62 protein-coding genes, 1 pseudogene and 1 riboswitch (2 of these 64 only partly in view) are annotated in these 53,415 nt (G+C 65.3%); of the genes and pseudogenes, 37 read left to right on the top strand and 26 right to left on the bottom strand.

Translation table 11 applies throughout. The features are described from left to right. Positions 1–314, bottom strand: the 5' portion of a protein-coding gene (locus J5251_RS00875) for an aldo/keto reductase (protein ID WP_139004384.1). 673 nt of this gene lie to the left of the window's left edge; the window shows 314 of its 987 coding nt (coding positions 1–314); it begins with the start codon at positions 312–314; the stop codon falls past the left edge of the window. A gap of 221 nt (positions 315–535) precedes the next feature. Here J5251_RS00875 and J5251_RS00870 point away from each other — a divergent pair, with 221 nt between their 5' ends. Then, positions 536–1,099, top strand: coding sequence for a dihydrofolate reductase family protein (locus J5251_RS00870; RefSeq protein ID WP_139004385.1), 564 nt, complete (start codon positions 536–538; stop codon positions 1,097–1,099). 9 nt (positions 1,100–1,108) lie between these two features. Beyond that, positions 1,109–2,185 carry an ATP-dependent DNA ligase gene (locus tag J5251_RS00865; protein WP_139004386.1) on the top strand — a complete coding sequence of 359 codons (1,077 nt, stop codon included), beginning with the start codon at positions 1,109–1,111 and terminating at the stop codon, positions 2,183–2,185. A gap of 39 nt (positions 2,186–2,224) precedes the next feature. Here the strand turns inward: J5251_RS00865 and J5251_RS00860 are convergent, their stop codons facing one another. Beyond that, positions 2,225–3,073, bottom strand: coding sequence for a prephenate dehydratase (locus J5251_RS00860; RefSeq protein ID WP_139004387.1), 849 nt, complete (start codon positions 3,071–3,073; stop codon positions 2,225–2,227). 263 nt (positions 3,074–3,336) lie between these two features. On the opposite strand from J5251_RS00860, the gene J5251_RS00855 reads away from it, so the two are divergent. After that, the gene (locus tag J5251_RS00855) at positions 3,337–3,951 is read left to right on the top strand and encodes a flavodoxin family protein (protein WP_139004388.1); all 615 of its coding nucleotides are present in this window, start codon (positions 3,337–3,339) and stop codon (positions 3,949–3,951) included. Positions 3,952–4,172: 221 nt separating this feature from the next. Here the strand turns inward: J5251_RS00855 and J5251_RS00850 are convergent, their stop codons facing one another. Further along, positions 4,173–4,694, bottom strand: coding sequence for an SRPBCC family protein (locus tag J5251_RS00850; protein ID WP_139004389.1), 522 nt, complete (start codon positions 4,692–4,694; stop codon positions 4,173–4,175). A 153-nt stretch (positions 4,695–4,847) separates the two neighbouring features. Between J5251_RS00850 and J5251_RS00845 the strand changes: the two genes are divergently transcribed. Further along, a complete protein-coding gene (locus J5251_RS00845) occupies positions 4,848–6,101 on the top strand; it encodes a benzoate/H(+) symporter BenE family transporter (RefSeq protein WP_244250746.1) in 1,254 nt (417 codons plus the stop codon). Here J5251_RS00845 and J5251_RS00840 read toward each other — a convergent pair. Next, positions 6,043–6,249: a hypothetical protein gene (locus tag J5251_RS00840; protein WP_139004390.1), complete on the bottom strand. Its 207-nt coding sequence runs from the start codon at positions 6,247–6,249 to the stop codon at positions 6,043–6,045. The genes J5251_RS00845 and J5251_RS00840 overlap by 59 nt on opposite strands. A gap of 383 nt (positions 6,250–6,632) precedes the next feature. On the opposite strand from J5251_RS00840, the gene J5251_RS00835 reads away from it, so the two are divergent. Next, positions 6,633–7,325, top strand: a complete 693-nt coding sequence (locus tag J5251_RS00835) for a hypothetical protein (protein ID WP_139004391.1) — start codon at positions 6,633–6,635, stop codon at positions 7,323–7,325. 48 nt (positions 7,326–7,373) lie between these two features. Here the strand turns inward: J5251_RS00835 and J5251_RS00830 are convergent, their stop codons facing one another. From J5251_RS00830 to J5251_RS00815, 4 genes are all read right to left on the bottom strand, one after another. Continuing rightward, entirely contained in the window at positions 7,374–8,174 is an 801-nt protein-coding gene (locus J5251_RS00830) for an amino acid ABC transporter ATP-binding protein (protein ID WP_139004392.1), read from the bottom strand. Continuing rightward, a complete protein-coding gene (locus J5251_RS00825) occupies positions 8,161–8,820 on the bottom strand; it encodes an amino acid ABC transporter permease (protein ID WP_139004630.1) in 660 nt (219 codons plus the stop codon). Before J5251_RS00825 ends, J5251_RS00830 begins: the two co-directional genes overlap by 14 nt. A 42-nt stretch (positions 8,821–8,862) precedes the next feature. After that, positions 8,863–9,684, bottom strand: coding sequence for an amino acid ABC transporter substrate-binding protein (locus J5251_RS00820; protein ID WP_139004393.1), 822 nt, complete (start codon positions 9,682–9,684; stop codon positions 8,863–8,865). Between the two features lie 226 nt (positions 9,685–9,910). Continuing rightward, positions 9,911–10,447 (bottom strand): AMIN-like domain-containing (lipo)protein, encoded by a 537-nt coding sequence (locus tag J5251_RS00815; protein WP_139004394.1) that lies wholly within the window; start codon positions 10,445–10,447, stop codon positions 9,911–9,913. A gap of 355 nt (positions 10,448–10,802) precedes the next feature. Here J5251_RS00815 and J5251_RS20440 point away from each other — a divergent pair, with 355 nt between their 5' ends. Together J5251_RS20440 and J5251_RS00810 are read left to right on the top strand one after the other, a co-directional pair. After that, complete coding sequence (locus J5251_RS20440) at positions 10,803–10,937, top strand: hypothetical protein (protein ID WP_276608379.1); 135 nt, start codon at positions 10,803–10,805, stop codon at positions 10,935–10,937. Continuing rightward, positions 10,934–12,079, top strand: a complete 1,146-nt coding sequence (locus tag J5251_RS00810) for a N(5)-(carboxyethyl)ornithine synthase (protein WP_139004395.1) — start codon at positions 10,934–10,936, stop codon at positions 12,077–12,079. The genes J5251_RS20440 and J5251_RS00810 overlap by 4 nt, the downstream gene beginning before the upstream one ends. 11 nt (positions 12,080–12,090) lie before the next feature. Here J5251_RS00810 and J5251_RS00805 read toward each other — a convergent pair whose 3' ends face one another. Together J5251_RS00805 and J5251_RS00800 are read right to left on the bottom strand one after the other, a co-directional pair. Further along, positions 12,091–12,726, bottom strand: coding sequence for a cyclodeaminase/cyclohydrolase family protein (locus tag J5251_RS00805; protein WP_139004396.1), 636 nt, complete (start codon positions 12,724–12,726; stop codon positions 12,091–12,093). 22 nt (positions 12,727–12,748) lie between these two features. Beyond that, the gene (locus J5251_RS00800) at positions 12,749–12,982 is read right to left on the bottom strand and encodes a hypothetical protein (protein ID WP_139004397.1); all 234 of its coding nucleotides are present in this window, start codon (positions 12,980–12,982) and stop codon (positions 12,749–12,751) included. A gap of 220 nt (positions 12,983–13,202) precedes the next feature. On the opposite strand from J5251_RS00800, the gene J5251_RS00795 reads away from it, so the two are divergent. The 3 genes from J5251_RS00795 (at position 13,203) to J5251_RS00785 (ending at position 16,855) form a co-directional block, all read left to right on the top strand. Continuing rightward, positions 13,203–15,107 (top strand): penicillin-binding transpeptidase domain-containing protein, encoded by a 1,905-nt coding sequence (locus tag J5251_RS00795; RefSeq protein WP_171059292.1) that lies wholly within the window; start codon positions 13,203–13,205, stop codon positions 15,105–15,107. 86 nt (positions 15,108–15,193) lie between these two features. Continuing rightward, on the top strand, positions 15,194–15,892 hold the full coding sequence (locus J5251_RS00790) for a dienelactone hydrolase family protein (protein ID WP_240792980.1): 699 nt from the start codon (positions 15,194–15,196) through the stop codon (positions 15,890–15,892). A gap of 39 nt (positions 15,893–15,931) precedes the next feature. Beyond that, entirely contained in the window at positions 15,932–16,855 is a 924-nt protein-coding gene (locus J5251_RS00785) for a hypothetical protein (protein WP_139004400.1), read from the top strand. Here J5251_RS00785 and J5251_RS00780 read toward each other — a convergent pair. The 3 genes from J5251_RS00780 to J5251_RS00770 are packed head-to-tail and all read right to left on the bottom strand — an operon-like array spanning position 16,742 to position 19,295. Continuing rightward, on the bottom strand, positions 16,742–17,035 hold the full coding sequence (locus J5251_RS00780) for a hypothetical protein (protein ID WP_074700949.1): 294 nt from the start codon (positions 17,033–17,035) through the stop codon (positions 16,742–16,744). The two genes, J5251_RS00785 and J5251_RS00780, sit on opposite strands and share 114 nt — an antisense overlap. A gap of 17 nt (positions 17,036–17,052) precedes the next feature. Continuing rightward, entirely contained in the window at positions 17,053–17,721 is a 669-nt protein-coding gene (locus J5251_RS00775) for a response regulator (RefSeq protein WP_208574966.1), read from the bottom strand. Next, positions 17,718–19,295 (bottom strand): sensor histidine kinase, encoded by a 1,578-nt coding sequence (locus J5251_RS00770; RefSeq protein WP_139004631.1) that lies wholly within the window; start codon positions 19,293–19,295, stop codon positions 17,718–17,720. Before J5251_RS00770 ends, J5251_RS00775 begins: the two co-directional genes overlap by 4 nt. 236 nt (positions 19,296–19,531) lie before the next feature. On the opposite strand from J5251_RS00770, the gene J5251_RS00765 reads away from it, so the two are divergent. From J5251_RS00765 to J5251_RS00750, 4 genes are read left to right on the top strand one after another with little or no spacing between them, the layout of a single operon-like run. Continuing rightward, the gene (locus J5251_RS00765; protein ID WP_139004402.1) at positions 19,532–20,548 is read left to right on the top strand and encodes a Bug family tripartite tricarboxylate transporter substrate binding protein; all 1,017 of its coding nucleotides are present in this window, start codon (positions 19,532–19,534) and stop codon (positions 20,546–20,548) included. Further along, positions 20,545–21,048, top strand: a complete 504-nt coding sequence (locus J5251_RS00760) for a tripartite tricarboxylate transporter TctB family protein (protein WP_139004403.1) — start codon at positions 20,545–20,547, stop codon at positions 21,046–21,048. Before J5251_RS00765 ends, J5251_RS00760 begins: the two co-directional genes overlap by 4 nt. Then, a complete protein-coding gene (locus J5251_RS00755; RefSeq protein WP_139004404.1) occupies positions 21,049–22,770 on the top strand; it encodes a tripartite tricarboxylate transporter permease in 1,722 nt (573 codons plus the stop codon). After that, positions 22,767–23,156 (top strand): universal stress protein, encoded by a 390-nt coding sequence (locus J5251_RS00750; RefSeq protein ID WP_139004405.1) that lies wholly within the window; start codon positions 22,767–22,769, stop codon positions 23,154–23,156. Before J5251_RS00755 ends, J5251_RS00750 begins: the two co-directional genes overlap by 4 nt. Before the next feature lie 89 nt (positions 23,157–23,245). On the opposite strand, the gene J5251_RS00745 is transcribed toward J5251_RS00750, so the two are convergent. Continuing rightward, positions 23,246–23,494, bottom strand: a complete 249-nt coding sequence (locus J5251_RS00745) for an SCO4226 family nickel-binding protein (RefSeq protein ID WP_074700955.1) — start codon at positions 23,492–23,494, stop codon at positions 23,246–23,248. 334 nt (positions 23,495–23,828) lie between these two features. On the opposite strand from J5251_RS00745, the gene J5251_RS00740 reads away from it, so the two are divergent. Next, positions 23,829–24,467, top strand: a complete 639-nt coding sequence (locus tag J5251_RS00740) for a TetR/AcrR family transcriptional regulator (RefSeq protein WP_208574965.1) — start codon at positions 23,829–23,831, stop codon at positions 24,465–24,467. On the opposite strand, the gene J5251_RS00735 is transcribed toward J5251_RS00740, so the two are convergent. Further along, complete coding sequence (locus J5251_RS00735; RefSeq protein ID WP_208574964.1) at positions 24,464–25,423, bottom strand: diacylglycerol/lipid kinase family protein; 960 nt, start codon at positions 25,421–25,423, stop codon at positions 24,464–24,466. The two genes, J5251_RS00740 and J5251_RS00735, sit on opposite strands and share 4 nt — an antisense overlap. A gap of 199 nt (positions 25,424–25,622) precedes the next feature. On the opposite strand from J5251_RS00735, the gene J5251_RS00730 reads away from it, so the two are divergent. Next, the gene (locus J5251_RS00730) at positions 25,623–26,735 is read left to right on the top strand and encodes an HNH endonuclease family protein (RefSeq protein WP_244250745.1); all 1,113 of its coding nucleotides are present in this window, start codon (positions 25,623–25,625) and stop codon (positions 26,733–26,735) included. Positions 26,736–26,789: 54 nt separating this feature from the next. Here the strand turns inward: J5251_RS00730 and J5251_RS00725 are convergent, their stop codons facing one another. Beyond that, entirely contained in the window at positions 26,790–27,227 is a 438-nt protein-coding gene (locus J5251_RS00725; RefSeq protein WP_244250744.1) for an acylphosphatase, read from the bottom strand. Here J5251_RS00725 and J5251_RS00720 point away from each other — a divergent pair. Both J5251_RS00720 and J5251_RS00715 read left to right on the top strand, forming a co-directional pair. Beyond that, positions 27,226–28,143, top strand: a complete 918-nt coding sequence (locus tag J5251_RS00720) for an NAD(P)/FAD-dependent oxidoreductase (protein ID WP_208574963.1) — start codon at positions 27,226–27,228, stop codon at positions 28,141–28,143. The genes J5251_RS00725 and J5251_RS00720 overlap by 2 nt on opposite strands. A 13-nt stretch (positions 28,144–28,156) precedes the next feature. Beyond that, positions 28,157–29,185 carry an NAD(P)H-dependent flavin oxidoreductase gene (locus J5251_RS00715; protein ID WP_208574962.1) on the top strand — a complete coding sequence of 343 codons (1,029 nt, stop codon included), beginning with the start codon at positions 28,157–28,159 and terminating at the stop codon, positions 29,183–29,185. A 16-nt stretch (positions 29,186–29,201) separates the two neighbouring features. Here J5251_RS00715 and J5251_RS00710 read toward each other — a convergent pair whose 3' ends face one another. Continuing rightward, entirely contained in the window at positions 29,202–29,747 is a 546-nt protein-coding gene (locus J5251_RS00710) for a hypothetical protein (protein WP_208574961.1), read from the bottom strand. Positions 29,748–29,926: 179 nt separating this feature from the next. Here J5251_RS00710 and J5251_RS00705 point away from each other — a divergent pair. Together J5251_RS00705 and J5251_RS00700 are read left to right on the top strand one after the other, a co-directional pair. Further along, positions 29,927–30,434 (top strand): annotated as a pseudogene (locus J5251_RS00705) (M20 metallopeptidase family protein); the annotation flags it as partial. A gap of 55 nt (positions 30,435–30,489) precedes the next feature. Beyond that, positions 30,490–31,836 carry an MFS transporter gene (locus J5251_RS00700; protein WP_208574960.1) on the top strand — a complete coding sequence of 449 codons (1,347 nt, stop codon included), beginning with the start codon at positions 30,490–30,492 and terminating at the stop codon, positions 31,834–31,836. A gap of 129 nt (positions 31,837–31,965) precedes the next feature. On the opposite strand, the gene J5251_RS00695 is transcribed toward J5251_RS00700, so the two are convergent. Then, complete coding sequence (locus J5251_RS00695; RefSeq protein WP_139004413.1) at positions 31,966–32,196, bottom strand: hypothetical protein; 231 nt, start codon at positions 32,194–32,196, stop codon at positions 31,966–31,968. Between the two features lie 386 nt (positions 32,197–32,582). On the opposite strand from J5251_RS00695, the gene J5251_RS00690 reads away from it, so the two are divergent. Further along, positions 32,583–32,933: a DUF1801 domain-containing protein gene (locus tag J5251_RS00690; RefSeq protein WP_208574959.1), complete on the top strand. Its 351-nt coding sequence runs from the start codon at positions 32,583–32,585 to the stop codon at positions 32,931–32,933. A gap of 22 nt (positions 32,934–32,955) precedes the next feature. Here J5251_RS00690 and J5251_RS00685 read toward each other — a convergent pair whose 3' ends face one another. Continuing rightward, positions 32,956–33,333 (bottom strand): glyoxalase superfamily protein, encoded by a 378-nt coding sequence (locus J5251_RS00685; RefSeq protein ID WP_139004414.1) that lies wholly within the window; start codon positions 33,331–33,333, stop codon positions 32,956–32,958. A gap of 9 nt (positions 33,334–33,342) precedes the next feature. After that, positions 33,343–33,588: a hypothetical protein gene (locus J5251_RS00680; protein ID WP_208574958.1), complete on the bottom strand. Its 246-nt coding sequence runs from the start codon at positions 33,586–33,588 to the stop codon at positions 33,343–33,345. A 194-nt stretch (positions 33,589–33,782) separates the two neighbouring features. On the opposite strand from J5251_RS00680, the gene J5251_RS00675 reads away from it, so the two are divergent. After that, complete coding sequence (locus J5251_RS00675; RefSeq protein ID WP_208574957.1) at positions 33,783–34,799, top strand: magnesium and cobalt transport protein CorA; 1,017 nt, start codon at positions 33,783–33,785, stop codon at positions 34,797–34,799. Positions 34,800–34,810: 11 nt separating this feature from the next. Here J5251_RS00675 and J5251_RS00670 read toward each other — a convergent pair whose 3' ends face one another. Both J5251_RS00670 and J5251_RS00665 read right to left on the bottom strand, forming a co-directional pair. Further along, positions 34,811–35,149: a GNAT family N-acetyltransferase gene (locus J5251_RS00670; RefSeq protein WP_171059294.1), complete on the bottom strand. Its 339-nt coding sequence runs from the start codon at positions 35,147–35,149 to the stop codon at positions 34,811–34,813. Between the two features lie 142 nt (positions 35,150–35,291). Continuing rightward, complete coding sequence (locus J5251_RS00665) at positions 35,292–36,632, bottom strand: pyridoxal phosphate-dependent aminotransferase (protein WP_208574956.1); 1,341 nt, start codon at positions 36,630–36,632, stop codon at positions 35,292–35,294. 104 nt (positions 36,633–36,736) lie between these two features. Between J5251_RS00665 and J5251_RS00660 the strand changes: the two genes are divergently transcribed. Together J5251_RS00660 and J5251_RS00655 are read left to right on the top strand one after the other, a co-directional pair. Then, the gene (locus J5251_RS00660) at positions 36,737–37,537 is read left to right on the top strand and encodes an SDR family oxidoreductase (protein ID WP_208574955.1); all 801 of its coding nucleotides are present in this window, start codon (positions 36,737–36,739) and stop codon (positions 37,535–37,537) included. Positions 37,538–38,043: 506 nt separating this feature from the next. Continuing rightward, positions 38,044–38,280, top strand: coding sequence for a hypothetical protein (locus J5251_RS00655; RefSeq protein ID WP_139004419.1), 237 nt, complete (start codon positions 38,044–38,046; stop codon positions 38,278–38,280). Here the strand turns inward: J5251_RS00655 and J5251_RS00650 are convergent. Both J5251_RS00650 and J5251_RS00645 read right to left on the bottom strand, forming a co-directional pair. Next, complete coding sequence (locus J5251_RS00650) at positions 38,265–39,344, bottom strand: YihY/virulence factor BrkB family protein (RefSeq protein WP_208574954.1); 1,080 nt, start codon at positions 39,342–39,344, stop codon at positions 38,265–38,267. The genes J5251_RS00655 and J5251_RS00650 overlap by 16 nt on opposite strands. A 20-nt stretch (positions 39,345–39,364) precedes the next feature. Beyond that, positions 39,365–39,916, bottom strand: coding sequence for a flavin reductase family protein (locus J5251_RS00645; protein ID WP_208574953.1), 552 nt, complete (start codon positions 39,914–39,916; stop codon positions 39,365–39,367). A gap of 107 nt (positions 39,917–40,023) precedes the next feature. Further along, positions 40,024–40,092: riboswitch (guanidine-III (ykkC-III) riboswitch) on the top strand. A gap of 9 nt (positions 40,093–40,101) precedes the next feature. Here J5251_RS00645 and J5251_RS00640 point away from each other — a divergent pair. From J5251_RS00640 to J5251_RS00625, 4 genes are all read left to right on the top strand, one after another. After that, positions 40,102–40,416 carry a DMT family transporter gene (locus J5251_RS00640; RefSeq protein ID WP_208574952.1) on the top strand — a complete coding sequence of 105 codons (315 nt, stop codon included), beginning with the start codon at positions 40,102–40,104 and terminating at the stop codon, positions 40,414–40,416. A 3-nt stretch (positions 40,417–40,419) separates the two neighbouring features. Continuing rightward, positions 40,420–40,794, top strand: coding sequence for a DMT family transporter (locus tag J5251_RS00635; protein ID WP_208574951.1), 375 nt, complete (start codon positions 40,420–40,422; stop codon positions 40,792–40,794). A gap of 172 nt (positions 40,795–40,966) precedes the next feature. Next, the gene (locus tag J5251_RS00630; RefSeq protein WP_208574950.1) at positions 40,967–41,257 is read left to right on the top strand and encodes a hypothetical protein; all 291 of its coding nucleotides are present in this window, start codon (positions 40,967–40,969) and stop codon (positions 41,255–41,257) included. A 158-nt stretch (positions 41,258–41,415) separates the two neighbouring features. After that, entirely contained in the window at positions 41,416–42,189 is a 774-nt protein-coding gene (locus J5251_RS00625; RefSeq protein WP_139004425.1) for a sigma-70 family RNA polymerase sigma factor, read from the top strand. Between the two features lie 24 nt (positions 42,190–42,213). Here J5251_RS00625 and J5251_RS00620 read toward each other — a convergent pair whose 3' ends face one another. After that, on the bottom strand, positions 42,214–43,170 hold the full coding sequence (locus J5251_RS00620; protein WP_208574949.1) for a glycosyltransferase family 9 protein: 957 nt from the start codon (positions 43,168–43,170) through the stop codon (positions 42,214–42,216). Positions 43,171–43,317: 147 nt separating this feature from the next. Here J5251_RS00620 and J5251_RS00615 point away from each other — a divergent pair, with 147 nt between their 5' ends. From J5251_RS00615 to J5251_RS00585, 7 genes are all read left to right on the top strand, one after another. Further along, positions 43,318–43,908: a D-glycero-alpha-D-manno-heptose-1,7-bisphosphate 7-phosphatase gene (locus J5251_RS00615; protein WP_208574948.1), complete on the top strand. Its 591-nt coding sequence runs from the start codon at positions 43,318–43,320 to the stop codon at positions 43,906–43,908. Beyond that, positions 43,905–44,972: a glycosyltransferase family 9 protein gene (locus tag J5251_RS00610; protein WP_208574947.1), complete on the top strand. Its 1,068-nt coding sequence runs from the start codon at positions 43,905–43,907 to the stop codon at positions 44,970–44,972. Before J5251_RS00615 ends, J5251_RS00610 begins: the two co-directional genes overlap by 4 nt. Continuing rightward, entirely contained in the window at positions 44,969–45,973 is a 1,005-nt protein-coding gene (locus J5251_RS00605) for a glycosyltransferase (RefSeq protein WP_208574946.1), read from the top strand. Before J5251_RS00610 ends, J5251_RS00605 begins: the two co-directional genes overlap by 4 nt. Further along, positions 45,970–47,232 carry a glycosyltransferase gene (locus J5251_RS00600; RefSeq protein WP_208574945.1) on the top strand — a complete coding sequence of 421 codons (1,263 nt, stop codon included), beginning with the start codon at positions 45,970–45,972 and terminating at the stop codon, positions 47,230–47,232. Before J5251_RS00605 ends, J5251_RS00600 begins: the two co-directional genes overlap by 4 nt. A 161-nt stretch (positions 47,233–47,393) precedes the next feature. Then, on the top strand, positions 47,394–48,056 hold the full coding sequence (locus J5251_RS00595) for a D-sedoheptulose-7-phosphate isomerase (RefSeq protein ID WP_244250902.1): 663 nt from the start codon (positions 47,394–47,396) through the stop codon (positions 48,054–48,056). Next, positions 48,053–49,432, top strand: a complete 1,380-nt coding sequence (locus J5251_RS00590; protein ID WP_208574944.1) for a PfkB family carbohydrate kinase — start codon at positions 48,053–48,055, stop codon at positions 49,430–49,432. Before J5251_RS00595 ends, J5251_RS00590 begins: the two co-directional genes overlap by 4 nt. A gap of 112 nt (positions 49,433–49,544) precedes the next feature. Next, positions 49,545–50,270, top strand: a complete 726-nt coding sequence (locus J5251_RS00585; RefSeq protein WP_208574943.1) for an SDR family oxidoreductase — start codon at positions 49,545–49,547, stop codon at positions 50,268–50,270. Here J5251_RS00585 and J5251_RS00580 read toward each other — a convergent pair. Beyond that, positions 50,236–51,435, bottom strand: coding sequence for a glycosyltransferase family 9 protein (locus J5251_RS00580; RefSeq protein WP_208574942.1), 1,200 nt, complete (start codon positions 51,433–51,435; stop codon positions 50,236–50,238). The two genes, J5251_RS00585 and J5251_RS00580, sit on opposite strands and share 35 nt — an antisense overlap. A 202-nt stretch (positions 51,436–51,637) precedes the next feature. On the opposite strand from J5251_RS00580, the gene J5251_RS00575 reads away from it, so the two are divergent. Both J5251_RS00575 and rfaE2 read left to right on the top strand, forming a co-directional pair. Next, complete coding sequence (locus J5251_RS00575) at positions 51,638–53,053, top strand: aldehyde dehydrogenase family protein (RefSeq protein ID WP_208574941.1); 1,416 nt, start codon at positions 51,638–51,640, stop codon at positions 53,051–53,053. Then, a protein-coding gene (rfaE2, locus tag J5251_RS00570; RefSeq protein WP_244250743.1) for a D-glycero-beta-D-manno-heptose 1-phosphate adenylyltransferase crosses the window boundary here: on the top strand, positions 53,050–53,415 show its 5' end (the start). The gene runs 1,251 nt beyond the window's last position; the window shows 366 of its 1,617 coding nt (coding positions 1–366); its start codon is at positions 53,050–53,052; the stop codon falls past the right edge of the window. Before J5251_RS00575 ends, rfaE2 begins: the two co-directional genes overlap by 4 nt.

Below are 53,415 nucleotides of genomic sequence, written 5' to 3'. Positions count from 1 at the left end.
TCCTCGCAGGTGGCTTTGAGTGTTTCCGGACGGCCGCCGATCACGCGTTTGCCATCCACGCTGGTCATACCGCATTTGCTGGCCAGGAAGAATTCATCGCGCCGGGAACCGAGTACCTCGCCGACCAGGGTCTCATTGGCCGTGGCCCCGTACAGCGCCGCCGTATCAAAGTGGACCACTCCGCTGTCCAAGGCATGCCGGAGCAATTCTGCGGCAGCTTCCCGCGACGGCGGAGTCCCGTAGGCGTGGCTGAGATTCATGCAGCCCAGGCCGATGCTGCCGACCTCCTGGGTGCCGATGCGGCGAGATTGCAATGTTAGTCCTGTCCTTGGGGGCTGTCCCGTCCGGAACTGTCCTTACTTTCTTAGCACGCGCCGCCGGCAGCGCGTGCTTTCCCGTCGGCGCCAAGTTCCGGGCGGGAAAAGGGCCTTGCGGCATGGCCCTGTCCAAATCGGACCGCGGACACTAACGTGATGGAGGGACGCTCAATTCGGCCAGCGGACGCCGGTGGCCTGGCTGCGCAGGAAGGACCATCATGGGCAGGCTCATCATCCAGCAGTTCACCACGATGGATGGCTACGCGGCCGAACCCGACGGCGGCCTGCGGTTCATGGATCAGATCCGCGGCTGGACGTCCATTATGGATGCCAACACCCGCTTGCTCGACGGTTGCTCTGCCATCCTGCTCGGCCGGGTGACCTACTCGATGTTCGCCGCTTACTGGCCGCGAGCTGATCCGCGGGAGGAACCCATCGCGGAGCTAATCAACCGGCTGCCCAAGCACGTGGTGTCCAGAACTTTGGACCGGGCTCCCTGGGGCGATGGCGAGGCACAGGTCATCGGCGACAACATTCCCGCCCGGATCCACGAACTCAAGGAGACCGAGAGCGGCGACGTTATTGTCTGGGGCTCGCTGACGCTGACACGGCTGCTGTTCCGTAAAGAACTGGTGGACGAGCTGTACCTGCACATGCTGCCCACCGTGCTCGGCGAAGGGCTGTCGGCGTATCCGCCGTCGGCCGCAGGGGAAAAGTTTGTCCCGCACAGCGCCGAGGTCCTGGAACCCGGCGGTGTCGCTGTCCGCTATACAGTCCGGTAGGAGAGACGCATGAAACTTCCGGTAATGCCCCCGGTCGCCCCGATGTTGGCGAAGCCCCTCAGCGAGATTCCCGACGGCGACATGAGCTTCGAACCCAAGTGGGACGGGTTCAGATCGATCATCTTCCGCGACGGGGACGACGTCGAAATCGGCAGCCGCAACGAAAAACCGATGAACCGCTACTTTCCCGAAATCATCGAAGCGGTCAAGGAGCTCCTGCCAGAACGGTGCGTGGTCGACGGCGAAATCGTCCTGGTGGGAGCTTCGGGGGACCGGCTGGACTTCGAGGCCCTGCAGCAGCGGATCCATCCCGCGGCAAGCCGGGTGAAGCTTCTCGCCGAACAGACGCCTGCCAAGTTCGTTGCCTTTGACCTGCTGGCCCTGGGCGACGACGACCTGACCGGCGAGCCCTTTGCCGAGCGCCGTGCCCGCTTGGAAAAGGCGCTCGCTAACGCGAAGCCGCCGATCCATCTGACGAATGCCACGGCGGACCGCGGCGTGGCGGCGCGCTGGTTCCATGAGTTTGAAGGCGCCGGACTCGACGGCGTGATCGCCAAACCGCTGGACGGGCTCTACCAGCCGAACAAGCGGGCAATGTTCAAGATCAAACACGAGCGCACCGTGGACTGCGTGCTCGCCGGATACCGGGTACACAAAAGCGGTCCGGACCGGATCGGCTCCCTGCTGCTCGGCCTCTATAACGACGACGGCGAGCTGGCCAACGTGGGTGTGGCCGGTTCGTTTTCGATGCAGCGGCGCCAAGAGCTGTTCGACGAACTGCAGCCGCTGGTCACAACCTTCGATGACCACCCGTGGGCGTGGGCGAAGCAGGAAGAGGGCACCCGGACCCCGCGCAATTCCGAGGGCAGCCGGTGGAGCGGGGGCAAGGACCTGTCCTTCACACCGCTGCGTCCCGAGCGCGTGCTCGAAGTGAAGTATGACCATATGGAGGGCGAACGGTTCCGACACACCACGCAGTTTGCCCGCTGGCGGCCGGACCGGGAGCCGCGGTCCTGCACGTACGAACAGTTGGAAGAACCAGTGAAGTTCAACCTGGACGAAGTGCTGAATCCCGGCAGCGGGTGACCTGTTTCGCGGCCGCCGCTCCCGGTCGGAACGGTTTTCCTAAGCGGTCTTGAGCCGGAAGGGATGCGCCGGATAGACGCCGAGGATCCGGATTTCGGTGGTGAAGAAATCCAGTTCCTCAAACGCGTGGATCATCGCCGTGTCTTCGGGATGGCCTTCCACGTCCACCATGAACATTGTGGCCGCGAACTCGCCGCCGACCATGTAGCTTTCCAGCCTGGTCATGTTGATTCCGTTGGTGGCGAAGCCGCCCAGCGCCTTGTAAAGGGCTGACGGAACGTTCCGGACGCGGAAGACGAAGCTGGTCACTGCCGGTCCCGCGAGTTCTTCGCGGCTGGGGATGGGCTGTTTGTCCGCCAGCACCACGAAGCGGGTGGTGTTCGTGGGATCGTCCTCGGCATCATGGGCGAGCACATCGAGTCCGTAGAGCTCGGCTGCCATCGGCGGCGCCAGGGAAACCTTGGACGGATCCTTCCATTCGCTGACTTCCCGGGCGGACCCGGCGGTGTCGCCGGCGATGACGGGTTTGAGACCGAGCTCGCGGATCAGCTTTCGGCATTGCCCCAATGCATGAATGTGGCTGTGGACTTCCTTGGCCTGGTCAATGCTGGTGCCGGGGATTCCCAACAGGCTGAACCTGATGCGCAGGAAATGCTCTTCAATAATCTGCAGCGTGGTGTTGGGAAGCATTGCATGGATGTCGGCGACGCGCCCGGCGATTGAGTTGTCGATGGGAATCATGGCCAGCTTTGCCTGGCCGCTGGTGACTTGAGCAAAGGCATCCTCGAAGCTGGCGCACGGCACAGCCTCCCAGTCCGGGCGCACTTCGGTGCACGCTATATGGGAGTTGGAGCCGGGTTCACCCTGGTAGGCGATTGCATCAGTCATGGCTGAATTATCGCATCGCCGCCAACGGTGGATGGTTCCCGATTGCGCCGGCGCTTAACACACGTGACAAAAGAGAAGGCACCGGCGGATCGGGAGGTTGGGGGAAACTCCGACCGCCGGTGCCGTAATCACTCGCACCTATGAGGTGTTTTCAACACTAAAGCCTTTACATGAATGCAAACCCGGAACCGCCTGTGAATAACCTGAAAGCGAAAATGGCGTTCAGGGTAGCAGCCCACTGGCATCGTCGGCAGAATGGCCCCATGGATGATGTGAAGCTCAAAGCCCTTGCCCTGGTCTGCACCTTGACGCCGTCGCCCAAGCCCTCGAGCAGCGAGTTGCTCGCCAGTCAAGTCATCCAGCAACTAAGTTCCCAAGGTGTCGAGTGCGATCTGATCCGGGTGGTGGACCACGACATCAAGCCAGGCGTCCAGACAGACATGAGCGACGGCGACGAGTGGCCCCGGATCCGGGAGCAGATTCTCGCCTCGGACATTCTGGTGCTCGCCACGCCGATCTGGCTGGGGCATCCGGCAAGTCTTGCGCAAAAGGTTCTGGAGCGGCTGGATGCGGAGCTGTCCGAGACGGATGGCCAAGGCCGGCCCAGCATGTATGGCAAGGTGGCCATGGTTGCCGTCGTCGGGAATGAAGATGGCGCCCACCATGTCACCGCCGAGCTCTACCAGGGGTTGGACGACGTCGGCTTCAGCATTCCGGCACAGGGATCCACATACTGGGTCGGGGAGGCCATGCACAGCACCGACTTCCAGGACCTGCCGGAAACGCCGCAGGTAACAGCAACGACGACGGCGACGTCCGCCCGCAACGCCGTACATTTGGCATCCAGCCTGAAGAAAATGCCGTACCCCGCGAGCTGAAGAAGCTGAGGCGCTCTGCTCCTAGGGCACGTCCGCGGTGGCCTTAACGAACGACACCGGCTGGTCCAGGAGGTTGGGGGAGGCTCTAGGACCAGCCGGTGTCTTGTTCACTCGCACCTTTGATGAGGTGCTTAAAACGCTACGACCCCATTTTGTAAATTAGCCTTGAAGAAGCTGGCAACTGCCTGAGTGCGCTCACTTATTGAGCGCATTTCACGAGGCTAGACCGGGCGTCCCGGCGGCAGGTCCTCGTCCATGTTTGCGGCAGCCTGGCCGGCACTGCCCGCGGCGATGTCATCAACGGTGCCGCGCCAGGCGCCGGTTTCGGCTCCTCTGTTTTCGACGAACTCCTTGTACTTCTTCAGGTCCGACTTCACCTGGAGAGTGTCGATCCCCAGCTTGGCACCGGCCTTTTCAGTGAAGGTCTCCGGGTCCCATTCGAAGCGGACCGCGACCTTGGTGCTGTCAGGACCGAGCCGCTCGAAGGTCACGGCACCGGCATGGGACTTGCCGTCCAGGCTGCGCCAGGCAATGCGCTGGTCGGGGTGCTGCTCCACAATTTCTGTGTCGAACTCGCGTTCCACGCCGCCGATTTTGGTGATCCAGTGGTTCGTCGTGTCGGTCAGCTGGGTCACGGACTCAACCCCGGACATGAAGTTCGGAAAGGACTCGAACTGTGTCCATTGGTTGTACGCCGTGCTCACTGGGACGCCTACATCAATGGTCGCTTCTACCGTTTCCATGATTGTGCTCCTTTGGCTTGAGTACAGTAAGTCCGCCGTCGCGGACTAGCCAGTGCCACCAATCTTCACGCTACACAAGCACGTTGTGCGCCACAATGGGAAGGAACGGTTGCTGAGTGATTTCGTTCCCGGCATAAGTGTTAGCCTCTGGCTGTGGCCAGCAAACAAGATGAACCTGAGGTTGCAGGACAACCAGCGCCGGTGCTCGCGCATAATGGAACACTGTCCGCCGGCATCGTTACCGCCGTCGTCGGTTTTACCAGTTCCTTTGCCGTGGTGCTGACCGGGCTGCGCGGGGTCGGGGCTACACCGGCCCAAGCTGCTTCCGGCCTGTTGGCGCTATGCGTCTTACAAGGGATCGGGATGCTGATCCTGGCCCAGCGTTACCGGATACCGCTGACCCTGGCCTGGTCAACACCGGGAGCTGCGCTGCTGGCTTCGACCGGGGTCCTTCCCGGCGGATGGCCGACGGCGGTCGCGGCCTTTGCAATGGTGGGCGTCCTGGTGGTCCTCGCCGGAGTCATCCGTCCCCTGGGAAAGTTGATCGAACTGATTCCACCGGGCGTGGCCTCGGGCATGCTGGCGGGCATCATCCTGTCCATCTGCCTCGATGCGGTAGGGCTCGCCGGTGCGAACCCGGGGCTGCTCCTGCCTCTCGTGCTGGTCTGGGTGCTAGGCATGCGCTGGTGGAGCAAGTGGGCCACCCCCGCCGTCGTGCTGGTGGGTTTCGCGGTAATCGCGGCCAGCCCCGGCATGCGAAATCTGCGCTGGGAGGACCTGCTGCCCCAGGTCAGCCTGGCGGCTCCGTCGCTGGAACTGCTGCCCGCCGCCGCACTCGCCGTACCGCTGTTCATTGTCACAATGGCATCGCAGAACGTGCCCGGTGTGGTGGTTATGCGTAGTTTCGGCTACCGGGTCCCGTGGCGGTTCTCGATGGTGCTGACCGGTGCGCTGACCTTGCTCGCGGCACCATTCGGCGGGCACTCCGTAAATCTGGCCGCGATCTCCGGCGCCCTGGCCGCGAATGACGAAGTGCATTCCGACCCGTCCCGGCGCTGGCGGGCAGCCCGGATGGCAGGCGTCACCTATCTGGTGTTCGGCCTGCTGAGTACGGGGGTGGCGGCGCTGGTGGTGCTCGGTCCGGACGGGATCATGGAAACGATAGCCGCCCTGGCTTTACTTGGCGTGCTCGGCTCCTCGGTTTCCGCGATGATTTCCGACGCTGGTGGACGGGAGGCAGCGCTGGTCACTTTCGTGATTGCAGCCTCGGGCGTTGGCTTCGCCGGTATCGGTGCCGCGTTCTGGGCGCTGCTGGTAGGGCTGGCGGTCCATCTCCTGTTGGAGCGGACTAGGCGATCGCTTCCTCGGTCACGCCGAACGGCACCTCTTCGCTCAACTCAACCGTGAACTGGCCGGGACCGGTTTTGGTAACCAGAATGCCGTGAACGCCATCTTGGCCGGCCAGTTGCTGGAGTTCGTCCACAACCGCGTCGAGCAGGTTGTCTGCTTCGTCCACAGAGGTGGCGGTGATCTTCTTATGTGTCAATGAGGTCATAGTGCTGAGTCAATCTTTCGTCCCCCCGCTGCTGCGGGGCGTTTTTGAGTCCCGGTTCCTCGGTTGGGGGCCGAGGGTGCCGGAACTCTCCGGGAACCTGGTTCCGGGCTGCGGGGAACTGCCGAAGCCAGGTGTGCCCACTCTGCCAGTGAGACGAAGCATGACAGAATGTGGCTCAGATATTACTTAGTTGGAATCGACAACGATTCTAGCTGTTTTTTCCACGATAGCTAGCCAGCCGCACGGTCTAGGGGTTTTCACCGCTCTTGCGCGGTGGTATAGGCGGTGATTCACTTAACCAATAAGACTACTTACTATCCGAGTCGTCATGCGGTGCATTTTCGGGCACCCCGGTGTAGCAGCGGGTGGAAGGAATCGTCATCATGAATGCAAGACACGAAGCGACGGGTCCCGGCTATGACCGGGCGGACAGCGGTGCTCCGTCCCGCGAAGCGGCGGACAGCGGACGCCGTGCCAATGGGCGGGAACCCGACTTCACCGACAGGCCCGTGGACAGGAGCACGGTCGTCGGCCGTGAAAGGGAGAAGTACGGCGGTGTCAAGATCGGCTCGGCATTCTTCGGGTGGTTGACGGCCACCGGGGCAGCGGTACTGTTGATCGCCTTGGTCAGCGCTGTCGGTGCCGCGATCGGGGCGAATATTGGTCTGAGCCCGGATGAGGCAGGGGATGCAGCGGCGCAGGATGCGGCGACAGCAGGAATCGTGGGAGCCATAGTCTTGGCTGTGATTCTTTTCATTGCCTACTACTGCGGAGGTTACGTCGCCGGACGGATGGCACGGTTCAACGGCATGAAGCAGGGCATCGCAGTCTGGATCTGGGCCTTGGTCATCGCAATTATCATCGCTGTGGCGGGGGCTGTGGCGGGCAGTCAGTTTAACGTCATGGGGAACATGAACGCCTTTCCGCGCATCCCGATGGAATCGGACCAGATGACTATCAGCGCACTCATCACGTTGCTGGCGGTCGCGGTCGTGACGCTGGCAGGGGCTATTCTGGGCGGCCTCGCCGGCATGCGTTTCCACCGCAAGGTGGACAAAGAGGGCCTCGGCAAATAACCCTGCCGTCCGGCCTCAAGCAGCCTGCCCTGAGGAGCAGCAGGCGACTTAGAACGGGTTGAGCAGCCGGTGCACGAACTGTTGGGTGCGCTCTTCCTGCGGGTTCCGCAGCACCTGGTCCGGGTGGCCGCGTTCCACCACCACACCCCCGTCCATGAAGACCACTTCACTGGCTACCTCGCGCGCAAAAGCGAGTTCGTGAGTGACCAGAGCCATGGTCCAGCCTTCCTCGGCCAGTTCCTTGATCACGTGGAGTACATCGCCGACCAGTTCTGGATCCAGCGCCGAGGTTGGCTCGTCGAAGAGCAGGAGCGAGGGTTTCAGCGCCAGCGCGCGGACAATGCCGACCCGCTGCTGCTGGCCGCCGGAAAGCTCGTGCGGGTACTGGTCCTTCTTGTCCGCCAGCCCCACCCTTTCCAGCAGGCTTGACGCCTCGCTGGCGGCCTCGGACTTGCGCCGCTTCTGCACCTGGACGGGACCTTCGATCACATTTTCCAGCACCGTTTTATGCGGAAAGAGGTTGTAATGCTGGAAGACCATCGCGCTTTGGTCCCGCAGGGAGGCGAGCTGTTTCTTGGACACCGGCGAGGCGAAATCCACCGGGCGGATACCGCGGAAGGCGACCACTCCGCCGTCGGGCGCTTCCAGGCCGTTCAGGCAGCGCAGGACCGTGGTCTTGCCGGAACCGGACGGTCCGATGAGCGCCAGCACCTCGCCCTGCCGGACAGACAGATCGATGGACTTGAGCACGTGGTTTGCGCCGAAGGACTTGCGCAGGCCGGATACGGTCAGTACCGGCTCGTGCGTAGGTACTGTCCCGCCCGGGGCCAGGGGGTCAGTGGGCGACATAGCGGTCCAGCCTCTTTTCCAGTTGTGACTGCCCGCTGGAGAGGATCAGGCAGAAAACCCAATAGATCACGGCGGCTTCGACATAGAGCACCATGAATTCCTGGCTGAAGGCTGCGATCTCCTGCGCCTGGCGGAACAGCTCGGTCACCAGGATCAGCGAGGCCAGAGAGGTGTCCTTCACGAGCGAGATGAACGTGTTGGACAGCGGCGGGACGGACACGCGCGCGGCCTGCGGAAGGATGATCCGGTGCAATGTGGTCACCGGCGACATGCCGATGGTGTGCCCGGCCTCCCACTGGCCTTTCGGCACGGACAGAATGGCGGCCCGGATGATCTCCGCTGCGTAGCCTCCGACGTTGAGCGAGAACGCGATGATGGCGCTGGGCCACGGATCAATGACCACACCGATGGAGGGCAGACCGTAGAAGATCACGAACAGCTGCACCAGCAAGGGCGTGCCGCGGATAAGGGACACGTACCCGCGGGCGATCGCTGAAATGATCTTGTTGCCGCTAAGCCGCATCAGGGCGACGATCAGCGCGAGGACCAGGCCCAGGAAGAAGGAAGCCAAGGAGAGCGGAATGGTTCCCCGGATGCCGCCTTGAACCATCGGCCAGAACGAACTGGCAACGAGGTCCCAATCAATGTCCATACGGTTAGGCTAACGCCTGGACCGGCGCCGCCGTCGTTATTGCGTAACGTCCTCGCCGAAGTACTTCTCGGAGATTTCCGCCAGCTTGCCCTCGGCTCGCAGTTCCTCGAGGGCGGTGTTCACCGCGTCGACCAGCTCGGTGCTGCCCTTCTTGAACGCCAACGCGCTCAGGGACTCTTCCTCGGTTTCGGCAGCGATCTTGATGTTCTCGTTGTTGCTGGTCTTCTGGTAGTCCAGGTAGGTCAGCTTGTCATTAATGGTCCCATCCACCCGGCCCTGCTCGAGCAGCGTCACGGACTGGGCCCAGCCTTCAACCGCTTCCACATTCGCGCCGGATTCCTGTGCCAGCGTGTACCAGTTGCTGGTGAGGGACTGCGCCGTCGTCTTGCCCTTGAGGTCTTCGAAGGAGGTGATCTCGGAGTTGTCCGCCGTCGTCACGAGCACGCCCGTGCTCACCGTGTAGGGGTCGGAAAAGTCGTACTTGGCCTGGCGTTCCTCGTTGATGGACACCTGGTTGGCGATCACGTCGAACCGGCCGGCTTCCAGGCCCGCGAAAATCGCGTCCCACTGGGTCTCTTCGAACTGGGCTTCCACGCCGAGCTTGCCGGCCACGGCGGTGATGATTTCGACGTCGAAACCGGTGAGCTCCCCGGCGCCGTTCTCGTGGAAGGAGAAGGGCTTGTAGGTTCCCTCGGTGCCGACCGTGATGACGCCGGCATCCTGGATTTCCTGCAGTGTGGTGGGCCCGGCGTCCGCAGACGTTGCACCGGGTTCGGCCGGCGTGGAAGAACCGCAACCGACAACGGCGAGGGCGATCGCGGCGGAGGCGCCAAGCAAGGAGAGTCGGCGACGAATCATGGTGGGACCCCTTTGAGAAGATGTCGGTTGCGCTGCCGGCGAATGGCCGGGAACGCTGAACGGTAGCACGTACAACGCCGGCGGGCAGAGCCAATATTCCGAAATGTGTCACGGCTGCCTGGCAGCAGGAACGACGGTGTCCCCGTCAGGTGAACCATGCGCCTTGCATAGCCACCTGCGGGGACACCGCCGCCGTGTTGCCGGGATTGAACAGTTTCTCTAGTGCCTACCAACGGTGGGCGACGTCGATCACCAGCCTTGTCTGAGAGCCCGGGCCATTGAGCGTGAAGGCCCGGAACGGCAACCGTGACCGGACGCCCAGCCCGATGGTCGTCTGGCCCTCGAAACTGCCGGCCCACGCTACCTGGCGGAAGGTCCGGAAGTCCTGGACATTGACGATGTTGGCCTTGTTGCGCGGATTGTAGGTTGCCTTGCCGTTGCTATATGCAGGGGCTTTGACAATGATGCGCAGATCGGTGCCGCGCAGCGGAACCCGGTCCCCCTTGCCTTCGGTGTAGACCGAGGCGTAGCGGACGTCGTATCCGGCGCGCTTGCCCTTGATGTCGAACACCAGGCGGTCGAAGCAGGCGTGCTTGCCTGCCCGGACGTTGGTCAGGTGCCCATAGGTCGTGGCCGAAGACGTTTTAGCGAGTGATCCCCAAGAGATGCCGCAGTAAGGTGCTGCAGTGGCCGCGCTGGGTGCGACAAGTCCCAGTCCAACGATCAACATAATGACCGCGAGCCACGCATGCAGTTTTTTCATGGCTGAGAGCCTTTCAAATTGCACGAATGATGCTCTCAGAATATGACCGGATCCACCCTTTTGATCCCGGTCTGTGCAGACTGATTCCGAACCGTCATTGCATATTTCAGAAGTACTTCAAATCGGGGCTGGAAGTCCGGTTTCAGCCTCCCCTGAGGGCCTTGCCGTAGCCGATTCGCAATGGCCGGTCACGGCGGATTACGGGGCAGTTCAAGCGCCACCCCGGTTCCCGGGACCGCCATCGGCCCTTCGGGAACCTCCGCTCCCCGAGTGAATCGATCAATGTTTAAGGCTGAAAAGCGTGGTGTAGTCTCAGAGCCTCGGAGCCATTGCGGCTCCAATTAAGGAAACCCCAATGGCAGACAAGTCCCCGCGACAGTCCATGTCCAAAAAGCCCGCCACATCGATCAAGCAGAAGCGCACTGACAAGAAAGCCGGCGCCGCCGCTGCATCCGAACTGGAAAAGCTCACCAAGGCCAAGAAAAACTGAGCGCTGTGAGCCAGCTAAGCCTGGGAATCCCGTCCACCACCCGCAAGCCCGATGAGCGTCGACTGCCGATCCATCCGCTTCACTTTGAGCAGATTGACCCTGCCCTCAGAAGCAGAATTACCTTGGAGCACGGCTACGGCGAGCAGTTCGGCATCGCCGATGCGCAGCTGAAGCTGCTGGTAGGCCGAATCACCTCGCGCTCTGAGCTCATAGAGTCATCCGACGTGGTCATGTTGCCGAAACCCCAACCCGAGGATCTCGCCGAACTGCGTGATGGCCAGATCTTGTGGGGCTGGCCGCACTGCGTTCAGGACCGCGCCGTCACCCAGCTCGCCATCGACAAACGCCTGACGCTCATCGCCTATGAAGCGATGAACCACTGGACCAGCGATGGTGGGTTCGGCCTGCACGTTTTCCATAAGAACAACGAACTGGCCGGTTACAGCTCGGTCCTTCATGCGCTTCAGCTGACCGGGGCTACCGGCGACTACGGACGCCGGCTGCGCGCCGTCGTAATTGGATTCGGCGCCACGGCCCGCGGCGCTGTCACCGCCCTCAATGCCCACGGCGTGCACGGCGTGCAGGTGCTCACCAGCCGCAGTGTCGCCGCTGTCGGCTCGCCGATCCACTCGGTTGATATCGTCCAGTTCGATCAGGATCAGAGTGCGCCGTTCCTGAGCCACGCGATCACGCCGCGGGGCCGGATGCCGCTGGCACCGTTCCTGGCCGAGAACGACATCGTCGTCAACTGCACTCTGCAGGATCCCAACGCGCCGGTGACGTATCTGCGGACCGAGGACCTGGACGCCTTCCGGCCGGGGAGCCTGATTGTGGACGTCTCCTGCGACGAGGGCATGGGATTCAGCTGGGCGCGTCCGACGACGTTCACCTCGCCGATGTTCGAAGTCGGGGACCACATCAACTACTACGGTGTCGACCATAGCCCGTCCTATCTGTGGAACTCGGCCACGTGGGAGATCAGCCAGGCGGTCCTGCCGTTCCTCGGCACCGTCATGGCTGGTCCCTCGAACTGGGATGAGGACGCGGTCATCAATCGCGCCATTGAGATTCGCGACGGCGTGATCCGCAATCCTGCCATTCTTGCCTTCCAGGGCCGGTCAGCGGAGTACCCGCACGGTTAGACCGGCAGCGATCAGTGGTCGCCGCGACCGTTGATCATATGCCGGATGCGGGCTGAGAGCTCCTCGCAGCCGTTGATTATCCGCCCCGCTTCGGCCACGGCGGGCTGCAACGCCGCCAGGGTTTGCTGGTCTTTAATGTCGGCGATGTTGATCTCCAGCGTCACGCGGCCGGAGGAAGCGGCGGCGCGGGCAGCCTCAGCGGCGGCTCCGATGTCGCTGAGCACGTTGGGATTGGAAAAGGCGGCCAGTTCCTGCCCCAGCCGAAGGATCTCTCCGGCGAGTTCGACCAGTTTGCGTGGTGGCTCGGCGGCCTGTGCCAGCGATTCCTGCACAGTGCGGGTCCGGGTCTCTGATTCCTCATCCGTCCCGTCCGGGAGTCCGTAGGCATCCGCCACCGTGTGGAAGGACTCTTCGTCCGCGTCCGCCAGTTCCAATGCAGCCGGAATCAGATCCCGGGCAGCAGCAAGGATCCGCGCGGTGGGCTCAGCATGCTCGGTGTACTCGGGGCCGGTGGTGAAGTTCGCCGCCATGGACAGCAATGCCGCCCCTTGAGCAGCCTGCAGCGCCCCGGCCGCACCGCCTCCCGGCGTGGGTTCGCCGGAGGCAAGACGGTCGAGGAATCCGCCGATCTTTTCGTCACGAATCATTGGCTGGGCCTTCCTGTGCCGGCTACTGCTCGGAATTTCCGGGATCGAATTCGCTCAAGGGCGCGCCCTTGTCGCCTCCGGTCCGGTCATAGCTGTCCATTTCGTCCGACACGGTTTCATCCACCGTGCCCTCTTCCTCGGTGTCGATACCGCCTTCCACCAGTTCCGGCGGGACGGCATCCACGCCCTCGTCGGGGATGACAGGGTCTTCCCCCTGGATATTGAGGTCAGGGTCGGGGAGATTCTGTTCAGTCATGGCTGGTTCCCTTCGGTCGGATGGCCACACCCGGTGACATTACTCAGCCAGCTTAGTAACTCAACGCGCAAAGTTCAGCACCAACCGCCAACCCCGCCCGTAATCCGCAGGATCCCCATAACTTCCCGGGGCACTCGACATATCCGCCGCGCGCTTATAAGTTCGCTAAAGGTCATCAGATAACAGGGGGAACATGCTGCGGCGCGCACTCGGAACAGTTATGGCACTACTGCTGGTCGGCACGGCGGTCGCCTGCGCCCCGAGCAAAGACGAGGCGCAGAGTACCGCCGCCGCACTCGCGGAGGGCCTGAGCGCAAAGAACGTGGAGAGCATCGCCTTCTCCGGCACCACCGGGGCGGATGTCCAAACGGAACTGGCTGGCGTTCTGGAAGGCATGGATCCGCTGGTGCCGAAGGTCTCCGTGGCCGAGGTGGGCGAGGTCCAGGACAACCGCACTACCGCTACGCTGTCCTATGAATGGGCCATCCCGGACTCCGAGCAGAAGTGGACCTACACAACGACGGCGGAGCTCGCCCACGCGGACGACAGTTGGCAGATCGTGTGGTCACCAACCATCGTGGAACCGTCCCTGGCGGAAGGCGAGCGGCTGGCGAAGACCACAGCAGAACCTGAGCGTGGCGACATTCTTGACGCAGGCGGCGAGCCCTTGGTGACGGAGCGGCCGGTCCGGGTGGTCGGCATCGACAAGTCCGGGCTGAGTGCGGCCGAGGCCAAGGCCTCCGCGGAGCAGCTGGCCGAGCTGGTGGACATCGACGCCGGCGACTACCAGTCGAAGGTCGAGGCCTATGGGCCGGAGGCCTTCGTGGATGCCATCACCCTCCGCGAGGCCGCCTTCGAGGATCTGGACCAAAACCGGCTGGACTCCATTGAGGGTTCGGCCGCCGTCGAAGATGAGCTGCCGCTGGCGCCCTCGCGCGACTTCGCGGCGGCGATGCTGGGCACTGTGCGTGTGGCCACGGCGGAGGACATTGAAAAATCCGAGGGCAAGATCGTCCAGGGCGAGATGGTAGGCACTTCCGGGCTGCAGGCCGCCTACAACGATGGCCTGTCCGGCACGCCGGGCCTGACCATTTCCGCCGTCGCGGCCGCTGAGAAGAACGACGGCGAAGGCGCCCCCGAAGCGGAACCTGAGGCGCCGCGGGAGCTGTTCAGCATTGAGCCCCAGAACGGGCAGGACGTCCAGATCAGCCTGGAGCCGGACATGCAGCGGGCGGCGGAGGAAGTGCTGGCGGACATCGAATCGCCCAGTTCCATCGTGGCCATGCGCCCGTCCACCGGAGAGATCCTCGCCGCTGCCAACGGTCCGGACAGCAAGGGTTACAACACAGCCTTCCTGGGCCAGTACGCGCCCGGATCCACGTTCAAGATCGCCACCGCCCTGGGGCTGCTTCGCCAAGGCATGACGCCGGAATCCTCCGTCACGTGCGAGGCGGAATTCGTCGCCGATGGGCGCACCTTCGAAAATGCCGACGGCTACCCGGCAGCGTTCCTGGGTGAGATCACGCTGACGGAAGCCATTGCCCATTCCTGCAATACCGCGTTCGTCTCCCAGTATGAGAACCTGCCCCAGGATGAGCTGGCCGACGCCGCCGGGGCGCTCGGCATTGGAATGAACGCCAACCTTGGCTTGGAAGCGTTCATGGGCAACGTTCCCCGCGAGGACACCGAGGGAACGGCCCATGCCGCATCCATGATCGGCCAGAGCCGCGTCCAGACCTCACCGCTAGCCTTGACCACCGTGATGGCCTCCGTGGTCAAGGGGGAGGTTGTTGTCCCGCAGCTGGTCAAGGGGCACGACGCCGAGGCGGAGCTGCCTGACGTCCCGAAACTCACCAAGGAGGAAGCGGACCAGTTGACCGGCATGATGCGCTCCGCCGTCGTTGATGGTTATCTGACCAACCTTGCCGATCTGCCGGGGGAGCCGGTGATCGGCAAGACCGGCACGGCCGAATACGGCAGCGAGGACCCGCTGCAGACCCACTCGTGGGTGATCGCGGGGCAGGGCGACCTGGCAGTGGCGGTGTTTGTGGAGGACGGAGACCTGGGTGCCGTCACAGGAGCGCCCATGGTTGAGGACTTCCTTAAGGCTGCTGGCCGAAACTGAACCCGCGGAACCCCATGCGGTGACATCTACACTGGACCGTGGATCCACTATCCGAAATTTCGATGAATGCGACACCAGGAGGAAGTTTGGCTGAGAAGACCCCGCACCAGAACGTCAGCTTTGCATCGGCAGGCGGAGAAGCCCATGGCTATCTGGCCCTGCCCGAGTCCGGCCAGGGGCCGGGAGTCATCGTTATCCAGGAGTGGTGGGGCCTGACGGACCACATCCGCGACGTGGCGGACCGGCTCGCCGCCGAAGGCTTCGTCGCGCTGGCTCCCGACCTCTACGGCGGCTGGATCACGCACGATGGCAAGGAAGCCGGCAAGATGATGTCCAAGCTGCCGGAGGAAGAGGGCGCCCGCCTGCTCGCCGGTGCCGTGGATTACCTGCTAGCCAGCGAGGCTGTGACCAGCTCAACGGTGGGCGCCATCGGCTTTTGCATGGGCGGGGGATTTGTCCTGGCGCTCGCCGCGCAGCAGGGCGAGCGGATCGGTGCCGCCGTTCCGTTTTACGGCGTGGGACAGGCTGTGCCGGACTCTTATACCGGAGTCCGTGCCGTTGTGCAGGGGCACTACGGGGAGCAGGACTCGTCCTACCCGGCTGAGAAGGCGCGGGCGCAGGAAGAGCAGATCCGCCGCGAGTCCGGGGCCAAGGTCGAGTTCTTCTACTACGACGCCCCGCATGCCTTCCACAACGACGAAAACCCGCAGGGCAACTACCGGCCCGAGGAAGCGAAGCTGGCCTGGGAGCGCGCGGTTTCCTGCCTGAAGGCCAACGTCAAGTAGCTCTCCACCGGACGCACCGGCGGCGGTAGACTTTTGTCTATGGTCGCCGGTGCCCGTATCTGGGCGGGGTTGGCAGTTCTGTTCTGGGCGGTGGCGTTCTTCGGGATCGTCGATCTGCTGACGGTCTTCAGTGCCAACGAAGGCTTCGCCGCCGTAATGGGGCTGGAAGCCAGTTGGGGCGTGCTCTTCACGTTTGTCATCAGCGGCGCATTCCTGGTCATTGCGGTCCGTCCGCAGGAACCGGCACCTGCCCTGGTCCAGCTCTGGACCACCGTGGCGGCATTGCTGCTGGCCTGGATCTTCACACATGACACATCGCCGCTGGTAGTGGCAGCGATTCTCATCCCCATGGCCGTCATCAGTTCCATCGCCGGGCGGCGCGCCAGAAGAAGTACCTCCGCCAGCAGCCACGACAACACCTACCGCCAACCTCAGCGCCGGCGCACGACGTCGGCGCTGGATCCCAGCGGGCCACTGCTCCTGCTTGCCCTGGTGGGGGTTCCGTTCTGGTGGGCCTACGCGGCAACGGCGGTGGAACTCTCGCAAACGCCGGGCATCGAGGACGATATCACCTGGGGGCTGACACACTGGCCTGTGCAGGCCGCGCTGGGCCTGTATCTGTCGCTGGCCGTTCTGGTCATGACCTTCTGGGCCCCGGGCCGCACCCTGCTCGGCACCAGCTGCTGGATCTGTGCGGTGGTGCTGGGAGCCACCTGGCTTCTCTATCCCGCCAGCGCGGGTTCCGTGGACAGCGTTGGGCTGTCCATCCTGGCGGTTGCGTGGGGAACGGCTGTCTTTTTCTGCCGTTATCTCGGACATCCGCGGCCGGATCCTCCGGACGCAGGCGTCTCAGCCGTTCATCGGCCCCTCGGCCCGCAGCTGTCCGGCACCCGGGCCCGTCACGTCGACCGTGCAGCGCATGACAATCCGGTTTTGCCCGGCTTCACCCAGATCGATCAGTGAATCCTCGTCCGAGACCAGCGTGAAGTCGGCCGAATCCGGAACCACATCCACTCCCTTCCGGGCGGCTTCCTGCCGCGCGTTCTCCAGGGAATCCTGTCGGAGCCTGGCCAGGTAATCCTTGTCGTCGGCTCGGGCGCCGTCGCCGAAAGCCCAGCCGAAGACCGTGTTCGTACTCGTCATGGCCGAAAGTGTACTACTCAGGACCGCCAGACGTAGCGGCGTTCGGGCCGGCCAACCCCGCCGTAGCGGAGCTGGACTTCCACGCGCCCGTCGTCGCTGAGGTACTCCAGGTAACGCCGGGCGCTGACCCGGGACGTGCCCAGCCGGTCCGCGGCTTCGCTGGCCGAAAGGTCGGTTCCGGTGTCCCGCAGGAGCTGTTCGACCAGACGCAGGGTCTCGACGCTGCACCCCTTGGGCAGCGGCCGCTCGGTCCGGCTCACGCCGAAGACCCGGTTCACGTCCGCCTGCTCGGCGGTGCTCCTGGATGAGGCGAGCGGGCGGTAAGCCTGCTGGTAGTGTTCGAGCCGCTCGCGCAGGTCCTCGTTGGAGAACGGCTTCATCAGGTAATGGACAATGCCGCCGCGCAGCGCCCGGCGCACGGTGTCTACCTCGCGGGCGGCGCTGATCACCAGCACGTCAAGCTCGGGGACCGCTTCACGAAGTTGCTGCAGCAGGTCCAGCCCGCTGATGTCGGGCAGGTGGATGTCCAGCAGGACCAGATCGGGCTGGAGCCGTTCGGCCTCGACCAGCGCCTCGGCGCCGGTGTGGGCGACGCCGACGACGGCGAAACCGGGCGTTTGCCGGACGAAGCCGGCGTGGACCTTCGCGACCATGAAGTCGTCGTCGACAATGAGTACCTTGATCATGACTGTGAGCTCCGCTTTCCGAGGCGGGCGGTGAACACGGCGCCGTCGTCATTGTGGACGCTCACTTCGCCGTTCCGCCTCAGACATACTAGCCGGGTGAGCGCGAGGCCGAAGCCGCGTCCGCCGTCGTTCTGTGATGTTTTGGTGGTGAAGCCCTGCGTGAAGATGTTCTCCAAGGACTGCACCGCCACGCCCGGGCCGGAGTCCTTCACCATGACCAGAACCTGATCGGCCTTGTCCTCGAGGAGGATCCGGACGCTAGCGGCGGGCGTGCCGGCGACAGCGTCGAGGGCGTTATCCACCAAATTGCCGACGACGGTAGTCAGATCCCGGGACAGCTCATCGTCAGCCCGTCCCAGGCTGGAACCTTGGACCAGGTCGAGCGCAACGTTGCGCTCGGCAGCAAGGCTGGCCTTGGCGATCAGGAGGGCTGCCACCGCCGGATCCTGGACGCGGCTGGTGACGTCATCGTAAAGCCGGGTGCGGCTGAGGCTGACGCCGTCGACAAAGTTGACCACTTCGTCATACTCGCCGAGCTGGATCAGGCCGGAGATGGTGTGCAGCTGGTTGGCGAACTCGTGGGTCTGCGCGCGCAGGGTGTCCGTGGTGGTACGGGTGGCGCCGAGTTCCTTCTCCAGCGAGGAGAGTTCGGTGCGGTCGCGCAGGGTGGTGACGGAACCGATCACCCTGCCGCGGGAGCGCATCGGCATGCGGTTGAAGACCACCACGCGCTCGCCGACCAGGACCAGCCGGTCAGCGTCCGCCTGGTCACGGGTCAGCACCTCGCGAAGCTGGGGCATCAGGTCCAGTTCGTCGAGGCTGCGGCCAACGCAGTCCAGCGGGAGGCCAAGGAGCCGGCGCGCACTGTCATTGGTCAGGGTGATCCGCTGCTGCGGGTCCAGTGCGATGACGCCCTCTTTCACGCCGTGCAGCATGGCCTCGCGGTGCTCCACCAGTCCGGCTATCTCCTCCGGTTCCAGGTTGAGGGTCTGGCGTTTGACACGGCGCGCCAGCAGCAGGGAGCCGGCGGTGCCGAGGGCGAGCGAGACGCCCAGGTAGGTGAGCAGGTTGGGAACGGCCTCGCCCAGGCGCTCCCAGGTGGAGGGGTATTTACGTCCGACCGCGGCAATTCCCACCGTTTGGCCTCTGTCGTCGATCACCGGAACATGTGCCACCAGTGATGTGGTGCCGTCCATGTTGACCTCGCCGGTCCAAGCCCGGCCGGACAGGACGCTGCTCTCGCCCAGCGGCAGCGGTTGGCCCAACTGGGACGGGTCGGGGGAGGTGATGATAGTGCGGTCCGGCCTGGCCAGGATGGCGAATGTGGAACCGGAGACGGTCCGCACGGATTCGGCCACCGCCGGCAGTGCGGCCCCCAGCCGCGGTTCGGCATCGGGCAGGAGCGAGCGGACGGCAGGCATGGCCGCGAGGGTTTCGGCGGCGGAGAGCGCACGGCGTCCCTCAACGCGTTCAAAAGCCTGAGCAGACTGGGCCAGGGAGATGGCAATGACACCGACCAGCACTGCCAGCACAATCAGCAGCTGCAGGACCAGATACTGTCCGGCCAGGGTGATGCGTCGGCGCCGTTTTGCTTGCCGGCCGGCGTGCTTGAGCACTTGGGTCCTTTCCACCTCGGAACCGGTCCATGTCCCCGGCTTGATCGGGTGAACTATACCCATTATCCAGCCGATTTCCGGCATGTGAGCGTGACCACAATGAACACAACTTTCTTTGAGAACACAAGAGTGACGGGCATCACGGCCGGCCATACCGTGGACTTATTCGTACTCCTGATGAGAAGAGGATTCCCATGCGTCGATTCAACGCATTCCGCCTGGCCGCCGTGGCGGCAGGCATTGCACTTGCAGCCTCGGGCTGCGGTGTCACCGGGTCCAGCAGCGGCAGCGACGCGGCCGGCACCTCGGCCGCTGCCGAGGGCCCGATCAGCGACCTGCGGATCATGGTCCCGAACACACCGGGCGGCGGTTACGACACCACCGCCCGCGTGGCCGCCAAGGTCATGGAGGAGACGGACATCGCCTCCAACATCGAGGTATTCAACCTGGCCGGTGCCGGCGGTACCGTGGGCCTGGCCCGCGTGGTCAATGAAAAGGGCAACGGCGACCTGGCCATGCTCATGGGCCTGGGCGTGGTGGGCGCGAGCTACACCAACGAGTCCGAGGCGAAGCTGACCGAAACCACGCCGCTGGCCCGCCTGATCCAGGAGCCGGGCGCCATCATGGTCTCCAAGGATTCCCCCTACAAGACCATCGATGATCTGGTGAAGGCGTGGAAGGAAGATCCGTCCAAGGTCAGCGTGGGCGGCGGCTCCTCGCCGGGCGGTCCGGACCACCTGCTGCCGATGCAGCTCGCGCAGACTGTCGGCATCGACCCGAAGGACGTGAACTTCGTGTCCTACGACGGCGGCGGCGACCTGCTCCCGGCCATCCTCGGCAACAAGCTCGGCTTCGCCGCTTCCGGTGCAGGTGAATACATCGATCAGATCAAGAGCGGCGAGATCCGCGTCCTGGCCACCAGCGGCGAAGAGCGCCTCGAAGGCGTCGATGCCCCCACCCTGCAGGAATCCAACATCGATCTGGTCTTCAGCAACTGGCGCGGCATCGTCGCCCCGCCGGAGGCCAGCGAGGAAGACAAGCAGAAGTGGATTGACGCCCTGGAGAAGATGCACGGCACCCCCGAGTGGCAGCAGGCCCTCGAGACCAACGGGTGGACCGACGCCTTCGCCACCGGCGAGGAGTTCGCCTCCTTCCTCAAGGAACAGGACGAGCGCGTGGCCAATGTCCTGACTGAACTGGGGCTTGCGTGAAACAGCTGGCTTCCCGGCTGAAAGGCCGCTCCGAGCTGGGCATCGCTGCCCTGCTCGGGGCGGTCGGCCTGATCGTCATCCTGGACGCGCTGTCCCTGAACGTCCCGTATTCCCAAGCCGACCCGGTCGGCCCGAAGACCCTGCCCTACATCGTCGGGGCGCTCCTGCTGGTTTGTGCCGTACTGCTGGCCATCAACATTCTGCGTGGCGGCCAGGGCGAGGCCGAGGGCGGCGAAGACGTGGATCTGACCCATCCCACCGACTGGCGTACCGTAGTGCCGCTGCTGGGCGCCTTCGTGCTCAACATTGCCATCATCGACACCGTCGGCTGGGTCATCTCCGGAACCCTGCTCTTCTGGGGCAGCGTCTGGGCCCTGGGCAGCCGCCGTTATATCCGCGACGGCATTATCTCGCTGGTCATGGCTCTGGGTACCTTCTACGGGTTCTACCTCGGCCTGGGCATCGCACTGCCGGCCGGACTGTTGGAAGGAGTGCTCTAAATGGAGACATTCGACCTGCTGATGCAGGGATTCTCGACGGCGGCCACGCCCATGAACCTGCTGTACGCCTTTATCGGTGTGCTGCTGGGTACCGCGGTCGGCGTGCTGCCGGGCATCGGGCCGGCCATGGCCGTGGCCCTGCTGCTCCCGGTGACCTACTCGCTGGAACCGACCAGTGCGTTCATCATGTTCGCCGGCATCTACTACGGCGGCATGTACGGCGGCTCCACCACCTCCATTCTGTTGAACACCCCGGGCGAGTCGTCCACGGTGATCACCGCCATTGAAGGCCACAAGATGGCCAAGTCCGGGCGGGCGGCGCAGGCCCTGGCCACCGCCGCCATCGGCTCCTTCGTAGCCGGCACCATCGGCACCGCGCTGCTGGTGGCGTTCGCCCCGTTCGTGGTGGACTTCGCCGTCAGCCTCGGCGACCCCAGCTACCTGGCCATTATCGTCCTGGCGCTCATCGCTGTGACCGCCGTGCTCGGCGGTTCCAAGCTGCGCGGTTTCTCCGCCCTCGGCATCGGCCTGGCCATCGGGCTGGTCGGTGCAGACCCGGTTACCGGGCAGCAGCGCCTCGTCTTTGGCCAGCCGCTGCTGGTGGACGGGCTGGACATCGTGGTTGTCGCCGTCGCCATCTTCGCGGTCGGTGAAGCCCTCTGGATCGCCGCGCACCTGCGCCGCAAGCCGATGCAGACCATACCCGTGGGCCGGCCCTGGATGGGTAAAAAGGACTGGAAGCGGTCTTGGAAGCCGTGGCTGCGCGGCACTGCTTACGGCTTCCCGTTCGGCGCCCTGCCGGCCGGCGGTGCCGAAATCCCCACGTTCCTGTCCTATGTGACAGAGAAGAAGCTCTCCAAGCATCCGGAGGAGTTCGGCCACGGCGCCATCGAGGGCGTTGCCGGTCCCGAGGCTGCCAACAATGCCTCGGCGGCCGGTACACTGACCCCGATGCTGGCGCTGGGCCTGCCGACGAACGCGACCGCCGCCGTCATGCTGGCCGCCTTCATCCAGTTCGGTATCCAGCCCGGACCGCTGTTGTTCGACAGCGAGCCGCAGCTGGTGTGGGCGCTGATCGCCAGCCTGTTCATCGGCAACACTCTGCTGCTGCTGATCAACCTGCCGCTGGCACCGGTTTGGGCCAAGCTGCTGCAGCTGCCGCGTCCCTACCTCTATGCCGGCATCCTGTTCTTCGCCACGTTGGGCGCCTACGCAGTCAACCTGCAGGCATTCGACCTGGTGATCCTGCTGCTGCTCGGCCTGCTCGGCTTTGCGATGCGCCGCTACGGACTGCCGGTGCTGCCTCTTGTCATCGGGCTCATCCTCGGCCCGCGCGCCGAGGAATCGCTGCGCACCACGCTGCAGCTGAGCGCCGGAAACATCTCCGGCCTGTGGAGCGAGCCCGTCGCCGTCGTTGTTTACATCATCGTGGCGCTGGTCCTGCTTGCGCCGCTGGTCCTGAAGGTTATTCGCAAGCGCCGGCCGCAGTCGGTCCTCGCCGGAAATGTTCCGCTGGGCGTGGGCGAAACTGCTGCCGACAACGACGGCGTCGTGGCCGGTACGGCAACCGTCTCTCAGCGCGACGGCGACCGAGTACGACCGGATAGCAACAGGGACGGCGACCCCACCGGACAAGGACCCGACGAAGCCAGTGGCATTTCCGACGGAACCGAGGCCCGGCACCGTGCCGAAGAAATCAAACATGAACGGGAGAAATCGTGAGCATCGTAGTCGGGTACATCCCCACGCCGGAAGGCGAAGCCGCCCTGGAACGGGCCATCCGCGAGGCATCCACGGCCGAGGCGCCGCTGGTAGTGGTGAACTCAACGCGTGGCGATGTCTTCGTTGACCAGCGGTTTGTCCAGTCCGATGCCGCCAAGGAACTGGAGGGCCGCCTCGCAGCCTCCGGCGTGGAGCACACTCTGCTCCAGCCGGTGGGCGGCCACGATGCCGCGGACGAGGTGCTCGATGCGGCGGAGACGCACCGGGCGGACTTGATCGTGATCGGGCTGCGCAAGCGGACTCCGGTGGGCAAGCTGATCATGGGCAGCACCGCGCAACGGATCCTGCTTCAGGCAGAGTGCCCGGTGCTGGCCGTCAAGGCGTAGGCCGCGGGGCCATTGGAAAAGTGATAAACGTAGAGGAACCGTTCCCACGGTGGGAGCGGTTCCTCTGCTGAATTCGTCCCGCGAGGGCTTCAGACGACGAGCGGTACTGCATGCACTTCGTCGGCGGGATGGCCGGCGCGCTCGTGGATACGCTGGACGGCCTCGGCTGACGGTGCTTCGGAGAGGCAGTAGACAACCCCGCTCTCCGGATCGGCCCATGCCTTCTTAAATTCCACCTTTTCTTCATCCTGAATGGCAAGGTCCGCGTTATGGGCCTCCTTGAGGGCCTCGGCGGTGATGCCGACCATGTTGTGATGCACATCCATGAACTCGGGCATGACACTTTCCTTTTCTGTTCATTCATCAGCGTCTACGGAAATGGATTGGATTCGGCAAGGCCTCCCTCCGGAAGCCCTACTTACATGGTCCTCTTCCCGCCGGTGGCATGACAAGCATCCGCCCGTGCCGGCTGGCAACGCTGGTTCCTGCAACCGCAATTACTCGCCGGTTAAAGCAGAGAGCCCTCGGCAGAAGTTGGGGGTCTCCGCCGAGGGCTTACGCGCGGGGCGCCCGGTTGGGGGTTCAGGCGGCAAGCCGCGCGCTGCAAGGTCAGTCTTTCATATTGCGTGCTGGAAAGAAAGACAAGTCTGTCTACCGGCTACAATGTGTTCCATGACACTACGGATCGAAGCTGATGGTCGTGCCGAAACCGGGGCACCCGTCGTGGTTCGCCTTGATCCAAAGGAACGGATTCTCGCTGCCGCCTACGAACTGTTTTCGCGGCGCGGCATCCGGGACGTCGGGGTTGATGAGCTGATTCGCGAATCCGGCGTCGCCAAAGCGACCTTCTACCGCCATTTCCCCTCCAAGGACGACCTGGCGCTGGCGTTCCTGGAACGCAGGGACCAGGTGTGGACCACGGGCTACGTGGTGGCCGAAGCGATGCACAGAGGGGACACCGCGGAGCAGCGCCTGCTGGCCGTTTTCGACGTCTTCGACGAGTGGTTCCAGCGCGAGGATTTTGAAGCCTGTTCCTTCGTGAACGTGCTGCTGGAAATGGGCGCCGGCCATCCGCTGGGCCAGGCCTGCGTTGAGTATCTGGGCAAGATCCGCGGCCAGTTGCGGCGTTGGGCCGATGAGGCGGGGCTGGTCGAGACCGAAGCGTTTTCCAACTCATGGCATCTGTTGATGAAGGGCTCCATCATCCTGGCCGCCGAAGGGGACCGGCAGGCGGCCAGCCGGGCGCGGAAGATGGGCCTCCGACTGCTCGAAGAGTACCGTCCGCGTCTGGAGCCCGTCGGGGACGCTTAGGGCTCCGGGCTGGTCAGGATGGCAGGATCCTTCTTGCCGTACGGCATCCGCACACGCAAAGAGTTGGGTTCAACGCGCATGGCGATGTGCGTGCCCTTGCCCAGATAGTCGCCGTCGATCTCGATGTCCTGCGGCTCCTGCGTTTCAATCACTGCGGACTTGCACTGGAAATACTCGATCGAAGGGTCCTTGCCCTTGCCGCGGCGGAGCAACCCGGCGACCACCCCAAGCCAGCCGAACGTTCCGTGCGGTGCCACGGTCATGATTTCCAGCAGCCCGTCGTCGATCTTGGCCCCGGGGAAGATTTCCAGCCCGCCCATGATCTTGCCGCAATTGCCTCCCATGACACTGCGGAGCCGGCGGCCGATTGGTTTTCCGCCGTCGATGGTGATCTTGGTCCGCTGCGGCTTGCCAGGCAGATTGCGGATTCCGGCGTCGACATAGGCCAGCCAGCCGACCTTGTCCTTGAGGTCGTCGCGGGTGTCGCCCATCATCGCCGCGTCGAAGCCCAGGCCGGCCATGACCAGGAAGACGTGTGCCTCCATGGCCCGGTCGACGGTCACGTGGACGACGTCAAGACGGCGTTCCGTGCCGGTCAGGGCGACCCGGATGGAGCCTTCGGGATCATCGACGTCGAGATCCAGATTGCGGGCAAGCAGGTTGCCGGTTCCCAAGGGCAGCAGCCCCAGCGGCGTATCCGTGCCGGCGAGTTCTTCGGCCACGCAGCGAACCGTTCCGTCGCCACCGGCGGCGATCACCAGGTCCACGCCGCCGTCCAGGGCTTGCTGGGCCATGCCATGGCCCGGGTCTTCCTTGGTGGTTTCCAGCCAGAGCGGCTCGTCCCACCCCTCGTCCGCACTGATTTTTGATACCAGGTCCCGGATGTCCACGGTTGTCGGCTTGATGGGATTAAGCACGACGGCGGCGCGCCGGGACGTGTTCGATGGCTCGGTCATATGCGTCCTCAGGGTTTTGTGCTGATAGTGCTTGATCCGAGTCTAACCGCGCGCCTGCCGCGCGGGAGCGGGCGGCGGCTGATTGCACCCGAAGGAGTCAGGCTGGGGTCACGAAGACTGTCGGGACTGCGCTGTACTGTGTAGGGGAAGATCGGTTTGAGTTGGGGGAAGTGTTCCTTTGGGGGAGAAGCAAGCGGCCGTGAGGCCACACCGGCGGTTCATTGCTGCCGGCTGTCTGATCATTGTGCTGCTGGTTGTCTGGCTGATCGCTGGAACGTCTGCGGACGCGGAGGAAAGCAGGGGCCAAAGCAGCCCGGTGCCTAGCCAAACGCCGGCAGTGGCGGTGCCGTCGCCGTCGTCGTTTTCTGAGTCACCGGCAGCACCGGACCCCGCGCCGGCAACGGACAACGCTCCTGCGCTGGAAAGCTCCGAACCGGAACCGGCCAAGCCAGAGGACCGGCAGAAGCCAGACGTCGCGGCACTTGCGCTGCTGGAAACCCTGCCGATCAAGGGCCGCGCGCCGAAGACCGGGTATGACCGCGACGAATTCGGGCAGGCCTGGGCGGACGTGGACCGCAACGGCTGCGACACCCGGAACGACATCCTGGCGCGTGACCTCAGCGCGCTTAGCTTCCGCAGTAACGAATCCTGCCGCGTCATCAGCGGCGTGCTGCAGGACCCGTACTCGGGCCGGACGGTGGAATTCACCCGGGGCCAGGAAACCAGTGCGCTGGTCCCCGTGGACCACGTGGTGGCCCTCAGCGATGCCTGGCAGAAGGGTGCGCAGCAGCTGACGCTTGAGCAGCGCACCTTGCTGGCGAACGACCCGCTGAACCTGTTGGCGACGACGCAGCGGATGAACAGCCAGAAGTCCGACGGCGACGCGGCCACCTGGCTGCCGCAGAACAAGTCCTTCCGGTGCGCGTACGTCTCCCGTCAGATCTCGGTCAAGGCCGCCTACTCGCTGTGGGTGACGATGGCAGAACACGACGCGATGGAACGGATCCTCGCCGACTGCCCGGATGAGGCTGCCGCCGATTCAACCCTCGTGGAGGAACCTCTCGCGCCAGCGGAGCCGCGGGCGGATAAGGCCCCGGCGGCCGAGGAGCCCGCACGAATGCCCGTGCCTGCAGCGGATAAGGCCGCACCGGGTGCCGCCCCTTCCCCGGCGCCTGCACGGAGCGTGAACTGTTCTGACTTCGACACTCATGTTGCAGCCCAGACTTGGTTCGAGTACTATCACCCCACGATGGGGGACATCGGCGGGTTGGACGCCGACGGCGACCTGTTGGCCTGCGTGAGCCTGCCGTAAACGTCAGCGCTTTCAGCGCGTCACAAGCCCAAACTGAAGTACTAGAGCATCCGGTTAACCGACCCCGAAGCGCGTGAACTCTCCGGTGGCGCGTGCATAGGTGGCATCGACATTCCGGATCAGCCCGGGGCTGTCGCCCGAGTCCAGCCGCGCCAGAAAATCCTCGACCGCTTCCTTCGTGCCCTCGGCGACGATTTTGACGGAGCCGTCGGGCTGGTTCATGGCTGCACCATGCAGGTCAAGCTGCTCGGCTTGTTCCCGCGCCCAATAGCGGAAGCCCACCCCCTGGACCTGCCCGCTCACAATGGCCAGAAGCCGGGTCCGGTTCCGTTGTACCTCGTCATCAATAGCCATGCTTCCAACGTAGCCAGCCCCGGCCGGTTGGTCGAGGGCTGGACGGAAGAAGGCCGGCACCGGCGGCCGGCACAGAATCCTGTCCAATTCGCTCGAACCACTGTCAAGCCCGCGGCCGGAACGGTAAAACTGGTCCATGACCCCAGTGCAAAAACAGGAGTACGACGTCGTCATCATCGGCGGTGGTGTCGCCGGCCTGAGCGCAGCGCTGGTGCTCGGCCGCGCGCGACGCAAGGTAGCCGTGGTGGATTCCGGCACTCCGCGCAACCAGTTGGCCTCGCATGCCCACGGTTTTCTCACCCGGGACGGGACCGCCCCGGCGGAGCTGCTCCGGCTGGCGCGCGAGGAGGTCCGCGGTTACGGCGTTGACCTGATCGAAGCAACTGTGGTGGACGTCACCGAAGCTCGTGTCGCGGTGCTCCGCGACGGCAGCCGGGTGAGCGGGCGGCATCTCATTCTGGCCACCGGGCTGCGCGACGTACTCCCGGAGTTGGCCGGTGCCGACGAGCGGTGGGGCAGGGACCTGCTGCAGTGTCCCTACTGCCATGGGTGGGAGGTCCGCGACCGCAAGCTCGGGGTGCTCGCCACCGGCGATACTTCCTTCGAACAGGCCCTGCTGGTCCGCCAATGGTCGCCGCAGGTCACGCTGTTCACGCACATCTCAGGGGAGCCTGATGACGTCCAGCGACGGCGGCTCGCTGCCCGGCACGTGGCGATTGTGCCGGGGGAGGTGAAGGGGCTGGTCGTTGAAGACGATGCCCTGGCCGCGCTTGAATTGGCGGACGGGCAGCGCGTCGACTGCCAGACCCTGTTCGTTGAACCTGAGGCCGCGGTCGATTCCGCGATCATATCGTCAGTGGGCTGCGGCCGTGCGGAGGACGGCTGCATCACCACGGACGGAATCGGCAAGACGGACATCGAGGGGGTCTGGGCAGTGGGCAACGCAAACGATCCGTCCGCCCAGCTCATTGCCGCCGCCGGGGATGCCTACCGGGTGGCCGTCTCGGTCAACGCCGAACTGGTGCGCGAAGATGTGGCGGCGGCCGGCGGTTAGGTAGTCTTCGGTTATGTGGACTCCAGCCGAACTTGAATTGCCCGTCGTCGCCGCTCCGATGGCGGGAGGGCCGTCCACCCCTGCCTTGGCCGCGGCAGTGAACGACGCCGGCGGGCTGGGTTTCCTGGCCGGGGCACTGAAGGCGCGGGGCAAGGTTGACGAGGAGATCGCGCACCTGCGCGCGCTGACGGACAGGCCGTTCGGCGTGAACCTCTTTGTGCCCGCCAACACCGCAGCGGAACCGGCCGCCGAAGACGTCGAGGCCGTTGAAGCCTACCGGCACCGGCTCGCCGAGTTCCTGGAGACCGCCGTGCCGGAGCCGGACTGGCAGGACACCGACGACTACGCCGGCAAACTGGAGCTGTTGGTTGAAGCCCGGCCGGCGGTCGTCTCGTTCACCTTCGGTCTGCCGGAGGAAGAGGCCGTCGCCAAACTGCACCGGGCAGACATTTCGGTGTGGGCCATGGTGACCGGCGCGGAGGACGCCCGCGCGGCCGAGGCCCGTGGGTGCGACGTACTGGTAGTCCAGTCAGCGGAAGCGGGCGGACACCGGTCGACCTTCGACGTGCGCGCCGAGCCGAATGACCAGACCCTGGAAACGTTGCTGCCCGAGGTACGTGCCGCCGTCGGCCTTCCCCTGGTGGCTGCCGGCGGAATCAGCTCCCCCGCTCAGACTGGACGGGCGCTGGAACTGGGGGCTGTGGCGGCGCAGGCCGGCACCGCGTTCCTGCGCACGCCGGAATCCGGCGCCGCCAAGTTCTACAAGGACGCCTTGATCGACGCCCGTTTCAGCTCAACCGCACTCACCCGGGCCTTCTCCGGCCGGCTTGCCCGCGGGCTGGAGAATGACTTCATCCGCGGGTTCAGCAAGTACGCCCCGGCGGTCTATCCGCAGGTCAACCAGCTCACGCGTGCCGTCCGGGTAGCGGCAGCCGAGGCGCAGGATGCGCAACTCATGTCGTTGTGGGCCGGCGTCGGCTTTCCGGACGCAACGGCGGAACCGGCTGCGGACGTGGCCCGGCGGCTCGGCCGGGTGGCCTGAGCCAGTCGGCCCCAACTTAGCCGGTCGGTGGGCGCGGCACCACCACTTCGCCCGTCGCCGTGGTGTCCGTGTTGAGCATCCACCCCACACGCTTGACGAATTTGACGGTCAGCGAACTCTCCACAATGCGCGCGCCCGGCACTGCGGCGAGGAAATCCGCTTCGATGTCCGTGACATCTGAGGCTGCGCGCAGCCACGTGATGAACGTGAAATTGCTGGTTCCGGTGGTCGAGGCGCACAGGCGCAGTTGCCCGATTTGCCGCAGCGCCGCCCGCGGCAGAGAGCCACTGGTCCGGCGGTACGTCCACAAACCATTGGCAGCTGACCGGGAAGCCGGAATAATCCTGTGCCACCTCGCAGCGGAAGGCCGGCGTTCCGGACTCAAGCACCCGGTTGAGCTGGCGGCGCGCATCGGAGGCCGCTGGATTTTGCGGAAGCGGGCGCGCTGCTGCGGGCTGAGCGCATCCAGCTCCCAGGAATCCGCGCCGGTGTGCAGGGCGGTGCAGACTCCACTTTGGTAGCGGACCAGGCCGGGTATCTGTGCCGGTTGGGGCAACACCATACGCGTGAACGCTGCGTAGCAGGTGCGCGGTGAACCAGGCCAGCCCGTCGGCCCGCAACCGCTGCCAATGCGCGGCCCACGTACCGGGGCGCCGGAAGTTGTTTTCTGGGATTCTAGCGAATTGTGAGTGCGGTCACGAATAATGGTTGAAATGACTTTCTTGTCAGGAGTCAGTACACATGACCGTCACAGCGGATGCCCGTGGACTGCAGGATGACATTGTCCGGCTGCGTCACCGGCTGCATCAGGAGCCGGAGATCGGCTTGGACCTGCCGCGCACGCAGGAGAAGGTTCTGGAAGCCCTCGATGGCCTGCCCGTCCAGGAAGCCACCGGCGTGGACTACAGCTCCCGCGTCGACGGCGCCATGCATGCCTGCGGCCACGACCTGCACACCGCGATGCTCGCCGGCGCCGCCACCCTCCTGGCCGAGCGCCGGCACCAGCTGACCGGCGACGTCGTGCTTATGTTCCAGCCGGGGGAAGAGGGCTGCGACGGCGCAGGCGTCATGATCCGCGAAGGTGTGCTGGACGCAGCCGGCAAACGCCCTGACGCAGCTTTCGGAATGCATGTGATGGCTGGACTGGAGCCCAATGCCCGGTTCTTCACCAAAGCCGGACATCCTGATGTCGGCCTCGGACGGGCTCTTCGTGACGGTGCACGGTGCCGGCGGACACGGCTCTACCCCGCTGACATGCTGACAAACCAAATCCCTTCCCGAACGTCCTTCCCCAGGAGCCACCCATGACAACGAACGCTGAAACCAACCCGGCCCATCCCGGGCACCCGGCCAAGCACCTGCCGCCGCAGCCGGTGGTCAGCGCACGCCGGACCATCCTCGGCACCGGCGTCGGCAACGCCATCGAATGGTACGACTGGGCCATCTACGCTACCTTCGCCCCGTTCTTCGCCGGCCAGCTCTTCAACAATGAGGATCCGGCTTCCGCAGTGCTGGCGACCCTGGCGATCTTCGCCGTGGGCTTCCTGGCCCGGCCGCTGGGCGGGTTCGTCTTCGGCTGGTTGGGAGACCGCATCGGCCGCAAGTACTCGATGACCCTGGCGGTGGCCTTGGCATCGGTGGGCAGCCTGCTGATCGGCATCGCTCCGACATACGCGGCGATGGGCGCCCTCGCGTCAGTGACCCTGCTGGTCGCGAGGCTGATTCAGGGCCTGGCGCATGGTGGCGAGCTTCCGTCCTCGCAGACCTATCTCTCGGAGATGGCGCCCAAGGAAAAGCGCGGCTTCTGGGCCACCCTGATCTACACCTCCGGCACGGTGGGCACCCTTTTTGGCATCCTGCTCGGTGCCGTGCTGACCCTTGTCCTCAGCAGCGAGCAGATGCTCGCCTGGGGCTGGCGCATCCCGTTCCTGCTGGGCGCAGCACTCGGTCTCTATGGCCTGGTCATGCGGACCCGGATGAAGGAAACCGACCTCTTCGAGCAGGAGACCACGCAGGAAAAGCGTGAGCCGATGTGGCCGCAGATCATCCGTTACCGCAAGCAGGCACTGCAGGTCATCGGCCTGACCGTGGGGCTCACCGTTGTCTACTACACCTGGGGCATTGTGGCGCCGACCTACGCCTCGACCAGCCTGGGCATGGACCGCGGCGCAGCCTTGTGGTCCGGTGTCATCGCCAACATTGTGTTCCTGATCGCGCTGCCCATCTGGGGCAAGGTCTCGGACAAGATCGGCCGGAAGCCGGTGCTGTGGATTAGCTCCATCGGCGCGGCCACCATGCATTTCCCGATGACCTGGCTGCTGCAGGACTCACCTTGGCAGCTCGTGGTCTCCATGTCCGTCATGCTGATCTTCATCGCAGCCAGCGCCGCCATAGTCCCGGCCGTCTACGCTGAACTGTTCCCCACCAGTATCCGCACCATCGGCGTCGGTGTTCCGTACTCCATCTGCGTGGCACTGTTCGGCGGTACCGCCCCGTACCTGAACAGCTGGCTGACTGCCAACGCCGGCCCCAACGCCTTCGCGTTCTACACGGTGACCCTGCTGCTGGTCAGCGTCGCGTTCATCTTCACCATCCCGGAGACCAAGGGCAAGGACCTACGCGAGGAGCCTGTAGCGGTTCCGGCGCGCTAGCAGGTTTCGGGCAGGCCGTCGCCAAGCCGGCTGTCTGCCCGCTGGCGCCCATACAACAACAAAGGTCCCGGGGGCTGGCTGATTCAACAGCCGGCCACCGGGACCTTCTTCTACGGGTCGAAGCCGCGCCTATGCGACCTCGGGAACCCGCCAAATTGAATAATCGGACTGGCTGACCGTGCGGCGGTCGCCGCCGCCGTCCTCACGGATCCACACCAAGCCGACGCCGGGTGCGGTGCGGACAACTCTGCCGCGGTACTGAACGTCGTTCTCGATCCTTGCTTCAACGGCGTCGCCGCGGCGCAGCGCTCCGAGATTCCGGATCCGGGTCGGGGTGGCAGTGATTGTCGGTAGTGTCATAGGACCTCCTGTATCGATCGGTGAATAGGGCAGCGGCACCAGAGCAGCGGCGTCACAAAGGACACCGGGCCCCGGCTAAGTGGGGGGAGCGCAACAAGCAGGCAAACCGGCTGGTCTCAAGGAAAGCCGCGGCAAAGTGCGGGAATGACATTCATCGCAGAAACTCTGCCAGTACGGGCTGTACTCACGGGACCGATTTGCACTCTCAATATTTGACAACGAGGACCGGGCGGGTGTTATTCCCACCGTGCGCTTTTTCTTTTCCTTTTTCTTCGTTGGGGCTGGATGTCCTTGTCCTTGACAGCTGCCGGCATGGGTAAGAGTCTGTATCCGAACAGCCGGCACGGACCGGATCGCTCCGGGAATAGAACAGCAGGGACCCCAAAGTGGCGGACACCATCGACGAGTACATCGGCGCCTTGGACGAGGGCCTGAAAGAAGCTGCGGCCAAGGCCCGGAAGGTCATCGATGCGTGCCTGCCGGAGGCGGAGTCCCGGATGTGGCACGGACACCCGGTGTGGTTCATGGAGGGTGAACCGGTCGCGCTGCTTAAGGCTTATTCGAAGTACGTGACCTTCGGGCTCTGGAAGGGCCAGCAGATCAGGGACCCGTCAGGCAAGCTTGAGGCCGGATCCCGGCAGATGGCGTCCGTGAAACTCGCCTCCGAACAATATGTGGACGAGCAGCTGTTCGCGGACTGGCTGCGGCAGGCGCGGGAGCTGGAACAAGAATCCTAGCCTGAGTCCCGCCGTCGTACTTTTACGCCCGGTCCCGCGGCGGCATCTGCTGCAGCGCCCAGGTATTGCCGTCCGGATCGCTGAAGTAGACGAAGTGGCCCCACGGCTGCACGTCTATCTCGCTCGTCTCGACCCCGCGTCCGCGCAGTTCATCCCGGGCAGCTGCGGCGTCGTCGACAACGATCTGGAGCCCCTTCTGGGAGCCCGGGGCCATGTCCGTGATGCCGGTTCCCATCACGATGGAGCAGGCCGAGCCCTGAGGCGTGAGCTGGACGAAACGCAGATCTTCACTGACCCGGTGGTCGTGGTCGGCGTTGAAACCGACCTGGTCAACGTAGAACTTCTTCGCCCGGTCAACGTCGCTGACGGGTACGGCAACTAGCTCAAGTTTCCAGTCCATGGGACAACGCTAGACCGCCAGCTCGCTCTCTGGAAGACCAGGGCTGTCTTCATCCGCGCCGCAAAGCCAAACTTCGTACCCTTCGGCCTTCTCGAAGAGCTGCCTGGGATGTGCCCCGTCGTTTGCCAGCCAGAGGACTTCGGCCTTGAGCGAGACCGCGTCCACCCTGCCTGTACGCACTGCAGAGCCGCGCAGACGGACTTCCACGAGGGTTCCCGGGAGCAGGTCCCAATCGTCAATGCGGGTCGAATCCATTGTTGCCTCCGTGCAGGTTGGACGTGTTGCTGTTCCCACCTTCGCTGAGTGGACCGGCACGGCGCTATGGGCAGGGGCAGGAATTCATCCGGAGTTTACCCATTGCCCAATGTCTTGGCCCGGGCGCCCACGCGGTACATTGGCATGGTTCCAGCCGCGATGCGGCGATAAGGCACCTGGAGAAGGGACAGCGGATGTCACTGGTGGACAACGCAGTATATGTGGACGGCCACCGCACGGCGAGCCCGGAAAGCCTGGACGAGACATTCGAGCTGCTGCGGGAGCACCAGGGCATGGCCTGGATCGGCCTGTACCGGCCCAACGCAGAGGACGTCCGCACCGTTGCCCGCGAGTTCGACCTGCACGAGCTGTCCGTGGAGGACGCGCTGTCCGGGCATCAGCGCGCCAAGCTGGAACGCTACGGGACCACCCTCTTTATGGTGCTCCGCCCGGCCCGCTACCTGGACGACGTGGAGAAGGTGGAGTTCGGCGAGCTGCACATTTTCGTGGGCCCGGACTTTGTCGTCACCGTGCGCCATGCCGAATCACCGGGACTGGCCAAAGTACGACGGCGGATGGAAGCCAGCCCGGAACTTCTCGCCAAGGGGACCCAGGCAGTTTTGTACGCGATCCTGGACCAGGTTGTGGATGAATACGCGCCGGTGGTGGCCGGCTTGGAAAACGACATCGACGAAATCGAAGACGACCTCTTCGGCGGTAACCCGGACGTTTCACGCCGGATCTATGAACTGCACCGCGAAGTCATCGAATTCCAGCGGGCCACCCAGCCGCTGGACCAGATGCTCGGGTCGCTGGAGCGCGGATCCGACAAGTACGACGTGGAACTTGAACTGCAGCAGCGGCTGCGTGACGTCCATGACCATGTCATCCGCGTGGTGGACCGTGTCAACGCCTTCCGTGCCCTGCTCCAGAATGCCCTGAGCGTTCATTCCACGCTCGTGGCGCAGCGGCAGAACGAGGAGATGACCCGCCTGACGGAAACCAGCCTCGCGCAGAACGAGGAGGTCAAGCGGATCTCTTCCTGGGCCGCCATCCTGTTCGCCCCGACCCTGGTGGGTGCCGTCTACGGAATGAACTTTGACTACATGCCCGAACTGGAGTGGGTCTTCGGCTATCCGTTCGCGCTGGCGCTCATGGTGGGCATCGGCGTCGGGCTTTATGTTGTGTTCAAGCGTTTGAAGTGGCTCTGAGGCCGGATAGGCTACGCCGTCGCCGCGTCTGCGGGACCGATTTTGAAGCTGCCTAGCTGCGCCGGCGGCACCAGTGGGAGGTACTGGGGATTGCCGGCAATGAACTTGCGCACTTCGGGGCAGTACGGGAGGACGCCCAAGCGTCGATGGTGCGCATCATCCAGCACACTGCGGATAAGTTCGGTCTCGAAATCTTTGCCCTGGTACCGCGGCATGATCGTTGTCGCCAGGAACCAGATCTCGCTGCCCTCCATGCGGTACCTGAGGTAGCCGGCCACCACGCCGTTGTCGTAGATGTCGAACTGGGACGCGGCGGGATTATGACGGACAACGGGCATCATTGCCTCCATGAGTAGAGGTTGGGGGCCTGCACAAACTTCTGCGCACATTTCCCCCAAGGCACAATTGGTTGTGAGCCGAAGCCTACCAGTTGCATCTTGGGGAAAGTCCGGGCGCCCGGTTGCATCCTGGGAAGTCCGCCGCGTCCAGCTGCTACGCCGGGCGTTTTGCGGCGGGCGCCTCCGCCTGGGCCTGCGACTGCGCCTCCGCCTCCGCCTGGGCCTGGGCCAGGGCTGTCAGCGACAGCTGTGCCGTAGCGGTCTGCGCAGCGGCTGCCGCCTTCTTGCGGTAGAGGGTCAGGAACGAGGAAATGCGGCGCACCGCTTCTTCGATTTCATTCACCGAGGGCAGGATGACGAACCGGAAATGGTCCGGCGTCGGCCAGTGGAAGGCGGTGCCGTGCGAGACCAGAATCTTCTGCTCCTCCAGCAGGTCCAGGACGAACTGCTCATCGCTGCCGAAGGGGTAGATCTCCGGATCCAGCTTCGGGAACAGATACATCGCACCGGCGGCGGGAACGCAGCTCACGCCCGGTATCGCGTTGAGCAGCTCGCAGGCCCGGTCCCGCTGCTCCCGCAGCCGTCCGCCGGTCCGCACCAGATCGTTAATGCTTTGGTAACCGCCGAGTGAAGTCTGGATGGCGTGCTGGGCGGGAACGTTGGAGCATAGCCGCAGCGAAGCCAGCAGTTCCAGCGATTCGCGGTACGCGGCAGTGGCGGCGCGCGGACCGGTGATGGCCACCCAGCCGGCACGGTAACCGGGCATCCGGTACGCCTTGGACAGTCCGCTGAAGGTCAGGACGGCAACATCGTCGGCCACCGAAGCGGTGTGGATGTGGACCGCGTCTTCGTAGGTGATCTTTTCGTAGATCTCGTCCGAGAAAAGCACCAGGTCGTACTTTCGCGCCAGCTCGACGAACTGCTCCATGATGTGCTGCGGGTATACGGCACCCGTGGGGTTGTTCGGATTGATGATGACGATGCCGCGGGTGCGCTCCGTAATCTTCGCTTCGAGGTCCGCCATATCCGGCCACCAATTGTTGTCCTCATCGCAGAGGTAATGGACGGCCTCACCGCCGCTGAGAGTGACGGATGCAGTCCAGAGCGGGTAGTCCGGGGCGGGAATGAGGATCTCGTCCCCGTTTTCCAGGAAAGCCTGCAACGTCATGGAGATCAGTTCGCTGACGCCGTTGCCGATGAAGATATCCTCGACGCCGATCTGCATCAGGCCCTTGGTCTGGTAGTACTGCGAAATGGCCGTGCGGGCGGAAAAGATGCCCTTGGAATCGCTGTAGCCCTGGGCCTCGCGCAAATGGTGGATCATGTCCACGACAATCGACTCCGGCGCTTCCAGCCCGAACGGCGCAGGGTCGCCAAGGTTCATGCGCAGAATACGCTGCCCTTCGGCTTCCATCTTCTTGGCCGCATGCAGGATGGGCCCGCGCAATTCATACCGGACGTTCTGGAGCTTGCTGGAGTGTTGCATTGGACGCATAGTCCATGTTTTCATACTGCGCGCAAACGTCCTATGATCTGCGCCACCCGGCCATTTCCCGGCAAGGGGTAGTGCCTTCCTGAGGGCATGGGAACAATGGGCGTATGAGCGAGTTCAAACCCAGAACAGCAATTGTGACCGGCTCGGATTCAGGCATTGGGCGCGCAACCGCCGTCGCACTCGCCGAAGCCGGCATGGACATCGGCGTCACCTGGCACCTGGACGAAGCTGGCGCAGAGGACACCGCTGCGGAGGTCCGTGCCTGTGGACGGCGTGCCACCGTTGCCCGGCTGGATACCACCGAATTGCCGGATTGCGGCGACGTCGTCGATGGTCTTGCGGAGGAGTTGGGCGGGCTCGACGTCTTCGTCAACAACGCAGGCACCGGAGCCAGCGAACCGTTCCTGGACACCAGCTATGAAACGTGGCGCCAGGTAGTGGCCACCGATCTCGACGGCGCATTCGTCTGCATGCAGCGGGCGGCGCGGCGGATGGTGGCGGCTGGCGATGGCGGGCGCCTCATCGCCGTAACGAGTGTGCATGAACATCAGCCGCGCGTAGGGTCTTCTGCGTACGACGCCGCCAAACACGGACTGGGCGGGCTGATAAAAACCATGGCCCTGGAGCTGGGCGAGCACCGCATCACCGCGAATGCCGTTGCACCCGGGGAGATCGCTACGCCCATGACGGGGCAGACCGACGAAGATCCCCGGGCGAAGGACCGGCCGGGCATCCCCTTGGGCAGGCCGGGGGACGCTCGGGAAGTAGCGGCCGTGATCGCGTTCCTCGCTTCGCAGGAAGCCAGCTACGTGACCGGCGCTTCCTGGTCGGTCGACGGCGGCATGCTGCAAATGGGGCCGCAGGCCGGCTCCCATATCATCAGCGGAGAATGGCGGAAAGGCTGACGCCGGATTCCGGTGGCCTGTCGTGACTGCTCAATTGCGCTTGTCTTCGCAAATTGCATCATGATCTGTACCGCTGATTCCAAAGCCACGCAAGCTATCCGCGCCGTCGGACCACCAAGGAGCCAGACCGGGAATACAAGTCCTCTGCTGTCCCATGAGGAAGCGCATCCGCCGCCCTTGCGATGGCAAGCGGGCCGTTGTCCTGTTCGGTCCAAATCAGGCCGGCGAAGACCGCCGCCGGGAGCCATATTGTTATTCCGCCGTTATCGGCGGGTGAGGGCAGGCCGCAACCCGATCCCTAGTGGGGATGCATGCTTTCATTGGTATTCCCGGCGGCAGCGGGTGGCATGCCTGAAGAGGGCTGTGCAGGGGGATTAGGATAAATGTTCCTGTCGGGTAGGTCAACCCGCACCCGGAATCATTGTGGAGTTCTTCTGCTTCTGCTACTTTCAGATTTCAGGTTAAGCAACAGCCTGTGGCTCTCTTGAAAATTATTGGAGTGAACCATGGCCCCGAAACGCCTCCTTCCCCCAGAGGAAGGCTTTCCCCAGGATCTCAGCAAGGTACCGGATACGGAGTTGGAAATTCTCAACAGCCGCATTCTGCGCCAAGTTGAACGGGAATACCTGCAGTTGGGATCACCTGATCCGGAAACCGAATTCCGCAGCGAAGAACTCCGGGTCGAGCTCGATGCCCGAGACGCAAAAGACTCGGTAGCGGGAGAAGTTCAGCCCTCCCTGTAATTAGTATGTGAATGGATATGCCGTAGTTCGCGGCCGTCGTTGACCAGCTCAAGCTCCTTGTCGCGGAGCTTCAGCGTCTGGCGTGTATCCCGCGGGGGCAGGCGCAGTGTCTCCTCCGCTTCGATACCCGCCTGCAACTGGCGGCCGCGTTCTATTTCCGCGTCGAGTTCGGCCCCGAAGAGCAGAACCACATTCATGATCCAGATCCACAGCAGCAGTACGATCACGCCGCCGATGGTGCCGTAGGTGGCGTTGTAGTTGCCGAAGTTCGAGACGTAGAAACCAAATCCGGCGGTCGCCGCGGCCATAACCAGGATGGCGACGAAGGCGCCGATGCTGATCCAACGGAATTTGGGTTGCCGCACATTCGGTGTGGCGTAGTACAACAGGGCGATCATGAACACCAGCAGCAGCACCATGACCGGCCATTTGGCGATGTTCCAGGTCTGAAGTGCCGTATCGCCGAGTCCAATCATGCTGCCGAGGGTTTCGGCCACCTGGCCGGAGAGCAGTAAGAGCAGCATCATGAGGACTACGGTGATGATCAGCGAGAGTGTTATGCCCAGCATGATCGGGTAGAGCTTCCAGATCGGCCGGCCCTCGGGCACTTCGTAAATATTGTTCATGGCCCGGCCGAAGGAGCGCACATAGCCGGACGCCGTCCAGACAGCACCGATGATACCAACGGCCAACGTTAGCCCGGCTGCAGTGGACGTGGTGAGCTGATTAATGGGCCCTTCAATGAGGCTGACGGCATTCCCAGGTGCACCCAGTCTTTCCAGCATCTCAATGATGGTCCGGGTTGTAGCTTCCCCTTGACCGACGACGCCGAGAAGGGAGACGACGGCGAGCAGGCCGGGGAAGACCGACAAGACGGCAAAGTAGGTCATGGCCGCGGCAAGATCGGTACATCGATCCGAGCTGAACTCACGGATTGTGCGCTTGAGGATGTAACCCCAGGCGGGCTTGGTGAGGTCGGTAGGGGAATCGGGCTTGCGGTCGCTGTCCGGCGGCGGAAACTCGCGGCCGTCCCGGGGACTTCCTGTGCTGCTCGCGGCGGTCATGATCACCTGATCCTCTGTTATCAGCGGTCCAGCCGGTAGTAGGCGGAACCGAAATGGACAAGCGGGTCGAGTTCGTCCGCACCCGAGGCGGCGGAGCCCATCGCGAGCACTTCACCGACGACCAGCAGGTGCGTGGCGGCTGGGTGGATTTGCGTGGTCCGCAGTTCGAAATGGGCCAGGGCGTTATCGACAACGACGGCGCCGGAGGCGGCCCCGCGCCGGTACGGGACCTGGGTCAGCAGCCCCTCCAACGGCGTCCCCGGACTCGCCAGCCAATTCGCGATGCCCTGCTGCCTGCCGGTGAGCAGGCTCAACGCCCACCTCCCGCTTTCGGCTACTGCCTCGGCGATGCGGGATTCACCGTAAAGACTGACCAGCATGGTGGGCGGATCGTAGGAGACCGACAGATGGCCGGTGACCGTTGCAGCATAGTCCCGCCCGCGCCAGTTGGTGGAAACAACGCCGACGCCGGCTGCAGCGTTGGCGCTGAGCAGGCGGTATTGATCGATTTCGGCTTCCGTCGGCGCGCCGGCGTTGAGCCGGTAACTGTCCGGCGGTTCCGGGTTCTCCATTTGTCCATCGTGCCACGCGAGCCGCTCCTTCGGGCACGGTTGGCCGCTTCTGGTGGTGACATTGGCAACCAAACCCCGCCCCCGCCGTCGTACGTTGATATCTTCGTAGCAAGACCTCGAAGCCGCAGGTCTCCGGACGACGGATCAGTACCCGGTGAGCGACAAGACTGGCCAAAGGACTTCCGATGGAATGGATAATACTGATCCTGTCCGGTGTGCTCGAAGCGGTGTGGGCGACGGCGCTGGGCGCGTCCAAGAACTTCCGGCGGCTGTGGCCGACAATCACGTTCTTCGTGTCGATGACCGCCAGCATGGCCGGCCTGGCCTACGTTATGACGGCGATCCCTGTCGGCACCGCTTACGCGGTCTGGGTCGGCGTGGGTGCTGTGCTCACGGCGGCCTACTCGATGGCCTTCGGCGGCGAGACGGTTTCGTGGGCGAAGGTGCTGCTGCTGCTGGGCATTATCGGCTGTGTGGTAGGCCTGAAGGCGGTGGGTTGAGCCATGCATTGGACCGTCTTGCTTATCAGCGCCGTACTGGAAGCCGTCTGGGCAACCGCACTCGGGGCGTCGGAGGGGCTCTCGCGCCCCGGACCGACAGTGCTGTTCTTTATTGCCCTGTCCCTGAGCATGGTGGGCCTGGGGTATGCCATGCGGGGAATCCCGATCGGCACGGCCTATGCCGTCTGGACAGGTGTGGGGGCGGTGCTGACCGTCGCCTACGCGGTGGCCTTTACCGGTGAGGCCGCGGGGCTGCTGAAGGTTCTTTTCCTCGTCGGGATCATTGGTTGCGTGATAGGGCTGAAGGTTGTGGATTCCAAGCAGCCGACGCGTGAACGGCAGCACAACGTCCCGGAGGCCGGCCGGCCGCCTTTGTGATCTCCCCAGTCTGGATTACTTGGAGGGCGGGGTAAGCAGTAGCCCTTAAGGCGTATACTCCCCGGGATTGATTAATGGATCATAAACTGCAGCTCGTTGTCGGCCTTGACGCCGGGCTCGAATCCGCGCGCATAGATGTCCGGGCTGCCTGACTACCGCTGGCTGCCAGGCGTTGCTGTGCGTCCTGAATCCGGCGCGCTCCCTGGCTGCTGACGTCTCCCTCACCCTGGATTTGCGTGAGGCGAGCCACATTGAAACCCGGGCCCTCGAACTGCTTGGCTACCTGCCCGGGCCCTCCAGCACCAGCGCGACGGCGATCTATTCCGAGGTGTGCTGTGTCCTGGGCGGTGTCGGCGTCGTTGTACTGCTGTTGCTGAAGCTTTTCCCGGTTTGTCGGGCGGATGAGGGGACAGCGGTCACTGGCGCTGACGCCCCGGGGCAACTGCACCTGTGCAGCGCATGAACTGCTTCTTCGGCTTATACCTTCTTCTCCCCGGGTAGGAGAAGATTTTCCGGCAACTCTTTCCAGCGGAACCGTTGAAATGTAAGCATGCTTATGTTTCCCTGAAGTGGAGACGCGGATACGCCGCGTGGTTCCCCTGATCAGGAGAGTCAACGGTTATGCAGCTTGCCAGTAGCCACAACAAAAACCTGTTTCGTCAGGCACGCCGTGCAAGAGGATCGCTTCGCCAGGCGCTTGAAGAGGAACTGGTGCTGGGACACCTGGACATTGCGGAAACGGCTGCACGCAACTATGTCGGAACCGGACGCGAGCTCGATGACCTGAAGCAGGTTGCGCGGATGGGACTGCTCAAGGCAGTACGGGGTTTCGACCCTGAACGCGGAACCGACTTTCCCGCTTACGCGATGCCCACAGTGACCGGCGAGCTCAAGCGCTACCTGCGGGACAGCTGCTGGGTAATCCGGCCGCCGCGTCATGTCCAGGATCTGCGCACCGCGGCGGCCAAAGCCGGGCCGGCCCTGGCTCAGCGGCTGGGGCGGGACCCATTCCTGTCCGAGCTGGCGGAAGACCTGGGCGAGAGCCTGCAGTCCGTAGCCGAGGCGCTGAATTGCCAGAACAGCCTGCGTCCGGAATCGCTGGAAGCGGATGCGGACGGCCGGCATCTGGCAGACACGCTGGGCGGCAATGACAACAGGCTGGAGAAAGCGGAGGAGATGCTCGTGCTGCGCGGCGCCATCCGCGAGCTCGACCGGCGCGAGCAGCAGCTGCTGTACTACCGGTACTTCGAGGAGGAATCCCAGCAGCGGGTCGGGGAGCGGGTGGGCATGACCCAAATGCAGGTTTCCCGTGCGCTGGCCCGCATCCTGGTAAAGCTGCAGCGCCAATTGCTGGGAGACCACGAGGCCGACACGGCCCGCGTGCGCACTGCCTAGTTGCAAGGTATCCCCCGGGGTAATTCAGATGCCCAGCCGGGACACCGCCGATAACACATCCTGCACGCTGACGGCCAGGAGCGCCGGATCCGGCTGGTCCGAGAAAGTGTCCCCGACGCGGAGCGATTCGTTCGTCAGCACGATGTGCGGTCCGGGCGGCGGACCCCATTCGGATACCGGGGCCGGCCCGAAGATGACCACGGAGGGGCGGCCGTACGCGGAGGCGAGGTGGGCGGCACCGGTGTCTGCCGAAATGACCAGTGATGCTTCCGCGACGGCCGCCGCGAATTCACCCAGCCCCAGCTCGCCTGCCACCACGGTTTCGGCGGGGAGGCCAGCGGCGGCTGCCACTTTTTCGGCACGGGGCCTCTCGCCGCTGCTGCCGGTAAAGAGTACCTCATGTCCGGCTGCGGCCAGTTCCCGCGCGACTTCGGCGAAGCGTTCCACAGGCCAGAGCCGGCTGCCGTACGCGGCGCCCACATGGATGACCACGGCACCCGGGCGGGGACTGGCAACCGCCGGTGACTGCAGCCGGTAGTCGAGCGGATCGGCGTCAATGCCATGCCAGTGGACCAGCCGTGCCCAGCGCTCGCGTTCATGGACGCCGTCCTGCCAGCACGGACCGTCCCACTCCTCGGACAGGTGGCCAATGATGCGTTTGGCCTGCAAAGCCCTAATCCGGCCGCGGCTCTCAGGCCCGCTGCCATGCAGGTTCACCGCAACGTCCACCCGTCCCGGGGAGAGCGCCAACGGAACGTCCAAGCCGTGCGTATCCAGCAGGTCATCCACGGAACCGACCAGCTCGATCATCGGACGGAGCCAGCCCTGTGCGGCGTAGATGATGCGGTGGTCCGGGTAGGCCCGCCGCAGGGCATGCAGGGCGGGGACCGCCACCAGCAGGTCGCCGAGCTTCAAGGCGCGCAGCACCAGCAGTTCCGGCCTGCCGTCGGGCTCCAGTCCGTCCCGGATCAATGGCTCCATGGTGGTGCAATGTCCTTCCGCTCGTGTTCGTTTTATCGTGCCATATGCTGCGGCCGGGCAGGCGGGAACGGGGCGAACCGGGAGAAGAAGTAAAAGAAGTAGCAGCGGAAGTGTTTAGGCCGCTGCTTCTACGGGAACAGTGCTGGTATGAGTCGCCACGTTATTGATCCGCCGCAGGCCGTCCTCTTCGACCGGGACGGCACGCTGGTGGTGGACGTTCCGTACAACGCGGACCCGCAACTGGTCCGGCCAATGCCCGGCGCGGCCGAGGCCCTTGACGCGGTCCGCCGTGCCGGACTGCGCTGCGGTGTGCTGACCAACCAGTCAGGCATTGCCCGCGGTCTGCTGCAGCGCCCGCAGGTCGACGCGGTTAACGCCAGGGTCGAGGAACTGCTGGGACCGTTCGACCTCTGGGAAGTCTGCCCGCACGGCCCCGCGGACGGATGCGAGTGCCGGAAGCCGGCGCCGGGGATGGTCCTCAGCGCCTGCCGCCGGCTCGGCCTGCAGCCTTCCGAAGTCGCTTTCATCGGGGACATCGGTGCCGACGTCGAGGCGGCAGCCGCAGCCGGAGCAACCGGCGTGCTGGTGCCAACTCCGGTAACACGTGCCGAGGAAGTCAACGCGGCGGAGCTGGTCGCGCCAGATCTGGCCGCGGCCCTTGAGCTGCTGCTGGGAACCGGCTGGCTGCCGGACGGCGGCCTAGTCCGGAACGGCGACGTGGTGCGGGGCAGCCTATGAGCCGGGTGCTGGTAGCCAGACTGGACAGCGCAGGGGACGTGTTGCTTGCGGGTCCTGCCGTCCGTGCCGTCGTCGCTGGCAGGGCCGGCCGGCCCAACGAGGTCCTGATGCTGTGCGGGCCGCAGGGGACCGCGGCGGCACAGCTGCTGCCGGGGGTCACCGACGTCTTCACCTGGGCCAGCCCGTGGATTGTGGATCCGGCGCCGCCGGTCACCGAGGACCACCTCGCCGCGCTGTGCGATTGGGTGCGCAGCCGCCGCATAGAAGAAGCCGTGATCCTGACGTCGTTCCACCAGTCCCCGCTGCCGCTGGCCATGCTGCTGCGACTGGCCGGGGTGGAACGGATTACCGCGGCCTCCACGGATTATGCTGGCTCACTGCTGGATGCGCGGCTCAAGCCCGGTGAAGACTTCCCCGAAGACCAGCCGGAGGCCGAGCGCGCCCTGCAGATCGCCGCAGCCGCGGGCTACCGTCTGCCGGCTAACGACGACGGACGGTTGCGCGTGCGCGACGTTCCGGATGTGGGCTGGCTGGTTGGCGCCGAACCGTACATCGTCGTCCATCCCGGCGCCGCCGTCCCCGCGAGGGCGTGGCCGCCGCTGCACCATGCCGCCGCGGTGGAACTGCTCATCGCGGCCGGCTACCGCGTGGTGGTCAGCGGCGGGCCCGCAGAGGCGGAATTGACCGCGACGGTGGCAGGTCCGGACGCCCTGGACCTGGGCGGCCGGACGGACCTGCAAAGCCTGTCCGGCGTCCTGGCCGGTGCTTCCGCCGTCGTAACCGGTAATACCGGTCCCGCGCATCTGGCGGCCGCCGTCGGAACTCCCGTGGTCAGCCTTTTCGCCCCGGTGGTCCCGGCCGTGCGCTGGGCGCCGTATAAAGTGCCGCTGGAACTGCTGGGGGACCAGAACGCGCCGTGCCGGCTCAGCCGCGCCCGTGTCTGCCCGGTGCCCGGCCACCCCTGCCTGTCCAGTGTTGAACCCGAAGAAGTGGTGGCGGCCGTGCAGCGGCTGACCACCGGAGTTACGTCCTTGCCCACCCGCAGAGAGACGAGGAACGCATGAAAATACTGCTTTGGCACGTCCACGGCGGCTGGACCGACGCGTTTGTGCGCGGCAGCCACGAATACTTGCTGCCCGCAACGCCCGACGGCGGACCCTGGGGCCTGGGCCGGGCCGGCCGCGATTGGCCCGAAAATGTCCGCGATGTCGCGCCGGAGGACCTGCGCGAGGAGGATATCGACGTCGTGGTGCTGCAGCGGCCGGAGGAACTGGCCGAATGCGAGCGGCTGCTGGGAAGGCGCCCGGGCCGCGACATTCCCGCGGTCTTCCTCGAGCACAACACGCCCAAGGGTGATGTGCCCAATTCCCTGCACCCGCTGGCGGACCAGCAATCCATCCCGGTGGTGCACGTGACCCACTTCAACCGGCTGTTCTGGGACTGCGGCACTGCGCCCACTACGGTGATCGAACACGGTGTCGTGGACCCCGGACACCTCTACACCGGCGAGCTGGACCATCTGGCCGTAGTGGTCAACGAACCCGTCCGCCGCTGGCGGGTGACCGGCACGGACCTGCTGCCCGAATTCGCGCTGGCCGGCCATCTAGAAGTCTTCGGCATGGGCACGGACGAACTCGCCTCGGCCACCGGGCTGGGACCGGACCAGCTGACCGTCCGCGGCGATCTGCCCGGCAAGTTGCTGCATGCCGAACTGGCGCGTTGCCGCGCGTACGTGCATCCGCTGCGCTGGACCTCGCTGGGCCTGGCTCTGCTGGAAGCCATGCACCTGGGGATGCCCGTCATCGCGCTGGCCACCACCGAAGCGGCCCGTGCGGTTCCGCCGGAGGCCGGCGCCATCTCCACGAATGTGGACGAGTTACGACGGGAAGCGGCACGGCTGGTGCAGGAACCCGAGGAGGCCCGCGCCCGCGGCGCCGTAGCACGCGAAACCGTGCTGCAGCGCCACGGACTGGCCGCCTTCCTGAACAACTGGGACGCGGTCCTCGCCGAAACGAGGACACACGCCGGCAGGGTTATTGCAGCGAACGAGAGGAGAGAGCTGTGAGGATTTCCATGGTTTCCGAACACGCCAGCCCGCTGGCCGTACTGGGAGGAGTGGACGCCGGCGGGCAGAACGTGCACGTCGCAGCCCTTTCTGCCTCCTTGGCCAAGCGCGGGCACTCCATCACCGTTTATACCCGGCGGGACAATGCGGCCCTGCCTACGCGAGTGCGGATGCGGCCCGGCGTGGAAGTGGTCCATATCGATGCCGGACCGCCCGAGCCGGTGTCCAAGGACGAACTGCTGCCGTTCATGGGCCAGCTGGCGGACGGAATCTCCGCGGACTGGGACTGCAACCCGCCGGATATCGTCCACGGTCATTTCTGGATGTCCGGCGTCGCCGCCCTCGACGCCGCCCGGCGCAACTACGGTTCCGGTTACCCGGTGCCCGTGCTGCAGACGTTCCACGCCCTCGGCACGGTCAAGCGCCGGCACCAGGGCGTGCAGGACACCAGCCCCGCCCAGCGCGCGTGGCTGGAACCGTCCGTGGGACGCAACGTGGACCGCATTATCGCCACCTGCTCCGACGAGGTCTTCGAACTGACCGCCATGGGTGTGCCCCGGAGCAACATCTCCATTGCCCCTTGCGGGGTGGATCTGGAGCTGTTCGGCGCCACCGGCGAGGTCGAGCCGCGCGGCCGCCGCCACCGGATCATGAGCGTGGGCCGGCTGGTGCCGCGCAAGGGCGTTGACCTGGTGGTCCGCGCGCTGCGGCTGCTGAAAGACCAAGGGATTGACGACGTCGAACTGCTGGTGGTCGGCGGAGCTTCCGGGCCGGATGGGCTGGCCGGGGACCCCGAAGCGCAGCGTTTGATGGAGCTGGCCGGCGAGCTCGGTGTTGCGGACCAGGTGGTGCTGCGCGGCCAAATCCCGCAGGACAAGATCCCCACCGTGCTGCGCAGCGCGGACGCCGTGGTCTGCGTGCCGTGGTACGAGCCGTTCGGCATTGTGCCGCTGGAAGCCATGGCCTGCGGCGTTCCGGTGGTCGCGGCTTCCGTGGGCGGTCTGATCGACACAGTGGTGGACCGCAAGACCGGTCTGCAGGTGCCGCCGAAGGATCCCGAAGCGGTGGCCTGCGCTCTGGCGGAGCTGCTGCGGGATCCGCAGCTGGCCCAGGAGCTGGGCCGGGCCGGCCGGAAACGGGTCCGCACCCGTTACTCCTGGGACCGCGTGGCCGCCGATACCGAAAAGGCCTACAACCTGGCCCGGAACTCCGGTGCCCTGAGCGGGGCCGTGCGCCAGCTGGAAGGGGAAGCATTGTGAGACCAGTATCGATCACCACCACCCAGACCGCCGGCCGGACCCAGACGGAGCCGGAAACTTACGTCCGGCCGCAAGGGCCCGCACTTATCCCGGTGCCGAGTCCCGCCGTCGTGGCTTCCGCTGTTCCCGACCCGGAACGCCAGGACGGCGCCGGCGGGGAACTGGCCGAGGGTCTGGACGCGGTGCTGGCGCATTTGCAGCAGGTGGCTCCGGCCGTCGATTCCCTGCGCAGCCAGGCGCCGCAGCTCGCGGCCTGGGGCATCGACCTGGCCGACCGGCTGCTCGGCGGGCAGCGGCTGCTGGCAGCCGGCAACGGCGGATCCGCTGCGGAGGCGCAGCACCTGACAGCAGAGCTGGTGGGCCGCTTCGACGGCGAGCGGGAGGCGTTCTCGGCCATCTCGCTGCATGCGGAAACCTCCGCCGTGACCGCCATCGGCAACGACTACGGTTTCGACCAGCTGTTCGCCCGGCAGGTGCGCGGCCACGGGCGCGAGGGGGATGTGCTGGTGCTGCTGACCACCAGCGGCAAGAGCGCCAACCTGCTCAATGCGGTGGAGGCCGCCCGGAGCCTGGGCGTGACCACCTGGGCGCTGACCGGCAGTGCCCCGAATCCGCTGACCAAGGTATGTGACGACTACATCGCCATCGATGCGCTGCCAGCCAATGTGCAGGAGGGGCACCTGATGGCCCTGCATGCCATCTGCCGGGCTTTTGACGCCGAGGTGTCCCGGCGCCGGGCGGCCGAAGCCACGGCCGGAGTAACCTCGGCAGGCCCGGGCCGCAAGGCCAGTCCGCGCAGTACGGACAGAAGGAGGCATTCATGAGCCCGAAGAACATTGTGGTGGTCGGCGATGTGCTGCTCGACGCCGATGTGCACGGCGACGCCAGCAGGCTGTCTCCGGATGCGCCGGTGCCTGTGGTGGATGTGGCGGAGACGGACTACCGGGCCGGCGGCGCAGGGCTCGTGGCACGGATGCTGGAGCGCGACGGGCACGCCGTCCGGCTGGTCACCGTGCTGTCCGACGACGGCGCCTCCGGACAGCTGCGCGGCGCTCTTGGAGGGATAGAAGTCATTGCCGGTCACTCCGGTGTGCCCACACCGGTGAAGACCCGGATCCGGGCCGCCGGCCAGTGCGTTGTGCGGTTCGACGAGGGCTGCGGCGAGGTGAAGATCCCCGACGTGACCGATGCTATGCTCACCGCCCTTGAACAGGCCGACGCCGTGGTCGTGGCGGACTACGGGCGGGGTCTGGCCGCGAATTCCCGGCTGCGTGAACTCCTGCAGGAGCTGGCCGGCAGGGTACCCGTGGTCTGGGACCCGCATCCTTCCGGAAGCACTCCGGTGCCAGGCGTCGCCGCGGTCACGCCCAATCTGCCGGAGGCGATCCGGGCAGCCGGGCTTTCCGCGAAGCAGGACAGCGGTGCCCGCGAGGCTGCCCTTGCAGCCGAGGAACTGCGCCGTAACTGGCAGTGCGGCTCGGTAATCGTCACGCTCGGCGGTGCCGGCGCACTGGTCCTGGCCGACGACGGCCTGCCGCAGGTTATCCCCGCTCCCAAGGTGCAGGCGGGGGACCCCTGCGGTGCCGGTGACCGCTTTGCCGGCGCGCTCGCCGTCGGGCTGATGGGCGGGCAGCCGCTGCCGGCGGCGGCCGAGGGCGCCGTGCAACAAGCGGCCGCCTTCCTTGCCGCCGGCGGGGTGGCCAGTCTGCGTGAAGAGGCCGCGCCGGAGCAGCTGCACGGCGGCGGTGTGGATGCGCTGCGGGTGGCCCGGCAGACGCGCGAAGCCGGCGGCACCGTGGTGGCGACCGGCGGCTGCTTCGACCTGTTGCACGCCGGCCACGCCCGGACCTTGGCGGCGGCCCGCGGCTTAGGTGACTGCCTGATCGTCTGCCTCAACTCGGACGCATCGGTCAGCCGGCTCAAGGGCGAAGACCGTCCCATCATGGGCCAGCAGGACCGTGCCGAACTGCTGCTCTCGCTGGAGTGCGTGGACGCCGTGCTGGTCTTCGACGAACAGACCCCGGAGGCCGCACTGGAACAGCTGCGGCCGGACCTTTGGGTCAAGGGCGGAGACTACAAGGCGGACCAGCTGCCCGAAGCGGCGCTGCTGCAGACCTGGGGCGGTCGCGCGGTGACGGTTCCCTATCACCCGGCCCGCTCCACCACCCGGCTGGCCGCCGCCCTGGCCAAGGTCGGCTAGGCGCGGCCGCCCGCGAAATCCTGGCCCTCAACCATTCGCGGCGCGGGCCGGCTGACGGCCGGTCCGGGTTCGCGCCGTCCCCGAAACCATCCACGTCCATTAGGAGGAACAGATGAAATCAGCAGGATCCATCACGAATCCCGCCAATCCCGCCAATCCCGGCCGAGTCCTGGTCACCGGCGGTGGCTCCGGTCTCGGTGCCGCTGTTGTCGAAGCGGTCCGTGAAGCCGGCGGCACCCCCGTGGTGCTGGACCGTGACGTCAGCCGTGTCTCCGGCGTGAAGTGCCTGGAAGTCGATGTCTCCGACCGTAAGGCCGTCACCGCGGCGGTGCAGCAGGCGGCGGAAACGCTGGACGGGCTGGACGCGGTGGTGACCGCGGCAGGCATCGACCGCTGCGGCCGGCTGGAAGACGTCCCGGCGGACGAATGGGACAAGGTGATCGGCGTGAACCTGATGGGCACCGTCGCAGTGGTCCGTGCCGCACTGCCGCACCTGATGGCTTCGCATGGGCGGGTCATCACAGTGGCTTCGTCGCTGGGCATCAAGGCAGTATCCGATGCGACCGCCTACTGCGCCTCGAAGTTCGGCGTCGTCGGCTTCAGCCGCGCGCTCGCGGCGGAGACCCGCGGGCAGATCGGCGTCACCACGATGATCCCGGCCGGCATGAAGACCCGGTTCTTCGATGACAGGACGGAGCAGTACAAGCCGCAGGACGACTCCCGGCTCAACGATCCCGAGCGGGTGGCCGAGGCCATCCTCTTCGCACTCTCACAGCCGAAGGGCTGCGAGGTGCGCGAGATGGTTATTTGCCACGAAGAAGAAGACTCGTGGCCCTAAGCTGGCGGACGTCTGAGTAGACGTCTTCGGGGCGTATCTGCTCGGTCAGCGGAAACTCGTGTTCGCAGCGCTCGGCGGTCCAGCCGACCTGCGTTACATCGGATCCGCAGACCGGGCAGTGCGTCATCCAGGACATGTGGACCCGGTGCACGGTCCGTCCCAGCGCGCCGGCCATGATCAAGTTCCCGGCCCAGTAGATCCCGACGGTGGGCGTGCCCACGGCCTGGGCCAGATGCCGCGGTCCGCTGTCATTTCCGAGCATGACGTCGCTGGCACGCAGTAACGCGGCCAGTTCCCCGAGCCCCAACCGCCCCGCCACGGAACGGATGCTCCCGGCGTCGTGCATTAATTCCTGCGCCTGGGCGACTACGTTGTCCGCCAGATCCACATCCTCCGAGCCCCCGACCAGGAGGACCTGGCAGCCATCCTGTGCTGCCCACGCGGCGACCTGCGCAAAGTACGACGGCGGCCATTGCCTCCGCTGGTCCGAGGCGCCGGGGTGGATGGTCACCAGCGAGGGCCGGCCAGCGTCGAGCAGGCCGGCCGCTGCCGTCTCTTCCTCGGGCAGCACCGTCAGCTGGGGCTGCAGGGCCACCGGCGCGGCGCCGGCGAGGCCGACCACTTCGAGGGCGCGGAGCACTTCGTGCTGGTAATAGAGGTATGGGATGGTCCGTTCCAGCGCCGCGGCATCCTCGGTCCGGGTGCCCACGGTGTGCCGAGCTTCCAGCTGGAGCAGGAACGGGTTGGAAAAGCGCCCGCCGCCGTGCAGCTGGACGGCCAGGTCGAAGCGCTCCTCGCGCATCCGGGCCAGGAACTCTTCCACGGCCGCCGGATCCTCGGGCCCCGGCCGCACGCCCTCCGCGAAGGGCAGCGCCTCGACCCGGTCCACCGGACCCGGCCGGCCGCCCAGCAGCGCGGCGTGCAGCGGTGCCCCGAGCAGGGTGATGGTCGCCTCCGGATAGGCGGCGGCCAGCGACTGCATGGCCGGCACGGCAAACATCAGGTCGCCGAGTCCGCCGCCGCGCAGCACCGCGATCTTCTTTACGCCGTCGAACCGTCCCAGCAGCGGGCCGATGAGGCCCTGCCCTGCCGTTGCATCGAGCCGCTCGCCGCCGAAGTCCGCTCCGCCGGTGGACACCTGGTCGACGTCGATTTCCTGTTCCATGTGTACCTCCATCTTCGCCGGCGGTCATCGGCAGTGTCTGTTCTGAGCTTCACCCTAAAGTGCTTCCGCGCCGCTGACCAGTGCTTCAAAGAGGTTGGCTCCTCAGTGTCTGAATAGGCAGGTAACGGGGTACGGAGTCAGCAGAACGCTTTGTTCGGCCGGCACTTTGGGTGCGGCCGGGCCAACCTGGAAAAGGAGCGATATGACAACCGGTTCCGAGACATTCCTGCGGCAGGAAAACGCGTCAGCCGACGCCGCCATCACCATTCACGATCCGCGCGACGGCAGCCTGGTGGGCAACGTGCCGGAGGCCCGCCCGGAGGAAGTGGACCAGGCGGTTGCCGCAGCCCGCGCCGCACAGCCAGACTGGGCCGCCATGGACCCGGCAGCCCGCGGCGAACTGCTGCACGCGGCGGCCGCTGCGCTGAACGACAACGCCGAACGGCTGGCGCAGCTGAACGCGCGCGAAACCGGCCGGCCGGAGGCCGAGGCCCTGGAAGGCGTCAAAGCCGGGGCGGCAACGCTGCGGCAGTACGCGGAGCTGGCACCAGTACACCGCGGGCTGAGCCTGCGCGGCTCGAGAATGGCCGCAGACTACACTGTGGCCGAGCCGCGCGGCGTCGCGGTCCTGCTGACCCCGTGGAACGATCCGGTCGCCGTCGCCGCGGGCCTGCTAGGCGCCGCCCTGGTCACCGGCAACACCGTGGTGCACAAACCGAGCGAACGCTGCCCGCACCTTGGCGCCCTCCTCGGGGAGGTGCTGGCGGCCGTGCTGCCGCCGGACGTCCTGATCACGCTCAACGGCGGACCCCAGGTGGGCTCGGCGCTGACCAGCCATCCTGGCGTCGACGTTTTCGCCCACGTTGGTTCCAGCGCCACCGGCGCACGAATCGCCCAGGCAGCAGCGCTGACCGGCGCGCACGTGATCCGCGAAAACGGCGGCAACGACCCGCTGCTGGTGGACGCCGGGGTGGACCCGGGATGGGCGGCGGAACAGGCTGCCATCGGGGCTTTCGCCAACAGCGGCCAGATCTGCACCTCGGTGGAAAGGATCTACGTGCACCGCGACATCGCCGGCGCCTTCTGCGCCGCCCTTGCAGAGGAGGCGCGCAAGCGCAATGCCGGCCAGCAGTTCGCCCCGCTGGTCGATACCAGGTTGCGCGACGAAGTCCATGCCCAGGTTGCCCAGGCACTGGCCGCCGGCGCGAAGGCCACGGAAGGCGGCGAGCTGCCCGAGGGGCCGGGCGCGCACTATCCGGCCACCGTGCTGCTCGGCTGCACCGAGGACATGACCATCATGACCGAGGAGACCTTCGGGCCGGTGGCGCCGGTGTCCGTGGTGGACAGCTTCGACGAGGGACTGCAGCTCGCGGCCGCCGGACGGTACGGCTTGGCCGCCACCGTGTTGACAGCCGACATGGTCCATGCCCAGCAGTCGGTGGCAGCGCTGCCGGTCGGGACGGTCAAGATCAATGCCGTCTTCGGCGGCGCGCCGGGCGGTTCGGCCCAGCCGCGCAAGGACAGTGGCCACGGTTTCGGCTACGGTCCCGAACTGCTGGACGAATTCACCCAGGTCAAGGTGGTCCACGTCGGCCTGCCGGGCGGGGTGAGGCTATGAGCTCGCTGGAAGGCATTTCCGGACTCGCTGACTGGCTGCCGCAGCGCCTCGCCGAAGCCGCCCCGCAGATCGCTGTACTCGGCGACGTGATGCTGGACGGCTGGTTCACCGGACGGATCGAGCGCTTCTGCCGCGAGGCCCCGGCCCCCGTGGTGGACATGGCCCGGCGCGATTATGCCCCCGGCGGCGCCGCCAACACCGCCATGAACCTTGCCGCGCTCGGCGCGCGGGTGCGGATCCTCGGGCTGACGGGCAGTGACGAGGCCGGACGCCGCCTGCGGGAACTGCTGGCCGGTGCCGGCGTGGACGTCTCCGGTCTCATCGAACATCCAGAGGTCGTCACGACCACCAAGTACCGCGTG

Source organism: Arthrobacter crystallopoietes, assembly GCF_017603825.1.
In the GTDB taxonomy this organism is placed as follows: Bacteria; Actinomycetota; Actinomycetes; order Actinomycetales; family Micrococcaceae; genus Crystallibacter; species Crystallibacter crystallopoietes_B.
Note: the sequence above shows the minus strand (reverse complement) of the source record. Positions and strands in the feature narration are given on the sequence as shown.

Coding starts and splice junctions, on each gene's coding strand:
- J5251_RS00870 (WP_139004385.1), top strand. CDS start 536: ATGGGCAGGCTCATCATCCAGCAGTTCACCACGATGGATGGCTACGCG.
- J5251_RS00865 (WP_139004386.1), top strand. CDS start 1,109: ATGAAACTTCCGGTAATGCCCCCGGTCGCCCCGATGTTGGCGAAGCCC.
- J5251_RS00860 (WP_139004387.1), bottom strand. CDS start 3,073: ATGACTGATGCAATCGCCTACCAGGGTGAACCCGGCTCCAACTCCCAT.
- J5251_RS00855 (WP_139004388.1), top strand. CDS start 3,337: ATGGATGATGTGAAGCTCAAAGCCCTTGCCCTGGTCTGCACCTTGACG.
- J5251_RS00850 (WP_139004389.1), bottom strand. CDS start 4,694: ATGGAAACGGTAGAAGCGACCATTGATGTAGGCGTCCCAGTGAGCACG.
- J5251_RS00840 (WP_139004390.1), bottom strand. CDS start 6,249: ATGACCTCATTGACACATAAGAAGATCACCGCCACCTCTGTGGACGAA.
- J5251_RS00835 (WP_139004391.1), top strand. CDS start 6,633: ATGAATGCAAGACACGAAGCGACGGGTCCCGGCTATGACCGGGCGGAC.
- J5251_RS00830 (WP_139004392.1), bottom strand. CDS start 8,174: ATGTCGCCCACTGACCCCCTGGCCCCGGGCGGGACAGTACCTACGCAC.
- J5251_RS00820 (WP_139004393.1), bottom strand. CDS start 9,684: ATGATTCGTCGCCGACTCTCCTTGCTTGGCGCCTCCGCCGCGATCGCC.
- J5251_RS00815 (WP_139004394.1), bottom strand. CDS start 10,447: ATGAAAAAACTGCATGCGTGGCTCGCGGTCATTATGTTGATCGTTGGA.
- J5251_RS20440 (WP_276608379.1), top strand. CDS start 10,803: ATGGCAGACAAGTCCCCGCGACAGTCCATGTCCAAAAAGCCCGCCACA.
- J5251_RS00805 (WP_139004396.1), bottom strand. CDS start 12,726: ATGATTCGTGACGAAAAGATCGGCGGATTCCTCGACCGTCTTGCCTCC.
- J5251_RS00800 (WP_139004397.1), bottom strand. CDS start 12,982: ATGACTGAACAGAATCTCCCCGACCCTGACCTCAATATCCAGGGGGAA.
- J5251_RS00795 (WP_171059292.1), top strand. CDS start 13,203: ATGGCACTACTGCTGGTCGGCACGGCGGTCGCCTGCGCCCCGAGCAAA.
- J5251_RS00785 (WP_139004400.1), top strand. CDS start 15,932: ATGGTCGCCGGTGCCCGTATCTGGGCGGGGTTGGCAGTTCTGTTCTGG.
- J5251_RS00780 (WP_074700949.1), bottom strand. CDS start 17,035: ATGACGAGTACGAACACGGTCTTCGGCTGGGCTTTCGGCGACGGCGCC.
- J5251_RS00775 (WP_208574966.1), bottom strand. CDS start 17,721: ATGATCAAGGTACTCATTGTCGACGACGACTTCATGGTCGCGAAGGTC.
- J5251_RS00765 (WP_139004402.1), top strand. CDS start 19,532: ATGCGTCGATTCAACGCATTCCGCCTGGCCGCCGTGGCGGCAGGCATT.
- J5251_RS00755 (WP_139004404.1), top strand. CDS start 21,049: ATGGAGACATTCGACCTGCTGATGCAGGGATTCTCGACGGCGGCCACG.
- J5251_RS00745 (WP_074700955.1), bottom strand. CDS start 23,494: ATGCCCGAGTTCATGGATGTGCATCACAACATGGTCGGCATCACCGCC.
- J5251_RS00740 (WP_208574965.1), top strand. CDS start 23,829: ATGACACTACGGATCGAAGCTGATGGTCGTGCCGAAACCGGGGCACCC.
- J5251_RS00735 (WP_208574964.1), bottom strand. CDS start 25,423: ATGACCGAGCCATCGAACACGTCCCGGCGCGCCGCCGTCGTGCTTAAT.
- J5251_RS00720 (WP_208574963.1), top strand. CDS start 27,226: ATGACCCCAGTGCAAAAACAGGAGTACGACGTCGTCATCATCGGCGGT.
- J5251_RS00725 (WP_244250744.1), bottom strand. CDS start 27,227: ATGGACCAGTTTTACCGTTCCGGCCGCGGGCTTGACAGTGGTTCGAGC.
- J5251_RS00715 (WP_208574962.1), top strand. CDS start 28,157: ATGTGGACTCCAGCCGAACTTGAATTGCCCGTCGTCGCCGCTCCGATG.
- J5251_RS00710 (WP_208574961.1), bottom strand. CDS start 29,747: ATGGTGTTGCCCCAACCGGCACAGATACCCGGCCTGGTCCGCTACCAA.
- J5251_RS00700 (WP_208574960.1), top strand. CDS start 30,490: ATGACAACGAACGCTGAAACCAACCCGGCCCATCCCGGGCACCCGGCC.
- J5251_RS00695 (WP_139004413.1), bottom strand. CDS start 32,196: ATGACACTACCGACAATCACTGCCACCCCGACCCGGATCCGGAATCTC.
- J5251_RS00685 (WP_139004414.1), bottom strand. CDS start 33,333: ATGGACTGGAAACTTGAGCTAGTTGCCGTACCCGTCAGCGACGTTGAC.
- J5251_RS00680 (WP_208574958.1), bottom strand. CDS start 33,588: ATGGATTCGACCCGCATTGACGATTGGGACCTGCTCCCGGGAACCCTC.
- J5251_RS00675 (WP_208574957.1), top strand. CDS start 33,783: ATGTCACTGGTGGACAACGCAGTATATGTGGACGGCCACCGCACGGCG.
- J5251_RS00670 (WP_171059294.1), bottom strand. CDS start 35,149: ATGGAGGCAATGATGCCCGTTGTCCGTCATAATCCCGCCGCGTCCCAG.
- J5251_RS00665 (WP_208574956.1), bottom strand. CDS start 36,632: ATGCGTCCAATGCAACACTCCAGCAAGCTCCAGAACGTCCGGTATGAA.
- J5251_RS00660 (WP_208574955.1), top strand. CDS start 36,737: ATGAGCGAGTTCAAACCCAGAACAGCAATTGTGACCGGCTCGGATTCA.
- J5251_RS00655 (WP_139004419.1), top strand. CDS start 38,044: ATGGCCCCGAAACGCCTCCTTCCCCCAGAGGAAGGCTTTCCCCAGGAT.
- J5251_RS00650 (WP_208574954.1), bottom strand. CDS start 39,344: ATGACCGCCGCGAGCAGCACAGGAAGTCCCCGGGACGGCCGCGAGTTT.
- J5251_RS00645 (WP_208574953.1), bottom strand. CDS start 39,916: ATGGAGAACCCGGAACCGCCGGACAGTTACCGGCTCAACGCCGGCGCG.
- J5251_RS00640 (WP_208574952.1), top strand. CDS start 40,102: ATGGAATGGATAATACTGATCCTGTCCGGTGTGCTCGAAGCGGTGTGG.
- J5251_RS00635 (WP_208574951.1), top strand. CDS start 40,420: ATGCATTGGACCGTCTTGCTTATCAGCGCCGTACTGGAAGCCGTCTGG.
- J5251_RS00625 (WP_139004425.1), top strand. CDS start 41,416: ATGCAGCTTGCCAGTAGCCACAACAAAAACCTGTTTCGTCAGGCACGC.
- J5251_RS00620 (WP_208574949.1), bottom strand. CDS start 43,170: ATGGAGCCATTGATCCGGGACGGACTGGAGCCCGACGGCAGGCCGGAA.
- J5251_RS00615 (WP_208574948.1), top strand. CDS start 43,318: ATGAGTCGCCACGTTATTGATCCGCCGCAGGCCGTCCTCTTCGACCGG.
- J5251_RS00610 (WP_208574947.1), top strand. CDS start 43,905: ATGAGCCGGGTGCTGGTAGCCAGACTGGACAGCGCAGGGGACGTGTTG.
- J5251_RS00605 (WP_208574946.1), top strand. CDS start 44,969: ATGAAAATACTGCTTTGGCACGTCCACGGCGGCTGGACCGACGCGTTT.
- J5251_RS00590 (WP_208574944.1), top strand. CDS start 48,053: ATGAGCCCGAAGAACATTGTGGTGGTCGGCGATGTGCTGCTCGACGCC.
- J5251_RS00585 (WP_208574943.1), top strand. CDS start 49,545: ATGAAATCAGCAGGATCCATCACGAATCCCGCCAATCCCGCCAATCCC.
- J5251_RS00580 (WP_208574942.1), bottom strand. CDS start 51,435: ATGGAACAGGAAATCGACGTCGACCAGGTGTCCACCGGCGGAGCGGAC.
- J5251_RS00575 (WP_208574941.1), top strand. CDS start 51,638: ATGACAACCGGTTCCGAGACATTCCTGCGGCAGGAAAACGCGTCAGCC.